Source organism: Gammaproteobacteria bacterium (assembly GCA_029884425.1).
Lineage (GTDB): Bacteria > Pseudomonadota > Gammaproteobacteria > S012-40 > S012-40 > JAOUHV01.
The window spans coordinates 1-44,338 of record JAOUHV010000022.1; the positions used below are offsets into that span (position 1 = coordinate 1).

Here is a 44,338-nt window from a genome sequence, read left to right on the forward strand (position 1 = left end):
GACTCCGGTGGTGGAAATTGCCACCTCCACGGTCAAAGTGAACAACGTGACCGTGGCCAGCGGCGCCGCCTCTGGTGCGGTTGCTCTGGCGGTGGGTGTGAACACCATTAACGTGGTTGTGACTGCCGAAGACAGCGTTACTGTCAAAACCTATACCCTGAGCGTGACCCGTCAGGGGGCCGGCGATGCCAACCTGTCTAACCTGGTTCTGTCCACCGGCGCGATGGACCAAGGCTTTGTGGCCACCACCACCGGCTACAGTCAGACCGTAGCCAATACCGTGACCAGCCTGACCATTACTCCCACTCTGGCCGACAGCAACGCCAGTGTGAAAGTGAACAACGTCGCGGTCCCCAGTGGCAACGCCTCTGGCAGTATTGCGCTGACCGTGGGCACCAATCCCATTAACGTGTTGGTGACTGCTCAAGACGGCGTGACCCAGAAGAATTACCTGGTGACTGTTACCCGTCAGGCCAACACTGACGCGACCCTGAGTGGTTTGAGCCTGTCCAGCGGCAGCCTCAGCCCCGTGTTTGCCAGCGGCACCCTGAGCTACACCGCCAGCGTGGCCAACACCACCAGCCAGATCACCTTGACGGCAACGGCGAACAACGCCAATTACCAGTCCATCACCGTGAACAACAACCCAGTGACCTCGGGTCTGAGCAGCGGCTGGGTGAGTCTTGCCGTGGGCAGCAACACCATCGACATCGTGGTGACTGCACAAGATGGCCAGACCGTGAAAAACTACAGCGTGGTGGTGACTCGTGCGGCTAGCACCAACGCCAACCTGTCAGCACTGAGCCTGTCTACCGGTACCCTGAGTCCAGTGTTTGCCTCGGCTACAACGGCTTACACCGTGACCGTGGCTAACGCCACCAGCTCGGTGCAGTTTGTGGCGACGGCCGAAGACAGCAACTACTCCAGCCTGAAAGTGAACAACGTCGCAGCGACCTCCGGTCTGGCCAGTGCCGCGGTGTCGTTGGCGGTGGGTGACAACGCCATCCCAGTGCAAGTGATCGCCCAAGATGGCACAACCACCAAGACTTATACCGTGACCATTCATCGCAAGAGTGCCGATGCCAACCTGAGTGGATTGAGTCTGTCTTCTGGCAGCCTCAGCCCCGTGTTTGCCGGCGGCACGACCGGTTATACCGCGTCAGTGGCCAACGGCGTAAGCAATCTGACCGTAACGGCAACTGCCAGTGACGCGGCCAACATCACCGGTTTGACTATCAACGGTGTGGCAGCGACCTCTGGTGTGGCCAGTGGTGCGATCAACCTGGTGGTGGGTGCCAATGCCATCCCCGTGGTGGTGACTGCCGAAGACAGCACGGTTACCAAGACTTATACCGTGACAGTGACTCGTCTGCCTGTGGCCGGTTCGGATGCGACCTTGAGCAGCCTGGTGCCCTCAACGGGTGCGCTGGATCAGATCTTCCAGAGCAGCTCGACTGCCTACACCATGAGCGTGGATTACTTTGCAACCACACTGGCGGTGACACCAACCATGTCTGATCCTCTGGCAACCATGACAGTGAATGGTCAGGCTGTGACGGATGCGACACTCAGCCAGTCTGTTGCGCTGACAGCCGGTGCCGTGACCAGCATCAATGTTGTGGTGACTGCCCAGGACCTGGTGACTACCAAGACCTATACCATTGATGTGACTCGTCAAGCTGCAGCCAGTTTTGCCCAGCGTGCCTACATCAAGGCATCCAACAGCGAAACCCTGGATGAGTTTGGTACGGCGGTAGCGATTTCCGGCAATACCATGGTGGTGGGCGCACCTTTCGAGGATAGCGCAGCAACCGGTATTGATGGCAATCAGGTGGATGATTGCGGTACGACTAACCTGAACTGTGCAAGTAACAGTGGTGCGGTCTATGTGTTCGTCAAGGACAGCGTGACCGGTTTGTGGAGTCAGCAGGCATATATCAAGGCCCCAGATACCGATCTGGACGACAACTTCGGCTACGCCGTTGATATCGAAGGCGATACGATTCTGGTTGGTGCGCCACGTGAAGACAGTAACGTGACTAATGTAACCAATGCGGCCGGTTTCCCAGCGGCTTGGAATGACAGCACTAAAGGCAGTTCCGGTGCGGTGTATGTGTACAAACGTACTGGTACCGCCTGGGCGCTGGAAGCCTTCTTGAAGGCCAGCAATACCACCAATGGTGATCGTTTCGGTATCAGTGTGGCGTTGTCTGGCAATCACGCAGCCGTGGGTGCTTATTATCAAGGCACCACTGCGGTTCAGTCCGGTGCGGCCTATACCTTTACTCGCAGCGGTAGCATCTGGAGTGCTGGTGAATTCCTGAAAGCCACTAGTCCTGCGACCAGTGATGAGTTCGGTTTCGAGCTGGGGCTGAGCGGTGACACGCTGGTAGTGGGCGCCCCCCTGGAAAATGTGGGTGGTTCGTCCAATGTGGGTGCGGCTTATGTGTTCACCTATAACGGCGCTACCTGCGGCAGCCCAACACGTCTGCAGGCGAGCGATGCAAACATCAACGACCAGTTTGGTCATGCCATTGATATCAAGGGCGACATGTTGATCATTGCCTCTCCCCATGAGGCCAGCATCCTGACTGATACCACCAAAGAGTGGAAATACGGTGCAGGTACGGTCTACGCGTTTACCCGCAGTGGCGGTGTATGGACCGAAATCCAGCGTATTCGTGCCAATACCCCGACTGAAGTTGAAGCCAATGACTTCTTTGGCCGTAGCCTGGCCCTGGGTGATGGCGTGTTGGTGATCACTGCCCCAGGTGAAGACAGTGCTGCCACTACGGTTGGTGGTTCGCAGGCTGATAACACGTCCCTGCAGTCGGGTGCGGCCTATGTCTTGGTATGGAATGGTACAAGCTGGGTACATAACAAGTTCGTAAAAGTGATCAACAACACTGCTGGTGATGAGCTGGGTGGTCCAATCGGCACCAACTATCCATCCGTTGGTGTGGATGTGGACGGTTCTGTAATGGTCGTTGGATCACGTCTGGAAGATGGCAGTAACACCGGTGTTAATAATGACCCGCTAGCTGCCACTTATGATGACGCTGCTGCCAGCGCCGGTGCCGCCTACATCTTCCAATAATCACCTTGCGAAAAAACAGTGCATGCGCGAGGCCCCGCAAGGGGCCTCTTTTTTAACCAGGTCGGGGAAAAGTGTGAACGGGTTAGGGTTTTATTGATGCTTGATGCAGGTCTCTATGCCGATATCCAACGTATCCAGGTTGCTGTTGCAACAGGTATAGTTGTGTTTGTGTCAGGCCAGTCGGAGTAGACGGTGTGGGACGATTGTTACGGTGGATCAGTTATTTCTTGCTCCTGGTGCTGCTGACTGCGTGCGGTAGTGCTGAGCATGGAGGAAGCAGTAGCGCCAATACCTACATGACCGAGGTGATCCTGTCGGACGATGTCACGCTGGATCAGCCATTTGATCGCAACACTACTGACTACACCGCCAGCGTGGCCAATAATGTCACCAGCTTTACCCTGACGCCTGCGGCGGAAGATCCCAATTCGACGATTACCATTAATGGCCAGACCGTGGTGACAGGGCGTCCCAGTCCGGCTTTTCCGTTGGAGATCGGACGTAACGTCATCGTCATGGTGGTGACGGCGGCCGATGGACGCACCCAGCGAGCCTACACGTTTGTGGTGACCCGCGAGGCCGGCGTGAATGCCAATCTGGTGGGGTTGACACTGTCTACTGGCACACTGGATCAATCTTTCAATACCAATCTGCTGGAATACACGGCGACCGTGCCGAATGCGGTTTCCAGCATCAGTCTTGTTCCTACCTCGGAGTCAGCCAATTCAACCATTGCGGTCAATGGCATACCGGTGAATTCCGGCCAAACCAGTGCGTCGATTTCCCTGGCGGTGGGAAGTACCGCCATCAGCGTGGTGGTAACGGCGCAAGATGACTGGACGCAAAGAGTTTATCGTCTGACGGTGACGCGTTCCGATGTGGTGTTGCGCAGTAACAATGCAAATTTGTTCAGTTTGAATGCGAACGGGGTGACATTGTCGCCGGCATTTTCTCCCAGCGTAACTTACTACACCGCCAGCGTTGCCAATAATGTCTCCAGTTTGGCGTTGACGCCAAAACTGGTCGATAGCCGGGCTGGTGTAACGGTTAACAGCAGTGTGGCGGTGGATGGACAGAGCAGTAATGTGGCGCTGAATGTGGGTGACAATCCGATCACTGTGCTGGTGACGGCGGAAGATGGTTTTACGCAGAAAAATTACACGCTGCTGGTGAAACGTCAGGCGCGCACCAATGCGGATTTGAGCAATCTGGTGTTGTTGCCGGCGGGGATGAGTCCGGCGTTTTCTGCGGGTGTGTTCAGCTATTCACTGTCGGTGGCGGATACGGTTCACAGTGTGTCGTTGACGCCGGTATTGGCGGACAACGCAGCGACGGTCAAAATCAATGGCCTGGGTGTTCCCGGTGGTGTGGCCAGTAGCGTGGCGGTCAGCCCCGGCAGTAATCAAATCCGAGTGCAAGTTATTGCGCAAGACGGGGTGACGACCAACACCTATGTGGTCAACATTTCCCGCGCCAGTGTTGTGAATGTCGATCTGGCTTCGTTGGCGTTGTCTACTGGCGCCATGGGACAACCATTTTCCTCGGGCACCACGGCGTATTCGCAAAGCGTGGCCAATAACGTGTCCAGTGTGACGGTGACGCCAACGCTGGTTGATCCGGCCGCGACAATGAAGGTCAATAATGTTGCAGTAGCTTCTGGTGCGAGCAGCGGTTCAATTGCCTTGAATGTGGGCAACAACACGATTACCGTGGTGGTGACTGGCAGCGATGGTGTTACGCAAAAAATCTACAGCGTGACAGTGACGCGTTCATCGGGTCTGTCGAGCAATGCAAACTTGAGTGCGTTGACACTTTCCAGTGGCACGCTCAGCCCGGTGTTTGATGCTGCAACCACAAGTTACACTGCAGCTGTGGCCAACACGGTTTCGACGTTGACGCTAACACCGACGCTGGCAGACAACAAAGCCAGTGTGCTGGTGAACAATGCGGCGGCCAGCACGCCAGTGTCGCTGGCGGTGGGCAGCAATACCATTAGCGTGATGGTGATGGCGGAAAATGGCAGCAGTAAAACCTACACGGTGGCGGTGACGCGAGCGGCGTCCACCAATACCAATTTGTCGGCGTTGCAGATTTCCACTGGCGCGTATTCGCCCGCGTTCGAGGCATCGGTTACCAGTTATAACCAGTTGGTTGCCAACACCATCACCTCGGTGACGGTGACGGCATCGACCGAGTTGAGCGTGTCCTCGCTTAAAATTAACAACGTGGCGGTCACCAGTGGCCAGCCATCGGCGGTGATTAATTTGATCACTGGACTGAATGCGATCAACGTTACCGTCATCGCGCAAGATGGCATCAATTCCAAAAACTATGTGCTTAATATCACCCGTCTGGGTAGCAGCAATGCGAACCTGAGCAATCTGGTTTTTTCCAGCGGTGCGTTGCTGCCGGCGTTTTCATCAGGTACGACGACGTACAGCCAAAATCTGCCATACGCTATCGCATCGTTGACGGTGACGCCGACGCTCGCTGATCTTAATGCGACCAGTCTGAAGATCAATGGCGCGGATGTGTTGTCAGGCACCGTCAGTAATAATTTGAACTTGAATGTTGGTGCCAATACCATCAACACCGTGGTGGTTGCGGAGGATGGCACCACCAGTAAAACCTATGCGGTAACGGTTAATCGCGCAGCACCGGCTGCGGATGCCAATCTGGCAGCGCTGACGATTTCCAACGGTGTGTTCTTACCTGCATTTGCTGCAGCGACGACATCGTACAGCGTGTCGGTTGCCAATTCAGTCAGTGCATTGGTGATCACGCCTACGGCCAACGACAGCAAGTATTTCAGTATCACCGTTGCTGGTGCGGCGACCGCGTCGGGCAGTGCGAACAGTGTGAATTTAGCGGTTGGCACAAATGTCGTGAAAGTGATTGTCACGGCGGAAGATGGCATTACCAGCAAAACCTATACGCTGAATATCACTCGTGCAGCGGGTAGCAGCACCGCGCTGATTTTGCATCCGTCGAGTCTGGCGAATAATCCCGGAAGTTACAGCGTGACGGGAGGTACCTGGGCGGACGCGATGGACAGTAATGATGGTGATACCAGTTATGCATCGCGCTGCTGTACCGGGCCGACGGTGAAATTCTGGATGGACATGGATGATGCCACTGGACTTTCGAACGTGGCCATCAATGGCGTGACAGTGCATGCGGTAGTGAAAAATACCAGCACTACTCAGGATGTGAATATCGGCTACATGACCGATGGTGTAAACACCGTGTGGCAAGGCGCAACGTCGGTAACGGCGGGTTCCTATGTGCTGGTGTCTTCATCCAAATTCACCACCGATTCTGCCGGTGGCACACTGGATTTAGCCGATATCGATAATCTGCAAATCGCGGTGGATCGTATTGGCACTGGCCCTTCGGCACTGCGGGTGACTGAAATCTACGCCACGGTTGATTACACCGTGATTGTTCCAACCAAAACGGTGTGCAGCGCCGGTTGTGATTACAGCACAATACAAAGTGCGGTTGATGGTGTTGCTGCAGGCACGCTGATTGAGGTGAGCAATGGCAGTTATCCCGAGGCGATTACCATCGGCAGCAAGAGTCTGACGATTCGTTCCAAAAATGGTGCGGCCCTTACGTCATTGATAGGCAACTACACCAACGCACCCGTAGTGACGTTCAATGGTGCGGCGTCGGCGGTGCTGGATGGATTTACTATCGATAATGGATACGCCAACGGTTGTGCCAGTCGTGGTGTGGTGATTACCAATGGCTCGGGAGTGACTATCAGCAACAGCGTGATCACCAATAATCAAATTCAGGGTTTGAATGCGACGTGCGTTGGCGCAGGCATTCTGGCGCAAAACAATACTGGCGAGATTGTTTTGCACAACAGCAGTGTTAGCAGCAACACCAGCAAATTTGGTGCAGGCGGTATTATGCTGGATCATTCCAGCATGACGATTACCGGCGTGACGCACATTGATAACAATTCGGTTGTGCAAGGTGAGGCCGGCGCCATTCTGGCTAAGAATGGAAGCTCGCTCAATATCAATGCTTCCGGAGTGGGCAGCAGTACAATCAGTGGCAATTCAGTTTATGGCCGAGCGGCAGGCGTTTCATTTGATGGCAGTGCCGGCGGTAGTTTGGCCATTGCCAATATCACTATCAACGGTAACACCGCGCCGAACAATTACGGCGGAGGTGTGACCATTCTCAATACGCCGACGTTGACTACGATTACCAGCAGCAATATCACGGGTAACACGGCCAAGTCGGGTGGTGGCGGTATTTATGCCAGTGCATCACCTCTGTCATTGCAAACGGTGAATGTGGAAAATAATTCTACTACTCAGGGGGGCGGTGCCGGTGTTTGGATTACCGGCGGTTCAACCTCGATTGTTGATTCCAACATTAGTCATAACAGCAGTAATTACGGCGGTATCGGTTTGTACATGGACGGTTCCGCAACGGCGACTTTGTCGATTTCCGGTAGTAATTTTGACAGCAACAATACCGTGGGTAATCCGTTCAGTTTTGGTGGTGGTATGTATTTGCTGAACATCGCGGGAATTACCAGTATCAGTGACACCAGTGCAAGCTTCAACGATCAGAAAACTGGAGGCGGTGGTATTTATGCCAGCGGAGCGCCACTCAATTTAACCAACGTAAAGGCTAACGGTAATCGTCTAAGTCAGGGCTCGGGTGGTGGTTTGTGGGTGAACACCGGCAGCGTGATCAGTTTCAGTCAATTTAACGAGAATGTTACTGCTTCCAGCAATGGTGGAGGTATTTATGCAACGGCGGCGCTGGTGATTGATCGAACTGAAATTCGCGGTAATACGGCCAGCAATGACGGCGGTGGTTTGTTTAGCAATGCAGACCTGACCATGACCAACAGTGTCGTTAGCGGCAACGTGACCAGTGTCACCGTGTGCTGTGGTCGCGATGGCGGCGGCATTCATTTGGCCGGTACGACCACCACCAGTGCGTTGACCAACGTGACGGTGGCTGGTAACGCATCGCAGGATTTCGCGGGCATTTATGTGGCTGGTGGCTCAACGATGATTAACAACAGCATCCTGTATGGTAATACCGCTGCAACAACAGGGGATGGCGATGATCAGCTCAACAAACTGGGTACGGTCACGCTGAATTACTCGGTTATTCAGGACGGTTGGACTGGCAGTGGCAGTAATAATTTGATGTTTGATCCGGCGTTCGTTGATTTGCAGCAGGCAGTAGGCGCGACCCCGACTTCGCTGGGAGATTACCGGCTGTGCCTGAATGCCAATACGCCAGAGGTGAGCTGTCCAGATACTGGGGTGACATATCCATCAATGGCCATTGATTCAGTTCCTTCCAGCAGTTCGCCACAAACAGTCGATGTGCGGGGTTATTTCCGGGCGGTAGATGTTGCCGGAGTGGGTGCCGACGGTAGCAATTTCTATGATCGTGGCGCTTACGAAATGCAGTCCGGCAGTGAGAATTACACCAATGCAGGTATTGTGACAGCACGGAAGGCATCGGCGACATCCATTTTGGTGACTATGCCGTACAGTAGTGACGCCAACGCGGACAACACCTACACAGTGGAATATAAACTGGCCACGGATAGCGCGTGGACGACATGGGTGAGCAATACTGGCCACGTGTCCGATGCATATACAACCACCATCACAGGTTTGGCAAGCGGCGCGACCTACGATGTACGCGCAACCTATCTGGATACGGACGGGGTTGGTGGTGATATGGTACAGACGGTTATTGATGTTTTGCTGCAGTAGCAGGGCGGGTTTGGAACGATTTCCTGAATTTGGTTGAGAATTCGGCGATTGCTGGTTTGTCGCTTGGCAAAGCGCGATAAACTGTGACGTATTTGGCACTTGGTGCGCAGGGGGCGTCTGAAAGGAAACTGTAAACAGGACGATACTTTTTGCATGGCTGGTGGTATGGCCGCAGATATGCGGTGGGTGAATGTTGATGCGTTGGCTATCGGTGTTACTACTCCTGCTGTTAGTGGGCGGATGTGGTGGCGGAGGGGTGCCCATTGGGGCAACCAGTGCCAATGCGTACCTGAATAATGTGACATTGTCTAATGGAGTGTTGAATCGTGAGTTTCGACGCAACGTCGATACCTACACGGCAGCGGTGGCCAATGATGTCACCAGTATCAAGATCAGTCCCGAGACCGCTGACTTGCATGCGGTAGCCTATGTGAACGATATCGAAGTCGGCAGCGGCCGCTACAGCGGTGAAATTCCGTTGCAAGTCGGTGAAAACGTCATTCGCGTAAAAGTGATTGCCCCCGATGAAGTGACCTCGCGTAACTATCATTTCACCATCATTCGTGAACCCGGACGTAATGCCAATTTGGACAGTTTGATGTTGTCCGGTGGCAGTCTGAACGAATATTTCCTACCCAATATTTTTTCGTATACCGCCAGGGTTCCCTTTGAAACCGAAGGCGTCGCGTTGATTCCCAGTGTTGAGCAGATTACGGCATCGGTGACGGTCAATGGGATATTGGTGGCCTCGGGCAGTGCCAGCCAGGTGGTGCCGCTGTTCGTTGGTAGTAACATCATCGGTGTCACGGTGACGGCGCAGGATGGCCGCAAGCAGCAGACTTATACCGTGACCGTTACCCGGGCAGACCCAGTGGCGGTGAGTAATGATGGCACGCTGAAAAACCTATTGCTGTCCAGTGGGGCGATGGATCAATCGTTCGTGTCCAACGGTTACAGCTATACGCAAACAGTCGGGCCTGACGTGACCCACGCGATGGTGACGCCGGTGGCCAATACTGATGGTGCGCAGATCCAGGTCAATGGCGTGATTACCGCGTCAGGTTCACCCAGTTCGCCTATTACACTTGTCGCCGGTGCTGAAACGGTTATCGCTATTCTGGTGACCGCGCAAGATGGCAAAACCTCGCAAAGCTACTCGATCAGGATTTATCGTCAAGCGCGTACCGATGCGTTGTTGGCCAATTTGCTCGTTTCGCAGGGCAGCCTTTCACCCGTGTTTAGCGCCGATGTATACGCCTACAGCATGACCCTGGCCAATGCGATTGCCAGTTTGACGATTACGCCTACTGCGCTCGACAGCCAGGCGTCGGTTGTGGTGAATGGCACTACCCTGAGTGCAACTCAGCCCAGTCGTACCATCAGCCTGGTGACGGGGACAAACCAAGTTGATGTTGTTGTGACGGCGCAAGATGGCCGTAGTCAAAAAAATTATTCCATCATGGTGATCCGTCAGGGTGGCGCCAATGTGAATTTACTGTCGCTGGTGCCCTCTGCAGGCGCGCTTAATCCCGTATTCGCATCGACGACACTGAGTTACTCCATCGATGTAGTTAATGCGACATCTTCGTTGACGTTGACGCCAACGGCTGTCGACGGCACTGCGGTGATACGGGTCAATGGTGGGGTTGTCCCCAGCGGTAATGCCAGTGGATCCATCTCGCTGAATGTGGGCGCAAATGATATTCCGGTGACGGTAACCAGTGCGGATGGCCAGACTTCGCAGGCGTATGTTGTGCGCGTAAATCGTGCCGGTGTGACGGCGGATTTGAATTCATTGGTGCCGTCACTGGGCAGTTTAACGCCGGCGTTTTCGCGTGGTACTAGCAGTTACACGCTCAGTGTGGGTAACACCACCAGCCAGATTAGTTTTACCCCGACCGTAGTAGATCCTGCATCGACGCTGACCGTGGCGAATGTGGCGGTTGTCTCTGGTGTGGTGAGTTCACCGGTGGCATTGGCGGTGGGCAATAATGCGATTGATGTGGTTGTGACCGCCAGTGATGCGTCCACCAGAACCTATACGGTGACGGTTGTCCGCGCGGGTGCAGAAAATGCGGATCTAAGTGGTTTGGCGGTGTCCTCGGGAAGTCTTAGCCCAGTATTCGACAGCGCTAAAACCGCGTATCTCCTGGAAGTTCTGTCATCTGCCACATCGCTGAATGTGACACCTACGCTCAGTGATTCCAGCGCAACGGTTAAGGTAGGAAATGTGTCTACCTTCTCAGGGATAGGGGTGAGTGTCAGCCTGGTCGTGGGCAACAATTCGATCCCTGTGCGGGTCACTGCTCAGGATAATGTGACAACGAAGCTCTACACCCTGGATGTGCATCGTCCTTCTGCCAGCAATAAAGACCTGATTTCATTGCAGCCCTCGCAAGGTGTGCTCAGTCCGACGTTTAGTTCAGCAGTGCTTGCCTATAACCTGACACTGCCAAACAGTGCGACGACCCTGGCGCTGACGCCCACTGCCGATGCCGTGGGTGCCAGCATCAAGGTTAACGGTGTCAGTGTGGCGTCCGGAGCGACCAGCGGTGCAATAAGTTTGAACGTGGGTAGCAATATTATTTCTGTGGTGGTAACGCCCGAAGATGGTTCGACGCCGCGTACCTATACGGTGACCGCCGAGCGTGCGGCCAGTAACGATGCCACGTTATCGGGTTTAAGTTTGTCACAAGGTGGAATGACGCCGTCGTTTGCCTCGGGCGTGACAGCTTACTCGCTGAATGTAGCCAACAGCGTGAGCTCCGTGACAATTACGCCCACGGCAACGTTTGCGCAGGCGAGTATCCAGGTAAACGGAGCGGTGGTCGCATCGGGTAACAGCAGCGGCCCGATTGCGCTGAACACGGGCAATAACAGCATATCGATACGTGTGGCCGCGCAAGATGGTGTGACAACAAAAAATTATTCGGTGGTGGTATATCGCGCTGCCAGCAGCAATCCGAATTTGGCAACCCTGTCACTGTCCAGTGGCTCGTTGACACCGGTATTCGACGGTGCGGTGACCGATTATGCGGTCGAGGTGAATAATGCCGTCAGCAGCATTTATGCGGTGGCAACAGGGGTTAGTACGCTGGGGCAGTTGCAGGTCAATGGCATCAGCGTAGTGCCCGGCAACCCCAGTCAGACTATGGCGCTGGTGGTTGGGGATAACACGCTGCTGGTGGATACGGTGTCTCAGGATGGTAGCGCCAGTAAGCGCTATACCGTGACTATCAAGCGCTTGCCGGCCAGCCAGATCAATGCCGATTTGGTGGATTTGCGCCTGAGCGTGGGTCATCTGGACCAGGTTTTCCAGACCGCGCAGCGTAACTACAGCGCGAATTTTGGTTATTTGCAGCCAGACGTGAAAGTCATTGCCACTGCGGCGCAGCAGGCGACCACCATTAAAGTGAACGGTGTGAGCGTGGCTTCCGGACAGGCCAGTCAGGCCATCAGCCTGCTGGAGGGGGGCGACACGCTGATCAGCATTGATGTTACCGGCAGTGATGGAGTAACCAGCCAAACATACGCTATCAACGTTGCGCGTGCGGCGCTGGCCAGTTTTGCCCAACAGGCATACATCAAAGCCAGCAACACCGGAGCGGGTGATAATTTTGGTTACAGCGTCGCGCTGTCTGGCGATACCCTGGCGGTGGGGGCGTGGCAGGAAGATGGCAATGCCAGTGCCGATGGTTATCCGGGCAGTGCGGACAACAATTTAGCGGCAGATGCCGGTGCAGTGTACATTTTCGTGCGCGATGCGGCGGGTGCGTGGTCGCAACAGGCCTATCTGAAACCCGCGTCGCTGGATGCAGGCGATCAGTTCGGTAGTGACGTCGCGTTACAGGGCGATGTGTTGGTGGTGGGTTCACCTCGTGAAGACAGTTCGTCGACGGGAGTGAATGGCGCAGAAACCAACTATGACGCTGGCTATGACTCCGGGGCGGTGTTTGTGTTTGAACGCTCCAGCGGGGTGTGGAGTAAAACCGCTTATCTCAAACCGGCAGTGAATGCGCTGAACCCGTCGTTTGGCTGGTCGGTGGATATTTCCGGCGATGTGATCGTGGTGGGGACGCCTTGGGATGATGGCTCTGACAGCGGGGTGCAAAACAGTGCGACGGGTGGTTATACCAATCTGTCATCCACGAACGCAGGCTCGGCTACCGTATTTGTGCGTAGCGGTGGCAGTTGGGGGCAGCAGGCTTACCTCAAGGCGGACAATCCCGGTGGTTCGGCACAGTTTGGTTACGATGTGGCGGTGGACGGTGAAACCATTGTGGTGGGGGCGCCGTACGAGGACAGCGGGTTTAATGACAGCGGCGCGGCCTATGTGTTTGTGCGAAACAGTGGTTTGTGGGCACAGCAGGCACGCTTGAAGGCTGTGACGGCGATTAATGCCGATTTGCGCACGGGATTGGCGGTGGATATTTCTGGAGACACGGTGGTGGCGGGGGCAACCAAGCAGGATAGTTCGACCACCGACTCCGGGGCAGTTTATGTGTTTGTGCGTAACAGTGGTGCCTGGAGCGAGCAGACCCTGCTCAAAACCAGTATCGCAGGCCCATCGGATCAGTTGGGTTTGTCTGTGCACCTTGACGGGAATAATCTGCTGGTAGGTGCCTTGGGTGAGGACGGTGGCAATACGGGTGTAAACGGTGACGCCAGCAACAACGGCGTGACGGATGCCGGGGCGGGTTATGTGTTTGTGCGCAGCAACGGGGTTTGGACGCAGCGGTTTTACCTCAAACCGCACAATAACAGCGTTTCGGATCAGTTTTGTCGGATCAATGCGCTGGATGGCGATACGGTGGTTTGTGCTTCGTACCTGGAAGATGGATCTTCGATGGGCGTGAACAATGCCAGTAACGACAGTGCCACGGATGCCGGTGCGGTGTACGTGTTCCGTTAGTATCAAGGGTTGGGGTCAGGCTGGATTCATTCCAGGGTAACAAATCGCGGCGGTTGGACGATATACCTCGTTAAAGTCCGGGTTTTTGCGGCGGAGAACTGATGCGCTTATTCTGGTTTTTACTCGTGTTCTTGGCGTTGGCTGGCTGTTCTCTCAGCGGTGTGCCCGTGGATGCCAGGTCGGGCAACGCGTTTCTGAGTGGTTTGGTCATGTCCGACGGTGATCTGGATCGGCCTTTTGCGCGCGATGTACGCAGTTACGTCAGTCGGGTGCCTTTTGAAGTCAGCTCAGTCCAGTTTACCCTTGTTCCCGAAGACGATCGTGCCAAAATTTTGTTGGATGGCCAGATCGTGCCCAACAGTCTGGCCAGTGCGCCCGTACCTTTGGCGGTGGGCGACAACATGCTTACTTTCAAAGTGCTGGCCGAAGACGAAGTTACCCAGCTCAGCTACAGCGTGTTCATCCTGCGCGATGCCAGCGAAAATGCATTTTTGAGCAATCTTACGCTCAGCACCGGCCAGACCAACGAGCAATTTCTTCCCACGCTCTATGACTATTCGGCCAATGTTGCAGACACGGTTGAAACCATTCAATTGACGGCAACTGCTCAAGATTCGACGTCGACCATTTCCATTAACGGCAGAACCTTTGCCAGTGGCGAACCTAGTCAGGCGATTCCTTTGTTTTTGGGCAGTAATGTCATCGGGATCAGGGTGACGGCGCAGGACGGGCGTTCCAAGCGGAATTACATTTTAGCTGTCGAGCGAGGCACTGCACCTCAATGGCAGGGGCAGTTATCCAACGTGGCATCGCTGGCGAATTTGAGTTTGTCTACTGGCACCTTGGACCCGTTGTTTAACACCCAGCAGCGTGAATATACCCAAACGGTAGATAACGGTGTTTATCAAGTGCAACTGCTGCCGGTGGCTACGGATTTGCGGTCGAGCATTACTGTTAACGGCGAGGCGGTGACCTCGGGCACGCTCAGTCCGTACATTGGTCTTGGGCTGGGTAAAAATATTATCAACGTGGCGGTTAAATCACAGGATGGTCTGAATCAGAAAACCTATACGATTAACGTGGTGCGCTTGCCTAAGAGTAACGCATCGCTGGCCAGTGTGAGTTTATCCGAGGGCACGTTGCAGCCGTTTAGTGCGGGGGTGTCCGAGTTGACGGCCTCGGTGGGTAACGCAATCTCCAGCATCAGTGTTGCGCCTCAGCCGCAGGACGTGGTGGCTACCATGAAAGTGAACACTCTGCCGGTACTTTACGGTCAGAGTTCGGATCCGCTGCTGCTGGCAGAAGGCGCGAATGTTATTCCCATTCAGGTCACTGCCGAGGATGGCGTGACCCAGCGTGACTATACCCTGACAGTCACTCGCCAGGGATCGGCAACGGTGTCGCTGTCGGGATTGACGGTGTCGTCGGGAGTGCTCAGTCCGGCGTTCTCGTCCGGCACCAAGTTGTACGCAGTGAACGTGGACAATAGTGTCAGCAGCATCACCCTGACACCGGCCCTGACCGATGCCACCAACAGTATGACGATTAACGGCGATGTTGCCAGCGGCGGCGCGGGATATGTACTGCCGCTGACGGTTGGCCAGAATGACGCGTTGATCAAGCTGGTTAGCAGTGATGGCAAGAGCAGTAGTGTCTACAAAGTGGTAATTACCCGTAGCGGTTTGGCAACCTCGGACTTGGCCAGCCTGGCGGTTTTGGCTGGCGGTGTGCAGGCCAAAGCGCTACTGGCCGGTACGCTCGATTACACCGTGAATCTGCTTTCTGATTTCAGTGCTGGAACGACGGTCTACAATTTGCGCGTAGCCAATGACACCGGCTCGATACAGATTGTGCCGGTGGCGCAGACTGCGGGCGCGACGATTACCGTGGATGGCAGCCCGGTGATTTCCGGCCAAAACAGCCAGAGTATCGCGTTGGCGGCGGGGGCGACCAAGGCGATCAATGTGGTGGTGACCTCCAGCGACAGTTTGAGTAACAAAAATTATTTGATTACCGTGTACCGCGAAGGCGCTGGCAACGCGGATCTGGCGTCGTTGACAGTGGCAGGGCTGAACTATTCGCCCAATTTTAATGCGGCGCTGACTGAGTACAGCGTTGATGTGCCCTGGAATACAACTTCCGTAGCGATTACCCCGGTACTGGCGGACACGACGGCATCGGTGAAGATCAAAAATGTCATTACCCCTAGTGGCAGTCCCTACAGCGTGACGGTGCAGTCGGGCAGCAATGTTATTCCCATTGAGGTAACGGCGCAGAATTACAGCACCAAGCGGTTGTATAACCTCACAGTGAACGTCGACAGCGGACAAACGGCCAATTTGTCTCGGTTAAGCCTGTCCAGTGGCGTGCTGTCGCCAGCGTTTAATCCAGCAGTGACTTCATACGATTTGAGGGTATCCAACCAGGTTAGTAGTCTGACATTGGTGCCTGAAGTGAGCATGGTGGGTTCGACCGTGCAGGTGAATGGTGCGGTAGTGAACAGTGGCAGCCCCAGTGCCAGCATCGCTTTGTCGGGTGCGACCAGTGTGATCACGGTCAATGTGACTTCGGCAGATGGTTCGTCGATGACAAGCTATAACATCACGGTAATCCCTACCGACGCTACTTTGGATGGAATTAGCTTGTCCACGGGGACATTATCACCCGGATTTTCTCCCAACACAGTGTCGTATTCTGTAGCGCTGGCCAATACCGTCAGCAGTATTGCGGTGACGCCGATCACCTATGTGGAAGGTGTGGTAACGCAAATTACCGCCAATGGTGCGACAGTGGCTTCCGGCGCGAATATCCCGCTGAATGTGGGCCCCAATAACGTGACCATTCTGGTGACCGCAGCTGATGGTGTGACCCAGCGCTCGTACAGCGTGGTGGTGAACCGTGCAGCCAGCGCCAGTACGTCACTGCAAACCCTGTTGCCGCCCAAAAACACCGGCAGTTTGTTGCCTGCATTTGCTGCGGATGTTTTTTCCTACATGGTGGTGGTGCCCAACAGCGTGATCAGTTTTATGCTGACGCCATATGCCGTAGACACGACCTCGACGATCAAGGTGAATGGTTTGTATGTGGCGTCGGGTACGCCCAGTCCGGCGACGGCACTGAAGGTGGGCGACAATATCTTTACCGTGACGGTGACTGCAGAAAACGGTGCGACCAGTGTCAGTTACACCGTGACGGTGGTGCGCCAGGCCGATTTTGGCAAGGTATATCTGCTCAGTTTGACGCCGTCGGCGGGATCATTGTCGCCGACATTTGACAGTGCGGTTACTTCTTATACCAGTACGGTTTCCAACAGTGTCAGCACATACCGGGTAACGCCAGTGGTCAATAGCACCAGTGCAACGATTACGGTGAATGGCTGGCGTACTGCGTCCGGTTCGTCGAGTGCGGATATTCCGTTGAATGTGGGTGAAAATACCATCAGTACGGTGGTTAGCTTGACCGATGGTTCGTTCAAAACCTACAACATTTTCGTAACTCGCAGCGCGTTGGTGAAGGGCAGTGTCTCGCGTGCATCGGCGGATGCGTCGCTGGTCGCGTTAATGCCGCTGCAGGGCAAGCTCGATAGCGCATTCACCGCCAGCCAAACGGCGTATCACATGACAGTGCCGTATCTGGCCTCGGCAGTGCGCATCAGTGCGACAACCAACGATGCCAAGGCGGCACTGAAAATTAACGGCAATGCAGTGCCCAGTGGGCAGCCCAGCGGGTATCTCGCGTTGCAGGAAGGCAATAATCAGTTGCAACTGGAAGTGACGGCCGCAGATGGCGTGACCCGGCAGTTGTATACCGTGGATGTTGTACGGCAGACACGCACTGATTTTGTTGCCCATCTATCGCATTACCTCAAAGCGTCCAATACCGATGTTGGCGATGAATTTGGTCATGCGCTGGCGATGGATGGCCAAACGCTGGTGATTGGCGCACGCCATGAAGACGGTGATTCACTGGCAGACGGTGTGCCCAGCGGGCATGACAACAATAACGCGGTCAATGCCGGCGGTGTGTACGTGTTTGAGCAGGATGCGTTGGCGCGCTGGACTCAAGTGGTTTACCTAAAGCCGACAGATATTGGTGCAGAGGATTTATTTGGTTCGGCAGTCGCGATTGATCGTGGCGTGTTGGCGATAGGCGCAGCGGGAGCGGACGCGGTGTATGTGTATCGTCGTGTTGCGTCGCAGTGGCAGCAGGAATTTAAACTCACAGGCGTGACGAACAGCGGCTTTGGTGGTGCACTGGATGTGCGCGATAACACGCTGATGGTTGGCAGTGCCGCCAAGCAGGCAGGCGCGGTGGATATTTTTGTTCGCGATGCGCAGGGCCGCTGGCAGTCTCAGGCGCATTTGACTGCCGCCAATGCCGTTGCTGGCGCGCAGTTTGGTGCAGCCGTGGTGCTGGGCGAGGACATCGCCGTGGTGGGGGCGCCACTGGATGACGGTAAGGCCGGCATCGACAGCGGTGCGGTATATCTGTTTGCTCGCAGCAGTGGCGTGTGGAGCCAGCAGAGCGTATTGGCCGGACCACGTGCCGGTGATCAATTCGGTGGCAGTGTGGCGCTGGATGCGGATAGTTTGGTAATCGGTGCGGTCGGTGAAGATAGCTCTGTGGCGGATTCTGGCGCGGTCTATGTGATGCAGCGCGTCAACGGCGCATGGCGGGAGCAGGCCAAGCTGAAAGCCGGTAAGCCAGTCAGCCAGGAAAAATTTGGTACGGCCGTCGCTATCCAGGGTGATACCGTGGTGATCGGCGCCAGTGGTGCGGGCAGCGGCGCAGGGGCGGGCTATGTGTTTATGCGTCGCGATGGCTTGTGGCAGCAGCAACTTCAGCTAAAGGCGACCAATGCGGGCGCTGGGGATGGTTTGGGCCACAGCCTGGCGCTGGATAATGGCCAGTTGCTGCTGGGCACACCGCTGGAAGACGGGGATGCGGTCGGCATAGACGGCGCGGACAGCAACCTGCTCAAGGACAGTGGTGCGGTGTACATCTACCGCTAGGTTCGTTTGGCGTGACGCTCAAAAGCAAACAGCCCCGCGATGCGGGGCTGTTTGTATGTAACGAAAACGGTGGACGGGATTAATCTTCGGCAGCGATTTCGGTGTCGGGATCCCAGCCGGATTGCTTGGCTTTCTCAAACGCATCGGCGTGGATGCGAGTGTGACGCTCGAGCAATTCAGGCGGTAAACTGGAAACCAGGAAACCGTACTTTTCCCATTCGGCGTTGACTTTGCCCCACAGGTCTTCAATACCCTGGATCAGCCAGCCTTCGCAGGTCGTGCCTTCTGGAATCAAACCGAATACCCATGCATCACGGATGATGCGGCCAGTGGCAGTCATGCCCTGGTTGGTATCTTTGTCCAGCCCTATATACTTACGTTGTTCAGATGATCTTCTCATAGCGCGGATTATTACCTGTGTTGGCCGTCGGGTCAATCACAGAAACACTTCTGACTACGCTGGGTTTTGGCGGATAATGCGCTCAGGTGATGGAGGTCGCATGAATAATTTTAGACTGAGTGCAATATTTGCGCTGGCATTGATCAGCAGCGACGCATCGGCGGTATTGGCGTTTTCTCCGGGTGTGCAGGTGAACAGCATTGACGGCAACCCCACGCCAATGCTGGGGGGAAATGCGCATTGGCTGTTGAACCAGGAAGCACGGATCGGGGTGGAAGGTTGGGTGTCGCGACAGGAAGTCAGCCCTCTGTACGGTCGGTTTGCGCAGTTGGGCGGAAGTTTTATGCGTGTGTACGACGCCCAGAGTGAGGTTGGAATTTATAACGAATTATTTGTCGGTGCCGGGCAGATGCTGCGCAAGGCCAACGCATTGTCCCAGTATCCGGCAGTGCGTGATCGGTTTGTGTTGCTGGAGCCGGGCCTGGGGTTGAACGTACCACTGAGCAAGCATTTGGCGCTGCAGGCGGGCTTGCGGTATCGCTGGGTGACCAAGGTGGATATATTGGGCACCAGTGAAAATGATCTTTATGGGGTGTCGCTGAATGCCAGGATACAGTGGCTGCTGGGCGGAGGGAGTGATCCCCGAATCGAACCGGCGGCCATGCCAGGTTCTTTGACGCCAGAACTGGATTGGCCGCCGCTGGAGTAGAATTAATCCGGGACGCCGTCGAAAAAATCGACAATCCCGGTTTCCAGTGAATATTCGGCACCAACGATGAGCAAGTTATCGTTGAGTACGGCCCGCTCCAGGATCGTTGAGCCGGTTTTCAGGTGCTGAACCGAGGCGCGAACATTGGCGCGTACCGCCTGATCCTGTAAGGTCGCGATATCCATGTGCGCTGCGCCGCACATCAGCCCCTGCACCGCTGGCTTGACGCGATCCACAATCGACTTGATATTCACCGAGTCGTTATTGGCGCCATGCAGCAGTTCATCAATCGTGGAGTTAATGGCGCCGCAGTTGGAGTGGCCCAGCACCACCACCAGCTTGGTTTTGAACCGTGAAATGGCGAACTCGACGCTGCCGACCTGCGATGGCGCGACGATGTTGCCGGCAACACGGATAACGAACAAATCTCCCAAACCCTGATCGAAAACGATTTCCGCAGGAACGCGTGAGTCCGAACAGCCGACGATAACCGCGAAAGGCTCCTGGCCGTCGATTAATTCTGCACGCTTGCTCGAGGCCAGCGGTTGTTTGTTGCGTAAATTGGCAGCAAAGCGCAGATTGCCTTCAATGAGTTGTTGCAGCGCTAGTTTTGCTTCAGAAATATTTGACATGTTGTCTCGTTCATTGCATTTGAGCCAGGTCTGCAGCGAGTGTTTGTTATATCTGTAGACCGATGGCGTTGGCCTTAAACACTAGAGGCGCGTAGCGAGCCACACCTTGACGCGTTGTCTGTGAACAGGACGCGAAAAACGGCTAATTATCGTTGATTATGCGCATAGAGTCATCAACGATTTGATTTCCCTTCTGCAGCATGAAATCCAAAAAGGTCTGGGCAGCCAGTGGCAGACGCTTGCCTTTGAGGTGTACTGCATACCAGCGGCGCTTGATCGGAAAATGCTCAACATTGAGCACCACCAGCTTGTTGGCGTTGATTTCCAGTGTCAGTGAATGCAGCGACAGCACGGCCACGCCCAGGCCGGCCATAACCGCCTGCTTGATGGCTTCGCTGTTGCCCAATTCCATATAGGGTTCGATCACCATGCCCTGTTCATTGAACACCCGGTCGGTCGCCTTGCGGGTACCTGAACCCAGTTCGCGTTCAATAAAACGCTCTTTGGCCAGTTGCTCCAGCGAGATTTTTTTCTTTTTCGCCAGCGGGTGACCAGGGTGGGCGACTACCACCAGAATGTTTTCCATGAACGGAAATGCTTCCACATCCTTGTCTTCGGGGACCTGTCCCATCACCACAAAGTCATCCTGATTGTCCTGCAGGCGCTGCAGAACGATTTCCCGGTTGGTGAAGGTCAGTTTGGGGTCGACCTCGGGATATTGCTGTAAAAAAGCGCCCAGCATGTGCGGCATGAAATACAGCGTGGTACTGACCACCGATAGCAGCATCGGTCCTTTTACCGAGCCCTCCAGGTCCTGCACGCTGAGTTTTAGCTGACTGACTCGGTTGAGAATATCCAGGCTGGCGGAATAAAGCTCCTCGCCGGCACGGGTCAAAAAGATCTTGCGGCCTACATGATCAAACAAGGGAAGTCCGACTTGTTCCTCCAGGCGTTTGATCTGGATCGACACGGCGGGCTGGGTCAAAAACAGCTCTTCGGCGGCGCGGGTAAAGCTGCGGTGGCGTGACACCGCCTCGAACAGGCGCAACTGCTGTAGCGTCAGATGCATGGATGATCCTCTATGTATAACCTTATGTTAATAACAAATATTAATATTATTAAGTTTTGTTAATCAACATTTGTTTGTAGGATTGCTCTCGTTCCACGGGGAATCGCCGTGAAGCAGAAGCTGAGCGTTTTACATAGGTATAAGCTTCTGTAAATGTAAAGAATAAGAATTATTAAGTTTTGTATATGTCTCGTTTTGCATATAGTGCACTTAGATTTTCGCACTAAGCAATAACAAAAAGGTTTTAAGAGGCTACAACCATTTCGGGGGTAGTCAATTGAAAAAGCAAACTAGAGAGGATGCTTACCATGGCAGAAAAGAAATACAGCGCGGGTGTAAAAGAATACCGCGAAACTTACTGGTTGCCAAATTACACTCCTGCTGAGAGTGATTTGCTGGCATGTTTCAAAGTTATTCCACAAGCTGGCGTTCCACGCGAAGAAGCTGCTGCTGCGGTTGCTGCTGAATCTTCAACTGGCACCTGGACTACCGTATGGACTGACCTGCTGACCGACCTGGATCACTACAAAGGTAAGGCCTACGCGATCGAAGACGTACCTGGCAACGACGACGCGTTCTACGCGTTCATTGCTTACCCAATCGATCTGTTCGAAGAAGGTTCTGTTGTAAACGTATTTACCTCTCTGGTAGGTAACGTGTTTGGTTTCAAAGCTGTACGCTCTCTGCGTCTGGAAGACGTTCGCTTCCCGCTGGCGTACGTAATGACTTGTAACGGTCCACCCCACGGTATCCAGGTTGAACGCGACAAGATGAACAAGTACGGCCGTCCAATGTTGGGCTGTACCATCAAGCCAAAACTGGGTCTGTCTGCGAAGAACTACGGCCGTGCAGTATATGAGTGTCTGCGTGGTGGTCTGGACTTCACTAAGGACGACGAAAACGTTAACTCTCAGCCTTTCATGCGCTGGCGCGATCGCTTCCAGTTCGTACAGGAAGCAACTCTGAAAGCTGAACAGGAGACTGGTGAGCGTAAAGGTCACTACCTGAACGTAACTGCTCCAACTCCTGATGAAATGTTCAAGCGCGCAGAATACGCAAAAGAAATCGGCGCTCCGATCATCATGCACGACTACCTGACTGGCGGCTTCTGTGCCAACACTGGTCTGGCTCAGTGGTGTCGTGACAACGGCATGTTGCTGCACATCCACCGTGCAATGCACGCCGTATTGGATCGTAACCCCAACCACGGTATCCACTTCCGCGTGTTGACCAAGGCTCTGCGTCTGTCCGGTGGTGACCACCTGCACTCAGGTACTGTTGTAGGTAAGCTGGAAGGTGATCGTGAAGCCACTCTGGGCTGGATCGACATCATGCGCGATTCTTACATCAAAGAAGATCGTTCACGCGGCATCATGTTCGACCAGGACTGGGGCGCAATGCCTGGCGTAATGCCAGTAGCTTCTGGTGGTATCCACGTATGGCACATGCCTGCGCTGGTTAACATCTTCGGCGACGACTCTGTGCTGCAGTTCGGTGGCGGTACTCTGGGTCACCCATGGGGTAACGCTGCGGGCGCTGCTGCCAACCGTGTTGCTCTGGAAGCGTGTGTTGAAGCTCGTAACCAAGGCCGTCAGTTGGAAAAAGAAGGTAAAGACATTCTTACCACTGCAGCTAAGTCTAGCCCAGAACTGAAGATTGCTCTGGAAACTTGGAAAGAGATCAAGTTCGAATTCGACACAGTTGACAAACTGGACGTAGCGCACAAGTAAAACTTGTTGCACAGGTTCTGCGTAGCGTTGGTGGGGCTTCGGGGTCCTCTGAACCCCCACCTTTTTTAAACGCGTCGAATCCAACTTACTTTGAGGATTAAACAATGAGTGAAATGCAAGATTACAAATCAAGCTTGAGCGACGTATCAAGCCGTAAGTTTGAAACTTTCTCTTACCTGCCAGCCATGTCTGACAAGCAGATCAGAGAACAGGTTCAGTACATCGTATCTCGTGGCTGGAACCCAGCTATCGAGCACACCGAGCCTCAGAATGCTACCGGTTCTTACTGGTACATGTGGAAACTGCCTATGTTCGGTGAAACCGACGTAGACCGTATCCTGAACGAAGCTGCAGCAGCTCACAAGGCGCACCCAAAGAACCACGTGCGTCTGGTAGGTTACGATAACTTCGCACAGTCTCAAGGTGCGTCCATGGTTATCTACCGCGGTACTCCAGCCTAATTTTTTAGGTTAGCTGTATCTTGTGGCCCGGCGTTGCCGGGCCACTTCTCCTTCACCAAACATTTTTTAAATAATTTCCTGCCGAGATTATTCAGAAAATGTCTGGGTCACACATCGAGGATCTGATTATGAGCCAAGTTGCCAAGTTGAATACCGAACACGCAATCTCCCAATACCTGGTAAAAACCGAGCCTTACTACCGTCCTGTTGCTGACGAAGTAGAAACCTACGAAGCAGCCTATGCAGCGCGTCTGCCGATGATGCTTAAAGGTCCAACCGGTTGTGGTAAATCCCGCTTTGTTGAATACATGGCGTGGAAACTGGGCAAACCTCTGATTACGGTTGCCTGTAACGAAGACATGACTGCATCGGATCTGGTGGGTCGTTTTCTGTTGGACAAAGACGGCACCAAATGGCAGGACGGTCCACTGACTCTGGCTGCACGTATTGGCGCGATTTGTTACCTGGACGAAGTGGTTGAAGCGCGTCAAGACACCACGGTTGTGATTCACCCTGTGACTGACCACCGTCGTGAGCTGCCGCTGGACAAAAAAGGCGAGCTGGTGAAATGTCATCCTGATTTCCAGTTGGTGATTTCTTACAACCCCGGTTATCAGTCCTTGATGAAAGATTTGAAACAGTCCACCAAGCAGCGTTTTGGTGCACTGGACTTTGATTATCCTTCTGCGGAAGTCGAAGTTGAAATTATTGCCAAAGAAGGCGGTGTGGACAAAGCCACTGCCGAGAAGCTGGTGCAGATCGGCGCGCGTGGTCGAAACCTGAAAGGCCACGGTCTGGACGAAGGTATTTCTACTCGTCTGCTGGTTTACGCAGCGCAGCTGATCAACAAAGGTGTTGCGCCTGTCGTGGCTTGTCGTGTGGCGCTGGTGCGTCCGCTGACGGATGATCCAGACATGCGCGAAACCCTGGATGCTGCTGTTAGCACATTCTTCGAATAAGTGCATTGGTGCGTGCGTTTATGCCCTTCGGGTACACCCTACGTCACCATACTGGATGTAGGGTGCGCCGTGCGCACCACAAGACACAACGCGTTGGATAATACTTATCCCGCAGGTGACTTAAGCGACATCCAGGCATAGTTTGCCACCAGGAAGTAAAATTGCGACTGGTGTATTGCGCCTGGATTCTAGGAGAGAATCATGAGCGTAAATCTCGACGATTATCGTGAAGCGCTGGAAAAAGCAGCGCCACAGCTAAAAGACACTCTCGATGCCACGTTTCATGAGGCCGCGCGCAATATGTCTGCGCAGGCGCTGCATGATTACATGGAAGGTGCGCGAGGTCTGGCCAATCTTGGACGTGGCCCCAATCTGGTTACCTCTTTCCTGGAAGAAATGCCCGCCGTTGCCAAAGAATGTGGTGACGACATTATTCGTGACTGTATCAGCGCGGCGATGAAGCTGTCGTCGATGACTTCTGGCGAAGTCATTGCGTTGATGTTTGCCAGCTTGCCCAATGTGTCGCGCCGTCTGGGTGATCCAGAAATGGTACGCGCCTATCTGCAATTAATTCATCAGTTGTCTGCCAAGGCATCACGCGGTCTGCGGCCGATGTTGGGCGTGATGGATGAACTGCTGTCCAAGTTGACACTGAGCGGTTTGAAGCGCTGGGCCTTGTATGGTGCGCAGGCGTATGCCAAAGACCTTCCCGGTCAGGCCAGATTTTTCGCGCTGGAAACTGAAGATTCCAAAGCGATGCTGCAGCAACAGCGTCGAGGCTCGCTGTTTATCGATAATCAGCGCAAGATGAATTTCTATTTGCGCGCCTTGTGGGGCCGTGACTTTTTCCTGCGTCCTACGGCGGCAGATCACGATGGCTTTAAACCCTATATTCAAGCACGCATCATGCACTTGCCCGATGCGGTCGACCCCATCGGTGATGTGAGTGGTCAGGATCTGTATCGCGCCATGGTGGTTCACCAGGCCGCGCATTTGATGTATACCCGTGAGCCAATTTCTGCCGAGCAGCTCAGTCCCGCACAGATATTTTTTATCGGATTCATGGAAGATGCGCGCATTGAATATTGCGCAATGCAAAACTTCCCCGGTCTGAAAAAACTGTGGGGTTCTTTGCACCGCATTGAGCGCAAAGACAAACCGTTGCATCCGACGGTGTTGGTGTTGGAGCGTGTGGCGTTGTCACTGCTTGATGCAGAAGAAAAAGTGGGTGACGCGGAAATTGACGCCCTGGTGGAAAAATTCCGCACCAACGTTGAATCCAACAAGGACAATCCGCAGTTCTCCTGGCACATGGGTCTGGAGCTGTTTAATTTGCTGACAGCGCGCAAAGATGTGCCCAGTCTGCGTATTCTCGAATCATTGCGCATTCCTTATCGCGATGACAATCGTCTGATCTGGGATTTTGACGAATTTGCTTGGGCCGACAGCGAGGAATACATGGCGGCCAGCCAGCGTCAGGTGCGCAAATATGTCAGCGCCGTGGAAATGGCCAACGAAGTGGATTGCGAACTGGCCGGCGATGATGCGCAGGAAGTGTGGATTTGCGCTACCGAGTTTATGCCTTACGAGGATGATCTGGAAACCACGGTCAGCTTTAATCAGATGTGGGGCAAGGAGCCGGTGTCTGATCCCTTCCACTATCAGGAGTGGGATTATCAAGTGCAGTTGCATCGCCCTGATTGGGCGACGGTGTTCGAACGTCGTCAGCCCAAGGCTGATCCGCAGATCATTGACAATATTCTGATCGAGCACAAGCCGGTTACTCATCGCATCAAGAAAATTATCGACATGTTGCAGCCCGAGGGCGTGCAGCGTGTACGTAATCTGGAAGATGGCGATGAGATTGATATCAACGCTGCTATTGATGCGATGATTTCGATTCGTATGGGAGAACAGCCTAATCCGCGCATCACCATGCGTAACGTGATCAAGAATCGCGATTTGTCAGTAGTGGTGTTGCTGGATTTGTCGGAATCCACCAACGAAAAAATGAATGGCTCGGAAAAAACCGTGCTGGAGCTGACGCGCGAAGCGGCTTCACTGGTGGCTACCGCGATCAATGGCGTGGGCGATCCGTTTGCGATTCACGGTTTTGCTTCGGACGGTCGGCATGATGTGCAGTACTACCGCTTTAAGGATTTTGCCGAGAAGTGGGGCGATGATGTGAAGTCGCGCCTGGCCGGTATGAAAGGCGGATACTCCACGCGTATGGGCGCGGCATTGCGCCATGCTGGTCGTCATTTGCTTGAACAGCGCGAGCGCAAAAAATTAATTCTGGTGGTGACCGACGGTGAACCTGCAGACATTGACGAACGCGATCCGCAGCATTTGCGCATGGATACCAAGAAAGCAGTGGAAGAATTATCCACCAAGGGTGTGATGACCTACTGTCTGACCCTGGATCCTGATGCGGATGCCTATGTGAAGCGGATTTTTGGAGCCAACAGTTACACCGTCATTGATCACGTTGATCGTTTGCCGGAAAAACTGCCGTCGTTGTTTGCCAGTTTGACGCGTTAATGCTGATGCCGGCAGTGGTTTAACCTTGTCGGCATGGTTTGCGGATATCGATGTTTCGTTGGCATTTTTTGGCTGGCAAATCCGTTTCGGAGGCCGATATAGTCGATAGCGTTAACGGATTATTGCGAGGAAGCGGTGAGCCGAGTAGCGGACGTTCCCTATTACACGCAACGCGATGACGAGATCGATGCCAAACTTTACAATCTGTGGCGTCGTGCCAAATTGCATTTTCCTACACCGATTCGCGTACCGTTAGCGGATTACCCGCACATGACCATGGTGCTGGAAGAGCACGAATGGGTGTGTGTGGATGATGCCAACAATGATATGCCCATTCTTGCCTGGGTGGAGTTTGAAGACAAAGGTCGCGATGCACTCCACCAACCGGTGAAGTGCAAACTTAATTATTATCACTTCGCTGCGACAAAAGTGCGTGCCCATTCGCTGGAACTAATGCAGCAAGTATTGGAGCAGCGACTGAAAGACGAACCACCCCACCTGTGAAGTTGTTATTCTTTCACTGCCTTGGCCACGGTGTAGTTGGTGCCTTGTTTTAGCTTGTCGTAATTGCCAAAAAATTCTTTGAAGTTGCGTTTGATGTAGTCACGCAGGCCGTTGATGGTGACCACATAAATTTGTCCACCGGGACGCAGGTGACGATGCGCATCGCTGAGAATGATATGCATCATTTCCTTGCCCACTTTGGCGGGAACATTGGAGATGACAACATCGAATTGGCGATTGCCGATGTGTTCAAAGCCGTTGCTGAGCATGGCTTCGCAATTGTTTAACTGATTCAGCGCAATATTTTTCTTGGCATATTCCACGGCGACAAAATCCTTGTCGACCATCAGTGTTCTACCTTCGGGGGCCAGTTTGGCCAGGGTGATGCCGATGGGGCCATAACCACAACCCAAATCAAAAATGTCGGCGGCGTCGTTGATCTCAACGTATTTGAGCAGTAGGCGGGTGCCTTCGTCGATTTCGCGCGGCGAAAAAATGCCCCAGGTGGAATGGAAAGTCAGCGGTTGCTCGCACAGGGTTTCCTGGATGACCAGATCCTTGCGCAGCTGCTTGAGGTAGTCGTCGTTGTCCATCATTTGGCGTTGCTCAAAAAGCTGGCATTGTAAGTGTCTGGCGGCAGAATGTCGATTTCATCACGATTGCTGGGCTATAGTTAGAAAATAAGTGAACGCTAATAATCTATGCTATAGTCAAATTTCACACTGATTCTGAGCAACGGAGGTTGGCATGTACGGTTTTAGTACTCGGGTTTCTTGCGATTTTGATGCGGCTATTGTCCTGGTAACCGAAGAGTTAAAAAAAGAGGGCTTTGGCGTATTGGTGGATATCGATGTGGCGGCGACGCTCAAGGCCAAAATCAACGTGGACAAGCGTCCGTATCGCATTCTGGGTGCGTGTAATCCGCCGCTGGCGAATCAGGCGATTGATGCCGATCCGGACATTGGTTTGTTGTTGCCCTGTAACGTGCTGGTGCGTCAGGACGAAGATGGTGGCGTGACCGTGGCGTTCATGGATCCAGAAGCGGTACTGGCACTGGTGAAAAAACCGGGCGTGGTCGCACTGGCCAAGCAGGTAAAAGAGAAATTATTGAGGGTGCGCGACGCGCTGAAATAGTTGGTTGTGACCCGATAGAAAAAAGGCGGCCTAGGCCGCCTTTTTTTGTCTGTACAGCATCAGCGTACCGAGCAGTGTTAGCAGCAGGCTTAGGGCGAGCAGTGGATATTCGATGGCGTATACCAGTGGGGTCAGCAACCCGCGAACAATCGTGCGCAGATATTCACGGTCGCGGATGAAGTCGGCCAGCGGTGGTGAGTAGTGGTAGTACTGCTCCACAAACCAGCGTCCCGGCGCATTGGTGAGCAACCACTGATCTCGGAAATCGCGCAGTACTTTGACGTGTGGTTCAAAGTAGGAGCCGTAAGCGGCGGTGGCGATAAAGCAATAACCTTCCCAGGGAGCGCGTTTGACTTGCTGCAACACCGCCGCGTTGTTATTTAGCAGGTCATTGGGCAGCACCGGGTCAACCACCAGTTCCAGTCGGCCGGTGGCGGGGTTGGTTTCTTTGGGGCGAATGGCGCTGTCAGGCTCTTCGGTGGAGAATGCGTAGGCGTGGGTGATAACCTGGCGATCCGCGAGTAGGTCGCGGGGGATGGCCTCGATATGAATGTTGGCAGTTTCATTGAGTGCGAGCTGTCTGATCGTGCAGCTCACGTCGATTAGCGAGGTTTTGCAGCTGCCTTTGTCAGTGGTGGCCTTTTTATAGGTCATGCCGCCGGGTCGCTGGCGCGCATCGCGGTATTTGTCATTGTGGAAGTAGGCGCTGGTGAGTTTGACATTGATGCAGGTGGCGACATCGTTGCTGGTGTCGCCGGTGTTGTCAGGGTCTCCCTGGTTGGTGACAGTGACGCGCATGTCATTTTCGGTGCCGACGATGAGGCTGTCGGTGTTATTGGCCAGACTGATTTTCAAATCGACTTTTTTGTCAAAGCTGTTCAGCACGTAGTACTTGTTGGTTTGGCCGCCGGTACCGCCATTGACCAGCACGTAGGTGGTGCGAAATACTTTATCGTCGACCGCTGTGCTGCGGCTTTCCAGTTTGAGGGCTTCAACCAGAATATTGCCGCCACTGAGCGGGGGTGAAACCAGCTGGTTAAGATCAAATTGATCACAGTCGTCGGAGTAATAGCTGGCCCGCATGGCCGGGGTGGAGCTGCTGTCGGTGGACAGTGAACCAATCAGTACATCGTTGTAGCGATACAGGAATTTTCCTGCCTGGCCGCCTAGTGGTGGCAGATTGCCTTCGCCTTTGTTGATACTGTTGATCAGACCGTAGGTTTGCACCAGCTCATGACGAATGGTTTTGATGACATAGCCATTTTTGTCCTTTACGGATTCCAATGAGGGTTCTGCGCGATACCAGAGTATTGGCACGGGATTGTCGTTGTTATCCGGATACCAGCCGGTGACGGTCAAGTGGTTGGTGCTGGTGAGGGTGACGGGTGTGCTCTGGAATTTTTCTTTGACATCGGTGTACTGGTATAGCTTTTCACCTGCTTCATTCTTTACGGTGACAATATTACTGCGCTTGTGTAGTTCCACCGGATTGGCTAATTTGTTTGCGGTGACGTAGGGCCAGATTACCGGGTACTCCTCGCCGTTGGGATCGTTGTTGCGGCGCAAATAGCCGACGACGTGAATGTCTTCGGGATCAATGGCGGCTGTGCGACCAGGGCGATATTCAAACTGGCCATAATCGTTGGCATATGCACCTAGATCGGTGGCGCTGAAGGTGGCGTTGCCGTTGTTGTCTACGCCCCGGGTCCAGATGACGGGGCGGGAGATACGGACACCAAATTCGGTGCGGTAGGAGTTGCCAATGATGAGTTCGCCGACTCCTATGCCCAGCGCTTCAGACTCGGTGTCGCAGGCGATGCGCCACGGATCGCCTTCTTTCCAATTGGGAGTTTGGCTGCAATAGGATGCTGGAAGGTTATTGGCCGAGATGTAGCAATAGGGCGGCTGGAGAGCATTTTCGGCCGATGGCTTGCACTGCGGAATGTTTTTTTCGTAGGGCGGCAGGTAGCTGTAGAGATTCTGCCCTGACTTGCGGTTGAGGTGTACGCCACGGTGCTGACCGGTAATCAGCTGGCTGGTACCGACCATGGCCTCGTCCTGGCCATCGGCGCTGGAACTGTTGCTGATGTCGATAAGACTGATGCTGGAGTAGGGGTCCAAAGGGGTTGTGCTGGCCGGTGGCACCAATAGGCTGGCGAGGTACTGGCCAGTGTTACTGTCCGGTTCCAGTAGCACAGGGTCGCCGGTCGTCAGGTATTTGCCGACGACTTTGCCTTTGTTATTGATGTTAAAAGGCAGAATAGTTGGGTCGATTTCTTTGACCTGGAAACGCTCCATCGCCAGCACAGCCGTGCCCGTTCCGGTGAGTAGAACCACCAGTAGCAGGTTTGACAGCGATGTGCAGCACAAAGGCTTTTCTTTAAACATCAACTATGTATCGTCCCAAAACTGTAGCGATTGTACCGTTTCATGCGGACTTGTGGGAGTTTTGTGATTGGTTTGAAAGATTTATTTGCCCGGCGTGACTAACTAGAGCGGATTGTCGACCAGCCAGCTGCGGACTGATTTGACAAGTTCTTGATATTCCTGAGGGAAGCCTGCTCTCGCTGCGTTGACTTGTTGTTGCCGATAGCGTGGATTGCCGGTTTTGTTTTGCGCCAGCTGGCGAACCTTGGCGGTGTGAGGGGAACCGACCTGCTGGTTGGCGCGACCGGCGATCTGGCTGGCGCGCAGCCGCTCCGGGGCGCTGTCGATGACGTCTGTGCGGTCATATTGGGCAAACACGTCCAGGATGGGGAGGGTAATTCCTTGCAGTTGTTCGGTGCTGTCCAGCCAGTTGCCGCTGGCCTCCCGTCCGGGCAGACTGATTAGTACCAATCCCTTGATTAGTTCTGCATTGGGTTTGGACTGTTCCGCATGCTGTCGAAGGTAATGGATGGCCGAAGCGCCGCTGTAACCGTGGGCGATGACAACGACACGAGTGGCCGGATTTTGTTCGGCAATCCACTGTAAGGCCTGATCCAGGCGGGGGGCGGACGCCTCGTACAGGCCAAGTCGTTGGTCTGGGCGGGTTTGGTCAATCAGTGGCATTTGCACGCTCAGGCTTGTCCAGCCGTAGTCGGGCAACTGCGTGCGCAGTGCCTGAATGACTTGCCGTTGATCCGGGTGTTCTTCGGGTGAAGGCAGAATCAGCGCGACTCCCTTGGGGGAGGTGACTGGACTGGGGACGATTAGTGATAATGTCGGCGGAGTGGTGTTCAGCCAATGGATTTGGCGCTGCGGTAACAGCTTGATCAGCTGATCGGCATAGGTCTTTTCTCGCCAGTAATTACTCTCAGCCAGCACGGGTTGGGTGGCAATGCATAGCACAAGTCCCAGACCGAACATGAGCCGGGGGGGGAGTTGTATCCACGAGAACAGATGATTTTGCTGCATTTTGGGGGCTGAAACTTCTGTTGTTTTCAGGTAAAGTGCGCGCTCTAAAAGTGTGTTGATCACCACAACTGGATTTTCAAGAGGCCAAAGTCATGCCAGATTTCAAAATTGCGCCGTCGATACTGTCGGCTGATTTCGCCCGCCTGGGTGAAGAGGTTGTTAACGTGCTGGATTCTGGTGCGGATATTGTTCACTTCGACGTGATGGACAACCACTACGTGCCTAATCTGACCATCGGTCCGCTGGTGTGTGAAGCGCTGCGCAAGCATGGCGTAAAAGCAGAAATCGATGTGCATTTGATGGTTAAGCCGGTTGATCGCATCATTCCTGATTTTGCCAAGGCCGGTGCCAGCTACATTACGTTTCACCCCGAAGCGTCTGAACATGTTGACCGTACCCTGCAGCTGATCAAGAGCGAAGGTTGCAAGTCTGGTCTGGTGTTTAATCCAGCGACGCCGCTGGACGTACTTAAGTACGTGATCGATAAGGTAGACATGGTGCTGCTGATGTCGGTGAACCCAGGTTTTGGTGGTCAGAGCTTTATTCCAGCGACACTGGGCAAACTGCGTGAAGCGCGCAAAATCATTGATGCGTCCGGTCGCAACATCCGTCTGGAAATTGATGGCGGCGTGAAAGTCGACAACATCCGCGAAATTGCCGAAGCGGGCGCGGATACGTTTGTGGCGGGTTCTGCGGTGTTTGGTGCCGGCAAGGCAACTGACTCTCATCGCTACAACAGCGTTATCGCCGCGATGCGCGCCGAGTTGGCCAAGGCCAAAATCGGTTGATTGTTTTGCGGAGCGGATTAGCGCGATTATCCGCTCTGTGCCTGTCCGTCAGCCTGCTTGGGCTGGCGGGCTGCGCAACTTTTTCGTCCTCATCTTCTGCCATTTACTGGCCAGCCCCTCCGCAGACGCCTCGCTTTGTGTATGAAGCGACGTTGCAAACAGCAGATTTTTTTCAGGCCAGCCAGCGTAGTGCGCTAGAGGCAAAACTCAATGATGTATTGCTGTCGCAGCCACTGTTGAACAAGCCGTTCGATGTGGCAGCCAACAATGGCGTTATTGCGATTACCGATACCCAAAGCGCGCAGGTGCATGTCTACGACATGCCGCGAAAGCGGGTGTTTAGTTTTGGCTGGCGCGGCGACGGGCAACTGCAAAAACCGCTAGGTGTGGCGATGGATGCGACGAATCAAATTTATGTCGCCGACAGTGATCGCGGCATGGTTTCGGTATACACCCGTTTTGGCCATTTTCTGCGTGATGTGGGTGCGCCGACGATGTTCGATCGCCTGAGTGATGTGGCGGTTAGCAAGGATGGTTCGCGCATTTACGCATTGGACCGTGGTGGGGTGGAATCCCAGCGACACCAGGTGACGATATTTGACGCCGATGGTCGGATGTTGGCGACGTTTGGTGGTCGCGGTCAGGCGGATGGGCGGTTTAACCATCCGTCACAGTTAGCGTTGATGAGTAACGGCGACGTGCTGGTGATGGATGCGGGAAATTTTCGCGTGCAGCGATTCTCTGCATCAGGTGAATTTAAATATGTCTGGGGTAAACCGGGCGCGGCCATCGGGCAGTTGGCCCGGCCACGTGGATTGGCGGTGGATTCTTATGATCACGTGTATGTGAGTGATGCAGCGTTTCAAAATGTTCAGGTTTTTACTGCCGCAGGACAATTGCTGTTAACCATTGATGCCAAACATCAATACGGCCCAGGCCATTATGTGCTGCCGGCCGGAATGAATGTGGACGAAACGAATCGCTTGTATGTGGTTGATCAGTTTTTGGGCAAGGTCGAAGTGTTGCGTTTGCTCGACGATGATGAACGAAAACGGTTGGCGAACTAAACCTCGGATTACGCTTGCGAAAATTCGGGCCGTCGTCTACAGTAAAGCGTCTATTTTTAAGCGGTATTCATTTGCCGGGGCAGTACGGCTAGAGGATCGCTTCTGCATTACTGCGACAAGCCATACCAATAATAAATGTTGAGGCGGAACAGTACAGTCCAAAGGGCTGGGATTGCCGAGGGGGAGAGATGAGAGTAAACCGCAGCCTGGTGGCTGGATGGTCAGTGTTGGCGCTCACCGGAGCGATTGTTGCGTCGGTACCATCCTGGGCAGGTATTGCCGAATCTGTTCATAATCTGGGTACAACGGGAACGGGCCCCAGTTCGAACGGCGGTGCTCGTAATCAATTCTCCGGTACTGCGGAAATTTGTGTTTTTTGTCACACCCCTCACGGCGGTGATTCCAGTGTTTCCGTGCCTCTTTGGAATCGCAAAATTAATTCAAGCTCTGCATACACCACGTATGACCAGCTGGGCACCAGTACCTTTGACGCGCAAGTGGCACCAGTCGGCTCAGTATCTATTGGCTGTCTTTCCTGTCACGACGGTTCGATTGCGTTGGACGCATTGCTGAATGAGCCAGGCTCCGGGGCGGTTAATCCTGGATTTAGTGCGGGCAACTGGTCCGGGGCGGATATTGTGAACAGTGGTGAATTGAAGCCTGGGATTGTGCAGAACCTGGGGATTGATCTGACCAATGACCATCCCATTGGTATGCAGTATGCCGGTGGAGGTATCAGTGCCTCTGCACCGCAGTTGCCACAAGGCGATACCACTGACCCTGATTTTGCACCAGTGCTGTATAAAGTCCGCGACGGTCGATTCCTGTGGTGGGTCGACAAAGATTGGCGTACCGGCGGTGATGCGCAGCGTACCAAAACCGACGTGGTCCTTTATACCCGCGATGCCAGTAATGGCTACGCGGGGCAATCGCAACAAGAGCCTTTCGTGGAGTGTGCGAGTTGCCATGATCCGCATACCACCGAAAATCCTACGTTTCTACGAATCAGCAATACAGACACGCCCAGCGGTCTGTGTCTGACCTGTCACGTGAAATAGTTTGGGTGAGCTGATTTTGTTGGCAGCACGAAAATACAAACGCAAATATTTAGCGTGTACCACTTGGGCGCTGCTGTGTTTTAGCGCAGTGTCGCAAGCAGTGCCTGCGGCTGAGAAACTGACGACCGCAGCCAAAAAAGTGGAATATTTTGCGGTCGTAGGCGATCAGACGATTTTGATGAGTGAATTTGAATCCGCTTATCAGGCAGGTTTGCGCAAACGGTTTTATCATGGCAAGGTGCCGCAGGAGCAGTTGCAGGCATTTCGCAAAGAGGTATCGCAGACGCTGATTGATCGTGCGTTGCTGGTGCAGGAGGCCAAGCGAGTTGGTGTGCGTCCTGATGCGGCGGCGGTGAAAGCTCAGTTGGCGCAGTATGAGGCCAGGTACAGTCAGCAGCAGCACTGGCGACAAAACAAAGATGTCATTTTGCCAGGTTTGACGGCAGCACTGGAAGAAGAGAGTTTGTTGCAGCGCTTCGAGGAAAGAGTGCGCAAAGTTGCGTTACCGAATGATGTCGCTGTACGTGAGTATTACAAAAAACACCCAGAATTGTTCACTACGCCTGAGCAAATTCGGTTGTCGCTGATTTTGCTTAAGGTTGATCCGGCATCAACCTCTGATGTTTGGCAGGCGGCGCGTGAAGAAGCAGGGATTTTGCTGAAGCGCCTGCGTGGTGGGGCGGATTTTGCGGCCATGGCGAGAATTCATTCTGCAGACGCATCGGCATCCGCAGGTGGCGACATGGGCTATTTGCATAAAGGCATGTTGGCCGGACCTGCTCAACAGGTGATTGATCAATTGCAAATAGGCGCAGTCTCTGAGCCAGTCAGTTTGTTAACCGGTATTGCCCTGTTTCGTCTGGAAGAGCGACGCCAGGCAAAGCTGAACAAGTTTGATGATGTGGCAGAACGGGCGCGACAATTATTGGTGCGCGAGCTGAGTGATCATGCCTGGCAACAAGCGGTAAAACGCTTGCGTGATACGACAAAAGTTACCATCAATAGCGCTGCGTTGTAGCACTGGGGATAATCTGCGTTGGTCATTTGGGGAGATGACCAGCTGCTGAATAAAACAAAAAATAATATGCAGGGGTGCTTCGGCTTTATGCTGTTTGCAAGCGAGGGGAAAAAACGAGCGGTTGCGAAAACGCGATGTACACATGCGCGGACTCCAGGAGTGACTGGGGTGGTGCTGGCATGTGGCTTGGCGTTATCCGTGCTTGGCGCAGGTTTGCAGGCGGATGAGGCATCGCCTTCGCTGTTCGGTAACGTTGGTTTTTTCTATGGTTTGCAAGAGGCTGATGGTGGTGCTCGTAGCGAAGATTCGACCATGGTTGGATCGCTGGGTACGCGTGGCTATCTATGGCAGCCCTGGTTTGCGCAATACAGTGGTGGAGCCAGCTTCAGTGGGCATACTGCTGAAAATGAAAACGTCAACAATCAAGCAGAAATCTTGTCGGGTAATGCAGCGCTTTCGCTGTTTCCGGTGAGCCGCTTTCCCTTTAGTGCTTCGTTTAATCAAGTCAATCGTGACTATGATTGGGCAAACAAGCATACCCTGGAAGATCATTTTTTTACCAAAACCCGTAGTAGAAGTGTAAATGCGCGTCAATCGCTGATCACCAACTGGGGTTCGCGCGTTGATGCCTGGTACGACGTTAGTATGCGGGATTTTGATGATTACGATCAGAGCCGTCCCAAGTATGATATTCAGGACACAACACTGGGTGCGAAATTTCAGCATCGCGGCGAGCGTTTTAATTTGTACGCAAATGCTACCCAGCAACAGCAGGATAATTCGGATGTTGATCGTGCATCAACGTCGCAGATGGTGTCGCTGACCCATGATTATTTTCCGACCAGTACCTTTTACATCAAAACGCTGGGAAGTCAGTCGGTAAATACGATTGAGGACGAGTCGAAGTACTCCGATTTTGCCTTCAAGTCGCAGAGTGAAACCACCAGCGATCAGGCAACTAGCATGTTTTACTGGCGACCAGATTATAAGCCGTATACTGCTACTGGCGCAGTCCGTTTGAATCGGCGGACACAGGTATTTCCGACCAAGGACGCACGTCAACACAGTTTCGCCGCCAATATGGCTGGCAACTATCACCTTAATCGCAAAACGCGGTTAACACTGACAGGTAATGTTTCTGATCTGGAAACCCAGGGAAGCAACAGTCTGGCGGGTAACGTGGCGGCCTTGGTGTATTTTCAGTCCGATCGCCAGTTGCTGGGTAAAATGACGTATTACTGGTTCGCAGACGGTGGTGTACAAGAGGATGTGGTCGCCGAATATCAACGGACGGAAACCGGGCAGACAGCAAATGCTGGCTTGGGTCATTCAGCTAATCGCAGCTGGAATACCGGGAATCGCTCGAATTTGCGTGTGAGTGGTCAGCAGGCCGTCAGGCAGCTAGCCAAGTTTGGTCGTGTTGAGGATGAGTCCTTGGCGTTGACGCATACAGCTACCGCAGCCTATGGTCTCAATGAGCGTAGTGATTCGTTTTATGCCCAGTTGACTGCAATAGATTCTCGAGAATTGGTTGTTGATGGTAGTAATCAGGTGGCAACCTTGCAAATTTCCAAAAATTCGTCCCTCAGCAGACTAAGCACCTGGGGCGGAAATGTCTCGTCCCAGATGACCCGACGCGATGCCGGTGATGGTTCAAATATTAGTCTAACAACCACATCAAGTGCCCAGTTGAACTACCAACATTCCCGGTTGTTTGGTATATATAGGCTCAAATTTCGAACCAAACTCGAGGGAACCAGTATTGAGAATCGTTTCGGTGCTGACCGTCTGCAGGGAGACTGGGAAAGTAGAATCAGTTATAGTGTGGGTAAGCTGAATACTGATCTATTCTTACGGGCGATGCAGAGCGATTCCGGTATCGGTAACCGCATGGGTGTGTTGCAGATCAACAGAAGTTTCTAATACTCTTTAGTGCTGTTTCGCTGGGTTGAGTATTGTTGGGGCAGCGGTCGCTGGGGCGCCGTTGCGGTGTAGAAAAACAAAGGCAGCCTGTTCGCTTCTGGGGGTATGGCTGTTTGTTTCGGTAAAATAATTGATTAAAAACAAACGGAGAATGTAATCATGAGAGCCAAATCGGAGCGCACTGCTGTTTGGAAAATCGCCCTGTTTGGGGTGTTAGCCTGGGTTGGAGTGCTTATAACACCGCAGACTGCTCAAGCAGAGTATGCAGACGTCGTCATTAACAACTATGCAGATGCCGCAGGCATGCGTCCAGTCGTATTTCCTCATTGGTATCACCGTATTCGTTTCCGTTGTAAGGTTTGTCACGCGGACTTGGGCTTTAAGTTCAAGGCCGGTGGTAATGAAATTACCATGGCAAAAATTATCGATGGCCAGTTCTGTGGTGCTTGCCATAACGGTGAGATCTCTTGGTCCGTAGAAAACTGCGGCCTGTGTCACTCTGGTATTCCTGGTACTCCTACTCACATCAGTGGAAGTACAGTTCAGCGTCTCGTAGCTCCGGCCTACAAGTCTCTGGATACCAACAAGAAATAATTGTGGCGAACATAGATTAAGGATAAGAGACCATGAGAGAGATGATAAAAACGCTAGCTATTGCTGCTTCGGTCGCAGCGATGATCCCGCTGACTGTGCAAGCTGAAGGTATTTCTGTTGTGGCAGCAGCGACCCCCGTGACTTCTGCTGAAGTTACCGGTTCAGTACCAAAGCAGGTTAGTGTTTCCAACGCGAACACTTTTAACCGCTTGTTGAAGAAAGACAAGGATCCGAATGCCGCTCCACCTGAAGATGGTATTCACGACACAGATAATGACAATACTTTTAACCTGCAGCCGCCCAAGGTGGCTTACGAGGGCTGGCCAAAAACTAATTTTGGTAACCACGTAAACTGGGTGCAGGTGTTGGCGGAAGGTAAGATTAATCCTCGCTATGACCGCGTTGATCCAGAGGTTGAGCCCTTTGTTATGGATCTGGACATCGTGCGTCCGGTGAAAGCATCTGTGCCAGATGTGGTGTTCCCACATAAGCCGCACACTGTGTGGTTGCACTGCTCCAACTGTCATCCAAAGATCTTTGTGCCACAGGCGGGCGCAAACCAGATCAACATGTCAGCCATTATCTTGGGTGAGAAATGTGGTGTTTGTCATGGTAAGGTCTCTTTCCCTGTGACTACCTCATCCTGCAAACTGTGTCACTCCAAGCCGAAGGACAAGAACTGGACGCCTCCTTTGAGCGGTGCGACAGTGAAGAATCCTTGGCGCTAAGCCATTGATTGTCGGGTGCCGCCTGGGTGGGCGGTACCCACAAACAAAGTACATCTGAGTTGTCGGGGTGTGCTTTGTTTGTGGGGAGCACGTTTGCGGTTCGATTTAGTTCTGGATTGGGCCGGCCGATACATCGCGTTATGTCAAATCAACGTAAGAGTAAGGGTGTAATGGCTTTGAACAAGAAAATCGTTAAGAGCTGCGTGGAAAGTTTTGCGTTGCTAGGTGTGGTTGCGGCAATGGCAGGTTGTGGCCACTTGGGCTTGAATCGGGCGTCTTCAGAATCTTCCCAACCACAAATATCCGAAGAGCAGCGCGAGGCTGCACAGCTGGCGAAGGAAGATCAAGAAATCGAACTCATGTCAGCCCCCCCGAGTGCGGCGGATGTGAAGCCCGCTGCCGAGGCGGTGAATTTATCACCCAAAACACCGGATGCGATACCCGTCGCATCACCTTCTCCGGCAAAACCTGCGTTGGTTATTCCCAAAGAACCCAATACTGTATTGATCTCTGTAGATAGTAAAGACAAGTCGCACCCTGAGTTTGGTGAAGGTCACCCCAATGGCTTTTTGGTAAACGGGGTGATGGGCGATGACATCATTGTCCGTCGAGGAGATAAATTCACGTTCCGTGTAGATACCGACGTCAAACATGACTTTTACATCACCACCAGTGCTGTTGGTTGGGGTGGTAGTGTATACACCACGGGGGTGACAGGGCAGTTCACCTACAAGGGTGATGTCGTTCTGCAGACGGATGAATCCACGCCAGAGACGCTTTACTACCAATGCCGCAACCACAAAAATATGGGTGGTCGCATTGTTATCGTGGACAAAAATGCGGATGTTGCTGCGGTTAAGAAGCGATTGCTCGAAGAAAGACAAAAGGCGTTGGCCAAAAATGCGAGCGGTGCTGGTCATTCGCATGTTGATGAAGGCAAAGTGAAGCAGAAAATAGCTTACGCCAAGATGATGTTGGGCATTCGGGGTAAGCAACTTGATGCTGCAGCCAAGGCTGCCATCGAAGGCAAGATTAAGGAGTCTGATGCGGCTTTGGGCAAAGGTAATTTGGATGTTGCTTATTCAGCAGCTGAGGCAGCGGCAGATTTGCTGAAAACGCCTGGTGCCGCGCAAGCTGAAAAGAATAACTTGGTAGAAGCCAAAAAGGCTTACGAGGAAAAACTGCATTCGATTGATAGCATCAAAGAATCTCATCAACGCGCTTTTTCTCAAGCGAAGAAAAAAGGTGAAAAGGCCGTGGCCTTTGACCAAAAACGGGTCGATGAAATGTTGTCCTCAGCCACGCAATTGGCGAAATCAGAGAAATACGCTGAAGCTAAAAAGGAGCTGACTCGTGTAGAGTATTTGATTACAACAGCGCTTAATGAGATGGTTGGGTCGCGTACGGTGGTGTTTGAACTTAAGTTTGATACCCCTGCGGATGAATACGAATACGAAAAGAAACGTTATTTCAGTTACATCGAGTTAATTCCAACGGCGATTGAAATGCGCAAGCCTGAACAGAGCAGAATAGATGCTGCTCAACAGTTTGTGGATAAGGCTAAGTTTTATGCACAAAAGGCGGATGAATCGATGGCTGCTGGTCGTGTTGACGAGGCGATTGTTGTTATCAAGGATGCAACCTCAGAGTTGCGGGTTGCCTTGATGAGACTGGGTGTTTCCATGTAACTCGTTTTGTATGGATTGATTGCTAATATTTGGATGCGGATGGGACATGAAGTTTGTTAAGACAAGGGCGAAGAGCGTGCTGGGCATGCTGATGGCCGCAGCGCTGGGGTTTGCAGCGTCGGTGATAGCCGCAGAGCAACCTAAGTTGGAGGCAACTTATGAAGCCAGCTCTGGTCATTTTCAATTGCACGGTGATGTTGTTCCTATTGCCGAGGATGGTATTCATGATCCGTTCAATGAATCCGTTGCTATTTTGCAGCCGCCAGCGGAAGCCATGCTTAATTTTCCTCGGGATAAGCGCGGTATCATCAATTGGGTTGAAGCGCTGGATAAAGGTTTGATCAACCCTCGCACGGGCTTGACTGGCGATGAAAAAATGCACTCTGTGGATTTCGACGTCATTTTTCAGAATACGGCATCAATGCCGTATGTGCGCTTTCCCCATCGCCCCCACACGATTTGGTTAACCTGTAAAAATTGCCATCCTGGGATATTTATTCCACAGCGAGGCGCTAACCCCGTGACCATGGCGGCCATCATGCAGGGTGAGTACTGCGGTGTGTGCCACGGTAAGGTTGCTTTTCCACCCTATGAGTGTGATCGATGCCACAAAGAACCCCGCGAAAGCGCAGGACTGCGCTACAAATAATAACAGGCGGATTTTTTACTCTTGCATTGCTGGGGTGCGCGAGTACTCCGGTGACTGCCCCGGTGCACTTTTCGTCAGGCGGTCAGGCAAAAACTTTGTCGCATGTTAAAACCATTGATACCGTCAAGTTGGCGGGGGATGGTTTTTTTGTTTCGATGCTGGCTGGAAGTGCAACCTACGATATCAAGCGTCCTGCGGCCATTGGTGTGCGTAATGGGCTGCTCTATATTGCGGATGCGGGCAATGACGGTGTGTTATTGGTATACGATTTGGCCAATGATCGAATTTCACCGTTTCGAGGCGCTGGAGAGTTAATCCAGGATGAAGCATCAGATATCTTTGTTGCAGCGGATGGCTCGTTCTATGTTGCGGATACGCAGGGTAAGCGGGTTTTATGGTTTGCCGGTGATGGTGAGCTGCGTAAGGTATACCGTGACGATTCCAATATTTCCCGCCCCATCGCGGTGGTAGTCAACGAAGCAAACAACGAAGTTTATATTGCTGACGAAGTTTATAGCAAAGTTATTGTATTCAATCGTGATGGTGAACCGTTGCGCGGTATGGGTGGGCGCGGCGAAGGAACGGGGAAATTCCGCATTATTACCGACATGATTAAAGTGCCTGGTGGCTATCTGGTCAGCGATCGAATTGAGTTAAGTGTGCAAATGCTGGATGAGTCCGGGCAATATCAGGGTGACTTTGGTTCGGACAAGTTGGATTTTCCAACGGCGCTTGCCGTGGATAGATTCGGTCGGGTGTATGTTGCTGAAAAGTCGGACAGCACCATCAAAGTTTTTCAGCGCGGTGAGTTGATTGATGTCATCGGTAGAAATGGCTACGGCGACGGCGAATTTCGTTACATCAGCGACATGAAGCTGGTGGATGACAAGCTGTACGTTGCAGACAGCTTGAATGGCCGAATTCAGGTGTTTGATGTGATCCCGCCTGCCGCCAAAGTGGGTTCGCTGTAACAGCTCACCATGCTGCGTAAATCGTTTTTTTTCGTGTTGCTCATGCCGCTTTTGATAGCGGCATGCGCGTCTTCTCCCGTCGCATTGCAGTATCAGCATGCACAGTCCGCCAGTTGGCCAGTGCCGCCGGATCGGGTTCGCTTTGTCTACGTGGGCGAGTTGTCGGGCGCGAGTAATTTTTCTGAAACTACCTCAAGTAATTTTCTAAAAAAGGCCTGGTTCGTACTGACAGGCGTACTGTTGGGCGGAGATCAGCGCAGCTCTTTGCAGCGTCCGTCGTCCGGTTATACTGATGTGAGCGCAGGGCGTGTTTATGTAACTGATGTTGGCCGCAAAGGCGTGTTTGTGTTTGATCAGGCAGAAGGGCACTTGCGGTTTTGGGATGCAGCCTCTGCTAAACACGCGTTTCAAACACCCATTGCGATCAGTCAGGGCGTGAATGGGGAGCTGTGGGTCACTGATGCGGACTTGAGTGTTGTAGTTCGCCTGGATTCGGATGGTGAGCCGCTGGGCTGGGTGGGCGAAAGTGTCTTGCAACGTCCCACGGGAATTGTGTTTGATTCGACGCAGTCATTGATGTTCGTCGCCGATGCTGCAGCACATAATATTCAGGTTTTTAACGCTAGCGGCACTCTGGTGCGCACGATAGGTCAGCGCGGAGAAGGGCCTGGGCAATTTAATGGTCCCACGCATCTGGCGATTGATGGTGATCGCTTGTTGGTGACGGATACGCTGAACTCACGAGTGCAGATATTGTCGCTGCGGGGTGAATTTATTTCGTCGTTCGGTACGCGAGGCATGTATATCGGCAACATGCCGCGACCCAAGGGGGTGGCGGTTGATGGTGCGGGACACATCTATGTTGTGGAATCGTACTATGACTATCTGCTAGTATACGACGCGGAGGGGCGCTTACTCTTGCCTATGGGCGGTTCCGGGAAAAATCCTGGCCAGTTTTATTTGCCTGCAGGCGTGTGGACTGACGGAGATAAACGGATTTTTGTGGCCGACATGTTCAATGGTCGAGTAGTAAGCTTTGACTATGTGGGTGATGCGCAAAGCGATTCACCACCACCTGAGAATAATCATAATACCGGCGGTTAAATATGCGCAAAATGGGAGTAATGCTCGCTGCGTGTCTGGGCGGAATGTTGGCCTGGAGTCACCTGGTTCTGGCGTTGGATTTTCCGTTAGCCCCTGATCGCGTTCCCGATGTTTCCAATACTCGCCATAATTTTTCCGTGGATGGCCCTGCACCGCTGAAAACCAACGAGCCGCGCAACGTCGTATCCACTAATCAAAAAGAAGTCTGCGTATTCTGCCATATCCCTCATGCTGCGGCTGCGAATGTTGGCAATCCTCGACCGTTGTGGGCGCGTGACGCCATCGAAACGGCGGGCGGTGCCGTGACGTATACGCTGTACGCATCTGGCTCAACCGATGCGACTTTGGCGCAACCTGGTAATGCTTCCAAAATGTGTTTGTCATGTCATGACGGTACGTTGTCGGTGGCGACGGTGGGTAGTATGACTG

General features: G+C 53.3%; 29 protein-coding genes. 23 read left to right on the forward strand and 6 right to left on the reverse strand.

The genetic code is table 11. The features are described from left to right. The 4 genes from OEW58_07660 to OEW58_07675 form a co-directional block, all read left to right on the forward strand. Positions 1–3,097, forward strand: a 3,097-nt coding sequence (locus tag OEW58_07660; GenBank protein MDH5301219.1) for a cadherin-like beta sandwich domain-containing protein, incomplete at its 5' end; no start/stop codon positions are given. 194 nt (positions 3,098–3,291) lie between these two features. Beyond that, positions 3,292–8,862, forward strand: a complete 5,571-nt coding sequence (locus OEW58_07665; GenBank protein ID MDH5301220.1) for a cadherin-like beta sandwich domain-containing protein — start codon at positions 3,292–3,294, stop codon at positions 8,860–8,862. Positions 8,863–9,058: 196 nt separating this feature from the next. Next, a complete protein-coding gene (locus OEW58_07670; protein ID MDH5301221.1) occupies positions 9,059–13,774 on the forward strand; it encodes a cadherin-like beta sandwich domain-containing protein in 4,716 nt (1,571 codons plus the stop codon). Positions 13,775–13,875: 101 nt separating this feature from the next. Then, positions 13,876–18,786 (forward strand): cadherin-like beta sandwich domain-containing protein, encoded by a 4,911-nt coding sequence (locus OEW58_07675; GenBank protein ID MDH5301222.1) that lies wholly within the window; start codon positions 13,876–13,878, stop codon positions 18,784–18,786. 79 nt (positions 18,787–18,865) lie between these two features. Here OEW58_07675 and OEW58_07680 read toward each other — a convergent pair whose 3' ends face one another. After that, a complete protein-coding gene (locus tag OEW58_07680; protein MDH5301223.1) occupies positions 18,866–19,186 on the reverse strand; it encodes a hypothetical protein in 321 nt (106 codons plus the stop codon). A 100-nt stretch (positions 19,187–19,286) separates the two neighbouring features. Here OEW58_07680 and OEW58_07685 point away from each other — a divergent pair, with 100 nt between their 5' ends. Continuing rightward, on the forward strand, positions 19,287–19,895 hold the full coding sequence (locus OEW58_07685; protein ID MDH5301224.1) for a hypothetical protein: 609 nt from the start codon (positions 19,287–19,289) through the stop codon (positions 19,893–19,895). A 2-nt stretch (positions 19,896–19,897) separates the two neighbouring features. Here the strand turns inward: OEW58_07685 and OEW58_07690 are convergent, their stop codons facing one another. Continuing rightward, positions 19,898–20,527, reverse strand: a complete 630-nt coding sequence (locus tag OEW58_07690; GenBank protein MDH5301225.1) for a carbonic anhydrase — start codon at positions 20,525–20,527, stop codon at positions 19,898–19,900. A 142-nt stretch (positions 20,528–20,669) separates the two neighbouring features. Continuing rightward, a complete protein-coding gene (locus tag OEW58_07695) occupies positions 20,670–21,596 on the reverse strand; it encodes a LysR family transcriptional regulator (protein ID MDH5301226.1) in 927 nt (308 codons plus the stop codon). Positions 21,597–21,904: 308 nt separating this feature from the next. Here OEW58_07695 and OEW58_07700 point away from each other — a divergent pair, with 308 nt between their 5' ends. From OEW58_07700 to OEW58_07720, 5 genes are all read left to right on the forward strand, one after another. Next, a complete protein-coding gene (locus OEW58_07700) occupies positions 21,905–23,326 on the forward strand; it encodes a form I ribulose bisphosphate carboxylase large subunit (GenBank protein ID MDH5301227.1) in 1,422 nt (473 codons plus the stop codon). 104 nt (positions 23,327–23,430) lie between these two features. Next, positions 23,431–23,787, forward strand: a complete 357-nt coding sequence (locus OEW58_07705; protein MDH5301228.1) for a ribulose bisphosphate carboxylase small subunit — start codon at positions 23,431–23,433, stop codon at positions 23,785–23,787. Positions 23,788–23,915: 128 nt separating this feature from the next. Continuing rightward, entirely contained in the window at positions 23,916–24,746 is an 831-nt protein-coding gene (locus OEW58_07710; GenBank protein ID MDH5301229.1) for a CbbQ/NirQ/NorQ/GpvN family protein, read from the forward strand. Positions 24,747–24,947: 201 nt separating this feature from the next. Then, positions 24,948–27,287, forward strand: a complete 2,340-nt coding sequence (locus OEW58_07715; GenBank protein ID MDH5301230.1) for a VWA domain-containing protein — start codon at positions 24,948–24,950, stop codon at positions 27,285–27,287. A gap of 135 nt (positions 27,288–27,422) precedes the next feature. Further along, positions 27,423–27,791, forward strand: coding sequence for a hypothetical protein (locus OEW58_07720; protein MDH5301231.1), 369 nt, complete (start codon positions 27,423–27,425; stop codon positions 27,789–27,791). A gap of 5 nt (positions 27,792–27,796) precedes the next feature. Here the strand turns inward: OEW58_07720 and OEW58_07725 are convergent, their stop codons facing one another. Next, positions 27,797–28,384, reverse strand: coding sequence for a methyltransferase (locus OEW58_07725; GenBank protein MDH5301232.1), 588 nt, complete (start codon positions 28,382–28,384; stop codon positions 27,797–27,799). A 154-nt stretch (positions 28,385–28,538) separates the two neighbouring features. Here OEW58_07725 and OEW58_07730 point away from each other — a divergent pair, with 154 nt between their 5' ends. Beyond that, entirely contained in the window at positions 28,539–28,925 is a 387-nt protein-coding gene (locus OEW58_07730; protein MDH5301233.1) for a DUF302 domain-containing protein, read from the forward strand. A gap of 30 nt (positions 28,926–28,955) precedes the next feature. Here the strand turns inward: OEW58_07730 and OEW58_07735 are convergent, their stop codons facing one another. Together OEW58_07735 and OEW58_07740 are read right to left on the reverse strand one after the other, a co-directional pair. Beyond that, positions 28,956–31,313 carry a hypothetical protein gene (locus tag OEW58_07735; GenBank protein MDH5301234.1) on the reverse strand — a complete coding sequence of 786 codons (2,358 nt, stop codon included), beginning with the start codon at positions 31,311–31,313 and terminating at the stop codon, positions 28,956–28,958. A 102-nt stretch (positions 31,314–31,415) separates the two neighbouring features. Further along, a complete protein-coding gene (locus OEW58_07740; protein ID MDH5301235.1) occupies positions 31,416–32,321 on the reverse strand; it encodes an alpha/beta hydrolase family protein in 906 nt (301 codons plus the stop codon). Between the two features lie 92 nt (positions 32,322–32,413). On the opposite strand from OEW58_07740, the gene rpe reads away from it, so the two are divergent. The 12 genes from rpe to OEW58_07800 form a co-directional block, all read left to right on the forward strand. Further along, positions 32,414–33,109 carry a ribulose-phosphate 3-epimerase gene (rpe, locus tag OEW58_07745; protein MDH5301236.1) on the forward strand — a complete coding sequence of 232 codons (696 nt, stop codon included), beginning with the start codon at positions 32,414–32,416 and terminating at the stop codon, positions 33,107–33,109. Between the two features lie 152 nt (positions 33,110–33,261). Next, positions 33,262–34,176 carry a hypothetical protein gene (locus OEW58_07750; protein ID MDH5301237.1) on the forward strand — a complete coding sequence of 305 codons (915 nt, stop codon included), beginning with the start codon at positions 33,262–33,264 and terminating at the stop codon, positions 34,174–34,176. Positions 34,177–34,364: 188 nt separating this feature from the next. Then, the gene (locus tag OEW58_07755; GenBank protein ID MDH5301238.1) at positions 34,365–35,234 is read left to right on the forward strand and encodes a cytochrome c3 family protein; all 870 of its coding nucleotides are present in this window, start codon (positions 34,365–34,367) and stop codon (positions 35,232–35,234) included. A gap of 1 nt (position 35,235) precedes the next feature. Then, positions 35,236–36,252 carry a peptidylprolyl isomerase gene (locus tag OEW58_07760; protein MDH5301239.1) on the forward strand — a complete coding sequence of 339 codons (1,017 nt, stop codon included), beginning with the start codon at positions 35,236–35,238 and terminating at the stop codon, positions 36,250–36,252. Positions 36,253–36,420: 168 nt separating this feature from the next. Further along, positions 36,421–38,175 carry a hypothetical protein gene (locus OEW58_07765; protein ID MDH5301240.1) on the forward strand — a complete coding sequence of 585 codons (1,755 nt, stop codon included), beginning with the start codon at positions 36,421–36,423 and terminating at the stop codon, positions 38,173–38,175. 159 nt (positions 38,176–38,334) lie between these two features. Further along, positions 38,335–38,769: a hypothetical protein gene (locus OEW58_07770; GenBank protein MDH5301241.1), complete on the forward strand. Its 435-nt coding sequence runs from the start codon at positions 38,335–38,337 to the stop codon at positions 38,767–38,769. Between the two features lie 32 nt (positions 38,770–38,801). Beyond that, positions 38,802–39,497, forward strand: a complete 696-nt coding sequence (locus OEW58_07775) for a cytochrome c, class I (GenBank protein ID MDH5301242.1) — start codon at positions 38,802–38,804, stop codon at positions 39,495–39,497. 170 nt (positions 39,498–39,667) lie between these two features. Then, positions 39,668–41,185, forward strand: coding sequence for a hypothetical protein (locus OEW58_07780; protein MDH5301243.1), 1,518 nt, complete (start codon positions 39,668–39,670; stop codon positions 41,183–41,185). Positions 41,186–41,231: 46 nt separating this feature from the next. Then, a complete protein-coding gene (locus tag OEW58_07785; GenBank protein ID MDH5301244.1) occupies positions 41,232–41,834 on the forward strand; it encodes a cytochrome c3 family protein in 603 nt (200 codons plus the stop codon). A 95-nt stretch (positions 41,835–41,929) separates the two neighbouring features. Next, a complete protein-coding gene (locus OEW58_07790; GenBank protein ID MDH5301245.1) occupies positions 41,930–42,805 on the forward strand; it encodes a hypothetical protein in 876 nt (291 codons plus the stop codon). Between the two features lie 42 nt (positions 42,806–42,847). After that, positions 42,848–43,909, forward strand: coding sequence for a 6-bladed beta-propeller (locus tag OEW58_07795; protein MDH5301246.1), 1,062 nt, complete (start codon positions 42,848–42,850; stop codon positions 43,907–43,909). A 2-nt stretch (positions 43,910–43,911) separates the two neighbouring features. Then, on the forward strand, positions 43,912–44,338 hold a 427-nt coding region (locus OEW58_07800), incomplete at its 3' end, for a hypothetical protein (protein MDH5301247.1).

What these genes read in the sequence shown, in the direction of transcription:
- OEW58_07740 (MDH5301235.1), bottom strand. Translation starts at nt 32,321, where the DNA reads ATGCAGCAAAATCATCTGTTCTCGTGGATACAACTCCCCCCCCGGCTC.
- OEW58_07700 (MDH5301227.1), top strand. Translation starts at nt 21,905, where the DNA reads ATGGCAGAAAAGAAATACAGCGCGGGTGTAAAAGAATACCGCGAAACT.
- OEW58_07785 (MDH5301244.1), top strand. Translation starts at nt 41,232, where the DNA reads ATGAAGTTTGTTAAGACAAGGGCGAAGAGCGTGCTGGGCATGCTGATG.
- OEW58_07755 (MDH5301238.1), top strand. Translation starts at nt 34,365, where the DNA reads ATGAGAGTAAACCGCAGCCTGGTGGCTGGATGGTCAGTGTTGGCGCTC.
- OEW58_07770 (MDH5301241.1), top strand. Translation starts at nt 38,335, where the DNA reads ATGAGAGCCAAATCGGAGCGCACTGCTGTTTGGAAAATCGCCCTGTTT.
- OEW58_07690 (MDH5301225.1), bottom strand. Translation starts at nt 20,527, where the DNA reads ATGTCAAATATTTCTGAAGCAAAACTAGCGCTGCAACAACTCATTGAA.
- OEW58_07780 (MDH5301243.1), top strand. Translation starts at nt 39,668, where the DNA reads ATGGCTTTGAACAAGAAAATCGTTAAGAGCTGCGTGGAAAGTTTTGCG.
- OEW58_07795 (MDH5301246.1), top strand. Translation starts at nt 42,848, where the DNA reads ATGCCGCTTTTGATAGCGGCATGCGCGTCTTCTCCCGTCGCATTGCAG.
- OEW58_07725 (MDH5301232.1), bottom strand. Translation starts at nt 28,384, where the DNA reads ATGGACAACGACGACTACCTCAAGCAGCTGCGCAAGGATCTGGTCATC.
- OEW58_07730 (MDH5301233.1), top strand. Translation starts at nt 28,539, where the DNA reads ATGTACGGTTTTAGTACTCGGGTTTCTTGCGATTTTGATGCGGCTATT.
- OEW58_07695 (MDH5301226.1), bottom strand. Translation starts at nt 21,596, where the DNA reads ATGCATCTGACGCTACAGCAGTTGCGCCTGTTCGAGGCGGTGTCACGC.
- rpe (MDH5301236.1), top strand. Translation starts at nt 32,414, where the DNA reads ATGCCAGATTTCAAAATTGCGCCGTCGATACTGTCGGCTGATTTCGCC.
- OEW58_07775 (MDH5301242.1), top strand. Translation starts at nt 38,802, where the DNA reads ATGAGAGAGATGATAAAAACGCTAGCTATTGCTGCTTCGGTCGCAGCG.
- OEW58_07705 (MDH5301228.1), top strand. Translation starts at nt 23,431, where the DNA reads ATGAGTGAAATGCAAGATTACAAATCAAGCTTGAGCGACGTATCAAGC.
- OEW58_07715 (MDH5301230.1), top strand. Translation starts at nt 24,948, where the DNA reads ATGAGCGTAAATCTCGACGATTATCGTGAAGCGCTGGAAAAAGCAGCG.
- OEW58_07710 (MDH5301229.1), top strand. Translation starts at nt 23,916, where the DNA reads ATGAGCCAAGTTGCCAAGTTGAATACCGAACACGCAATCTCCCAATAC.
- OEW58_07675 (MDH5301222.1), top strand. Translation starts at nt 13,876, where the DNA reads ATGCGCTTATTCTGGTTTTTACTCGTGTTCTTGGCGTTGGCTGGCTGT.
- OEW58_07680 (MDH5301223.1), bottom strand. Translation starts at nt 19,186, where the DNA reads ATGAGAAGATCATCTGAACAACGTAAGTATATAGGGCTGGACAAAGAT.
- OEW58_07685 (MDH5301224.1), top strand. Translation starts at nt 19,287, where the DNA reads ATGAATAATTTTAGACTGAGTGCAATATTTGCGCTGGCATTGATCAGC.
- OEW58_07670 (MDH5301221.1), top strand. Translation starts at nt 9,059, where the DNA reads ATGCGTTGGCTATCGGTGTTACTACTCCTGCTGTTAGTGGGCGGATGT.
- OEW58_07735 (MDH5301234.1), bottom strand. Translation starts at nt 31,313, where the DNA reads ATGTTTAAAGAAAAGCCTTTGTGCTGCACATCGCTGTCAAACCTGCTA.